Source organism: Streptomyces sp. NPDC018026, from assembly GCF_044327745.1.
GTDB lineage: Bacteria > Actinomycetota > Actinomycetes > Streptomycetales > Streptomycetaceae > Streptomyces > Streptomyces rubrogriseus.
The window spans coordinates 335,959-392,974 of sequence record NZ_JBIRFY010000002.1; the positions used below are offsets into that span (position 1 = coordinate 335,959).

The following is a 57,016-nucleotide window of genomic DNA, read 5'->3' on the forward strand; positions in this document are numbered from 1 at the left end:
GCGGACCTGGTCGCCCGGGGCGCCCCGGGCGCGGCGGGCCAGCGCCAGGCTGAACATCGGGACCAGGGCGAAGGCCAGCCCGTCCTCGATCAGCAGCGTCGCCGCGAACTCCGGCACCGTCCACGCCACCAGGAAGGCGTCCGTCTCGCTGCCCGCCCCGAACAGCCGGGCCAGCGCCTGGTCCCGGACCAGCCCGAGCACCGACCCGGCCACCGAGAGCACGGCCGTCACGAGGGCGGCGCGGGCGAGGAATCCCCCTGAGGACCGCCTCTCCTCGGCGGCGGCCGTGGTTCCGGCTGGGCCGGCGGTTTCGGCTGCGCCCGCGGTTCCGGCCGTGCCCGGGGTGCGCGCGTCCGGCGCGGAGGTGCGGGCCGGTGGGACGGCGTCCTCGGCCGTACCGTCCGCGGCGCCCGTCCCCGTCGCCCCGCGCGCCGTCACCGCCCCGCCACCTCCTGGGTGCGGGAGCCGAGCGCCCACCAGGCCGCCAGCCCGAAGCAGACCGCCGTCAGCACGGTCGACGGCCCGCCGATGTCGGCGTACGCGAAGTCGGTCAGCTGCCACACCAGCAGCCCGCAGGCGACGAACGCGCAGTCCGGCACCGCCCCGTGCTCCCGGCGGACGGCACGCAGCCTGCGCAGGCCCAGCACGAGCAGCGCGAGCCAGCTCCCGGCGAGGCAGAGCAGTCCGGTCAACCCCTGTTCGGCCAGCACCAGCAGATACATGTTGTGCGGGGACAGCAACGGCTGCCTGCGGTACCCGGCCCCCGCGCCGTCGGTCTCGCTGCCCGACGACAGCGCCAACGACGCGTGCGCGTCCCGGTGTTCGGGGAATCCCTTCAGTCCGACGCCGGTCAGCGGCCGCTCCCGCCACATCCCGGCCGCCGCCGCCCACATCGTGTAGCGGTCGGTCACCGACTGGTCGGGGGCGTCGGTGACCCGGGTGATGCTGCCGACCCGCTCCTGCAGCATCGCCGTACCGACCCCGAAGCCGCCCACCAGCACCACCGCCGCCGCGACCGCGGCCGCCCCCACCGCCAGCGCCCTGCGCACCCCCGCGAGCAGCAGCTGCACCCCGCACGTCACCGCCGTCGCGATCCACGCCCCGCGGCTGAACGACAGGGCGAGCGGCAGCAGCAGGACGAGCGCGCACCCGGCGGCGAACAGCCGCTGCCGCACCGGCGTCCGGCCCAGCGCCAGCCCCACCGCGCAGACCAGCCCCAGGGAGACCACGGTCGCCATCCCCATCACGTCCTGCGGCCCGAAGGTGCCCACCGCCCGGATCCGCTCGCCCTGGTAGGACGCGCCGGTCCCGGTCACGTACTGGTGCACCCCGACCGCCCCCTGCCACAGGGCCAGCCCCACCATCGACCAGGTGAGCAGCCGTACGTCGGCCCGGTCGCGGACGAGCAGCAGGACGGCGGCCGGGACCAGGACGAAGACCTGGAGGTAGCGGCCGAGGCCCGCGAGGCCGACCCCCGGCGACACGGCGCCCGCCGCGGCGACCGCGAGGCCGAGCACGGGCAGCCCGAGCACCACGGCCGCCGTACGGGACAGGGGGCGCCGCCGGTCCCGTACCAGCCGCAGCACGCAGTACAGCACCACCGCCGCGGAGAGCGCGTCGGCCGGGTGCGCGCCGCCCCCGTCGTCCGGGGCGAGCGGCAGCGCGAGCAGCGCGACGACCGCGACCACGGCCAGCACGGGCGGCGGCCGCCGTACGCGCGCCGCCGGGGGGAGGGACAGGGCGTGGGCCACCTGGGTCAGCTCCCCGTGGGGCGGACGAGCGCGGCGGCCGTGCGCAGCAGGATGCAGACGTCCCGCCACAGCGACCAGTCGTCGATGTAGGCGTTGTCGAAGCGGGCCCGGTCCTCGATGGAGGTGTCGCCGCGCAGCCCGTTGATCTGGGCCAGGCCCGTGATCCCGGCCGGCACCCGGTGGCGGGCCGCGTAGCCGGGGTGGGTCTGGCTGAACCGGGCCACGAAGTAGGGGCGTTCGGGGCGCGGGCCGACCAGGCTCATGTCGCCCCGGAAGACGTTCCACAGCTGGAGCAGTTCGTCCAGCGAGGTGCGCCGCAGGAAGCGGCAGAACCACGGCATCCGGCGTTCGTCCGCCACGCTCCACCGGGTCGCCGACTCGCGCTCGTCGGCCGGGCGGTGGGTGCGGAACTTCAGCAGCGTGAACGGCCTGCCGCCCTCCCCGACCCGCTCCTGCCGGAACAGCACCCCGGGACCGCCCACCACCCGCAGCACCGCCGCGCAGGCCAGCAGCAGGGGGCTCAGCAGCAGCAACAGCACCCCCGACACCGCCACGTCGAGGATCCGCTTGCCCGCGCCGCCGGGGCGCCGTGCCGCCGGTTCCAGGCGCCGGCAGGGGAACCCGGCGATCCGGTCCCCGGCCGGGCGGGCCGGGGCGTCGGCGTGCTCGGGGGCCTCGGCGTCCAGCTCCCACACCGTGCACCCCGACTCGGCCAGCGTCCGCAGCAGCGCCGCCTGCCGGGGCCGTGCGGAGGGGTTCACCGGGGAGAGGGCGACCAGGACGTCCCGTACGCCGTTCTGCACGACCGCCCGCCGCACCTCCTCGTCCGTGGACAGCACCGGCAGGCCCGTGGTGCCGCCCGGCCCGCCGGTGACGATCCCGACCGGGCGCAGCCCGCAGCGCGGGTGGCGCAGCAGCGCCGAGGCCACGCGCCGCGCGGTCGCGGCGGGACCGACGACCAGGGCGGCGCGGGGGCGGTTCAGGAGCGCCGTACGGTGTCTGCGGTGCACGGCGCCCCGGCCGGCGCAGCCCGTCACCGCGTGCAGCAGGAAACCGGCGCACAGAGTGCGCGCGGACAGCGCGTGCGAGGGGGCGTACGCCGCGAGGAACGCCGCGAGCACCAGCCACACCACCGCGATCCGGCCGCACAGGGCGGGCAGGTCGTCCAGCGCGCCGGAGGTCCGCCGGGCCGGGCGCGGGCGCAGCAGGAGCGAGGCGGCGACCAACAGGGCCGTGAGCAGGGGGTGGTGCGGGGTGCCGGTGAGGACCAGCGAGCCCGGCAGGGCCGCCGTGCCGTCCGCGACGAGCAGCGGCAGCGGGAAGTCCTGCCGTGGTGCGGGACGCCGGTCGGGCAGCCGCGGGCCCGCGGTGCCGTCGCGCGGCGGCAGCACCGAGACGGGGGCGGAGCCGACGCCGCGCGACTGGCCGGCGGGGGAGGGAACGGTGCTTTCCGCGCTCACGGGTAGGTGGACTCCCTGCACTCGATGGGCACGACGGCCGGCCGCCGCACGGCCGCGGGCCCGTCGCCGATGTCGCCGACGCGGTCGCCGAAGCGGTCGCCGGTGCCGACACCCGTCCCGTCGCCGGTGCCGACACCGGTCCCGTCGCCGGTGCCGTCGTCGGTGTGCGCCGCGGGCGTGGGCCGTACGCCGTCCGGCGGGCCGCCGTACAAGAGGTCGCCGTACAAGAGGTCGCCGTACAGGGCCGCCACCGCCGCGGCCGTGTGCCGTACGTCGTGCGCGGACCGCACGTGCGCCCGCCCCCGGCGGCCGAGCGACGCCCGCAGCGGCGCGTCGAGCAGCAGCGCGGCGGCCGCGTCGGCCAGCGCCGCCGGATCCTCGGGCGGCACCACACAGTGCGGTACGAGAGCGGGCGGCAGGCCCTCGCGGGCACCGTCCACGTCGGTCACCACCACGGGCCGCCCGCAGGCCATCGCCTCCAGCGGGGCCAGCGCCATGCCCTCCCAGCGCGACGGCAGGACGACCAGGTCGGCGGCCCGGTACCAAGGGGCCGCATCGGCGACGGCCCCCGTGAACAGCACGGACGCCGGGGCCCGCGCGGTCAGCCGGGCGCGGTCGGGGCCGTCGCCCACGAGGACCAGCCGGGCGCCCGGCACCCGCGCGAGCAGGGACTCCCAGGCGTTCAGCAGGACGTCCTGGCCCTTCTGCCGGCACAGCCGGCCCACGCAGACCACCAACGGCGCGTGGGGGCCGACGCCGTGGAGCCGCCGCACACCGGCCGCCTCGCCGGAGGTGCCGGAGGGGCCCTCGCCGGGGGCGTCGGCGGGCGGGCGGGCGAGGTCGAGGCCGTTCGGGACCACCGTCCAGGGCCCGGCCAGCCCGGCCCGCGTCCCCCGCAGCCGTTCCGCCTCGCTCACGCACACCGTCCGCGCCGTCCAGCGCGCCGCCCACCGCTCCCAGCCGAGCGCGAGGAGCCCGGCGGCCCCGCCGACCGCCTCGAACGACCAGGCGTGCGGCTGGAACACGGTCGGGATCCGGCCCCGCACGGCGAGCCGCCCGGCCAGACCGGCCTTGGCGCTGTGCGCGTGCACCAGGTCGGGCCGTACGTCCTCGACCACGCGCACGAGCCGCCGTACCTCCGGCACCAGCGCCGGGCCGGGCGAGCGGGTCGACGGCCAGTGCCGCACATCGGCGCCCAGCGCACGCAGCCGGTCGGCGAGGCCCCCGGCGGGGCAGGCGACCGCGACGCGCAGTCCGGCGGCGAGCTGAGCCCGCGTCAGGTCCGCCACCACCCGGGCGACCCCGCCGTCCACCGGTTGGGTGAGGTGCAGTACCCGTGGCCGTAAGCCGGACGGTGGCAGGTGCATGCGCGTTTCCTCGCCATACGGGTGCGTCGAATGGTGTGGGACTCTAGCTGCTATCCGTACTAATACGGCGAAATCGGGTAAGTGTGTTGGATTTGTGAACGCCGGTATTTCGCGAGATCACCCCTTTGGCGGCACAACTCGCGCCCGTGCCACGCGTTGACACTGCGCCGGGCAGCCGCCCGGATGTGTGTACAACCCCAAGGAGCACTTCTCCATGTCGCGTATCGCGAAGGGCCTGGCCCTGACCTCCGTCGCCGCCGCCGCGGTGGCGGGCACCGCCGGTGTCGCCGCCGCCGACAGCGGCGCGCAGGCCGCCGCCGCCCACTCCCCGGGCGTCCTGTCCGGCAACGTGGTGCAGGTCCCGGTCCACATCCCGGTCAACGTCTGTGGCAACACCATCGACATCATCGGCCTGCTGAACCCGGCGTTCGGCAACGAGTGCGAGAACGACTGACGTCGGATCAGCACTTGCCGCACCGGCCGTCCGTACCGCGGTTCCTCCGCGAGCGGGCGGCCGGTTCGCGTTGCCGTGCGGAGGGCGGTGTGCTGCCCCGAATGGGGGGACCGGGCCGCGACACGGCGCACGGACCTTGACAGGGCGTCTCACCAGGTAGGACGAGGCCCCTGAGAAGAGCGGGCGAGCGCCCCGGGCCGCCGCCTGCGTTGCAGAGCGCCGGGGGCGCTTCCACGGTGGGCACAACATCCGACGCACCACCGAAAGGAACCCCCATGCGTCTGCCCGCACGGCGAATCGCCACCTCCGCTCTCTGCGCCGGCCTGCTGATCGGTATCTCCGGTCCGGCGGTGATGGCGGCCGACGGCGACTCGGTCCGGGAACGCACCCACGCGGCGTCCCGCGCACCCCTCCCCGACGCCGAGGAACTGCAGAGCCAGGTCGGCAGCCTGGCCGGTCTGGGCGGCGTGCTCACGCCCGTCACCGACATGCTCGGCGCCGTCCTCAAGGCCGACAACGGCCAACTCTCCGCCACGGACGCCGACAAGCTCTCCGCCGCAGTCAAGGACGCCCTCGCCAAGGCGGAGGCGGCGGACACGGACGCCGACGACGCGGCGACCACCCCTGGTACGACGACCCCCGGCACGACCACCCCGGTCCAGCCGCCGGCCGTGACCGCGCCGGAGGCCGGGACCGACACCCCGGTCACGCTGCCGGCGCCCGTCACGGAGCCGGGCGACGCCGGGACGGCGGCGGCCTCCGACCTGACCGCGACCGCGACCGCCGAGCTGCAGAAGCAGGTCGACGCCCTGGTCAAGGCCACCACCTCCGGTACCGCCGAGCAGGTGACCCCGGCCGTCAAGGACGTGATGACCGGCATCGTCAACGTCGTCGCCGCCACGCTGGTCGGCAACGGGCTGCCCGCCGCGGACCTGGCCGGCCTGCCCGGCGTACCGACCGCGCCGGAGGCCACGACGCCGGAGGCGGCCGCTCCGGAGGCCGCCGCACCGGCGAACCCCTCCTGACGCCCCCACCGTGTCCCGGGCCGCCGCACCTCCCCCCTTCGGAGGTGCGGCGGCCCCTTTCCGTGCCCGGAGATCTCATATGTCTTCCGGACGGCGGAGTTTCCGGGCCCGGCGCAGGTCGTTAGGGAGGGCGTCAGCACACCCTCCGGTGACACGGGTCGCCGAAGAAAGGAACACGATGAAGTCCCTCAAGGCCGCCGCAGTCGTCGCCGGTTCCCTGGTCGCCGCCGGCTCCGCCGTGCCCGCGTTCGCCTACGACGCCTCCGACGCCGCCGCGCTCACGCCCACCAGCCTCAACGGCGCCGTGAACGCGCTGACCGCGGAGCCCATCGACGTCATGCCGATCAAGCACCAGTCGGACGCGCGGTCCGACGCGCTGGACACCGAGAACAAGGACTCCGTGCTGCACACCGTGAAGGGCGCCACCACGAAGCTGAACTCCGCGAACGGCCTGCTGGGCGGCCTTCCGCTGGGCGGCTGAACCGTCCCTCCCGTCCCGCCCCGCTCCCGGCTCCCGCTCCCCGTCCTGCTTGCGCCTTCCCGAAGCCGAACCTCCGCCTTCTCGAAAGGGACCGTGCCTGTCATGAAGCCGACCACCAGACGAACCCTGGCCGCCGTGGTCACCGGTGTGGCCGCCGCCGTCGGCGTAGCCGCGACCCCCGCCGCCGCGGCCCGCGCGGTTCCCGTGCCGGTGCCGCTGGGCGGCGCGGAGACGGCCCTCGGCATGGAGCTGCCCGAGGTGGCCGGCGAGCTGCCCGTGCCGACGGCGGGGACACCCGAGGGCCCGCGGTACGTCGAGGGCCGGCTGCTGCCGGAGCGGACGCTGCCGCAACTTCCGGTGCGCGGCGGGCTGCCCGGCGTCGACGTGCGCCAGCCGCTGCCGCACGTCCTCGGCGACGACTTCGACCACGCCGGTGTCGACGCCCCCGCCGCCGGACTGCGCACCCTGGCGCCGGGACTGTCCCTGGACGCCCCGCTCACCGCGCCGAACCCCGAGGCCCTCGGCCTGCCGGCGCCCAAGCTTCCCGAGGTCGGCGTGCTCGCCCCGGTGGTCCAGACGGTTCCGGTGGCCGACCTGGGCGTCGGACCGGGTCTGTAACCCCCGGCGACCTCGCTCCCCGGAGCGGTCGTGCTCCGACTGGCCCTGCGAGCGGTGACCGCGGGGCCCGCCGTTCGGTTAGCGGTGCGGACCAACCGAACCGGAAGAGGAGTGAGCCATGGTCGGCAACGCGAGTGCGACGGCGAACGGCGCCGAGCGGGAGTACGCGGCGGAGGACGCGGCGAGAGGCGGGCCGGCGTCCGGCACCCGACGGCAGGTGATGCGGGGGCTGCTCGCCCCGGCCCTCGCCGTCGGCCTGGCGCCCCTGATCGCCGCCTCGCGACCCTCCCGGGCCGCGGAGGCCGCCACCGCCGGACCGCGACCCGCCCACCCCGGGCCGCACGCAGCCGAGTCCGCCGGGTCCGCCGGGTCCGCCGACGGGGTCGAGGGCGCCGCCTTCGACGAGACCTACCGCGGCCGGCGCATCCGGGGCATCCGCTCGGCCGCGGGGCGGGCGGTGGGCGCCGGTACCTGGCACGTCACCGTGGACGGCCGGCCGCTGCACCTGATGCGCCGGGCGGACGGCAGCTGGCTGAGCATGGTCGACCACTACCGCTCGTACCCCACCCCGCTCGCCGCGGCCCGCGGCGCCGTCGACGAACTCGGCCCCGGCGAGCATCTGCGCGACACCCCGTCCACGGGCCACGGCCGGCACTCCGGGGGGCGGCATGGCGTACACGCGTAAGGACGTCAGCACGCTGACCCGCACCGAGAAGCGACGGTTCGTCAACGCGCTGCTGGAGATCAAACGACGCGGGGAGTACGACGAGTTCGTGCGCACCCACATCGAGTACTACGTCTCCGACGGCGAGAAGGGCCTGCGTACGGCGCACATGGCGCCGTCCTTCCTGCCCTGGCACCGACGGTTCCTGCTGGACCTGGAGGAGGCGCTGCGCCGGGTCGACTCGTCGGTCACGGTGCCGTACTGGGACTGGACCAAGGACCGCGGCGCCAAGTCGACGCCCTGGACCGCCGACCTCCTGGGCGGCACCGGGCGGCGGTCCGACCACCGGGTGACCACCGGCCCCTTCGCCCACGCCGAGGGCAACTGGACCATCAGGGAGAACGTCACCGACACCGAGTACCTCACCCGGGACCTCGGACGCGCCGCCGACCCCCTCGGCCTGCCCACCAAGAGCGACCTGGAGTGGGCGCTGGACGACCCGAAGTACGACACCTCGCCGTACGACTCCACGGTCCGCAAGGGGTTCCGCAACAAGCTGGAGGGGTGGGGGGCGGGCCGCGGCAGCGTGTCCTGGCGCAACCACAACCGGGTCCACCGCTGGGTCGGCGGGGCCATGGTCGGCGGCGCCTCCGTCAACGACCCGGTGTTCTGGCTGCACCACGCCTTCATCGACCTCCAGTGGTCCCGCTGGCAGGCCCGCCACCGCGGCGCCCGCTACCTGCCCGCCGAGCCGCCCGGCCGGGGCAGCGCGCAGCGCGGGCGGATCGTCGCACGGCACGAGAAGCTGCCGCCGTGGGACGTGACACCGGACGAACTGGAGGACGTCGGCCGGATCTACCGCTACGCCTGAGCACATCCGCCCCGGGGCACGAGCACATCGGTCCCGGACACGGGAGGAGCCCCGGCCGGGAAGGCCGGGGCTCCTCGGGCGTCTGGCGGACTCAGCCGCCGTAGCCGCCGCTCTTGTGGTCGTCGTCGCCGTTTTCGCAGGCGTTGCCGAAGGCCGGGTTCAGCAGGCCGATCACGTCGATGGTGTTGCCGCAGAGGTTGACCGGCACGTGCACCGGAACCTGGACGACGTTGCCGGACAGGACACCGGGCGAGCCGACGGCCGCGCCCGCCGCGCCCGCGTCCGCCATGGCCATGCCGGTGCCGCTGAGCACCACGGCACCGGCGCCGAGGGCGACACCGGCGGCCTTCGCGATGCGAGACATCACGTTCTCCTTCTGACTCGGGGAGCGCGGCGGCAGGACGCGCCGCCGCACTGCCGGTTCAACGCACCCGGTCGCGGCGGGTCACGGGGGGAATGTGCGGATCACCCGTTTTGAACGCGAGCCCCCACGCGAGGTCCACGGGTGGGCGGGAGCGGCGGGGCCCGGCGGAAAACCGTTCCCGTGCGCACCGGTGTGTCCACTAGCCTCCCGGCATGCCGAACGACCGAGCCGACTCGTCCACCGAGGCCGCCGAAACCTCCGAAACCTCGCAGTCTTCGTCCCCGCCGTCCCCGCCGTCCCCGCCGTCCCCGCCGTCCCCGCCGTCCGCGGGCGACGCCGTCGCGGCGGGTGACGAAGGACCGGGCGACATGATCGTGCGGACCTTCGTCAGGGACGGCCGGCTGGTGCGTCTTCCCGCACGCTGGACGCGCAAGAAGGTGGTGCTGCGGCACATCGCCGAGCAGACCTTCGCACCCGGCGTGGAGTACCCGGAGCGCACCGTCGACGAGAAGCTGCGGGTGTGGTGCGAGGACGGCGAGGTCGACCATGTGACGCTCCGGCGCCACCTGGTGGACTTCGGTCACCTGCGTCGGAGCGACGGCATCTACGCGCGCCCGGCGGACTCCGCCCGGACGGGCACCGCCTGAGCCCGCCTGAGCCCGCCTACGCCCGGCTCGGGGCCGGCGGCGGGGACCCGACGGGCAGCCGCCGTACGGGGGAGCCCGCGAGGTAGGCCCCGATCGCCTCGACGGCCTGGCCGTAGTACGTGGCGTAGTTGGCGCGCGAGACATAGCCCAGGTGCGGTGTCGCGAGCAGCCGCGGGGCCGTGCGCATCGGGTGGCCGGCGGGCAGCGGCTCGGTGTCGAAGACGTCCACGCCCGCACCCGCGATGCGGCCCCCGTGCAGCGCGGCGAGCAGCGCCTCCTGGTCGACGATCGCCGCGCGCGAGGTGTTGACCAGGTAGGCGGTCGGCTTGAGCAGGGCCAGTTCGGCGGGGCCGAGCAGGCCGCGGGTGCGCTCGCCCAGCGCCAGGTGGACGGAGACGAAGTCGGCGCTCCGCAGCAGCTCCTGCTTGGAGGAGGCCAGTTCGACGCCGACCTCGTCGGTGCGTTCCCGGGTCAGGTTCTGGCTCCAGGCGCTCACCCGCATGCCGAAGGCCAGGCCGACCTGGGCCACCCGCCCGCCGATCTTGCCCAGCCCCAGCAGTCCGAGCCGGCGGCCGTGCAGGTCGGCGCCCACCGTCTGCTGCCAGGGGCCGCCCTCGCGCAGTCCGTTGCCCTCCTGGACGATGCCGCGGGCGAGGCCCAGCAGCAGGGCCCAGGTCAGCTCGACGGGCGGGGTCGAGGAGGAGGCCGTACCGCAGACGGTGACGCCGTGCGCGTCGGCGGCGGCGTAGTCGATCACGCTGTTGCGCATGCCGGAGGCGACGAGCAGCCTCAGCCGGGGCAGCCGGGCGATCAACGAGCCGGGGAACGGCACGCGTTCGCGCAGCGTGACCACGATGTCGGCGTCCGCGAGCGCCGCGGCGAGGGCGTCCTCGTCCGGGTAGTGGGTGTCGTGGGACACGACCTCCACCCGGTCGGCGACCGGCGACCAGTCGGCCACCTCGGTCGCCACCCCCTGATAGTCGTCGAGTACGGCGCAGCGCAGTCGCACGGTGGGTGGTCCCTCTCGCCGAAGGGGCAGTGGCGGCCGCCGAGTCTACCGAGCCCTCAGGCGGACGCGGAGGCGGAGGCCGAGGCGGTCCCGGCGGCCGGTGCCGCCAGGCGCAGCCCGACGCCGATCGCCGCCAGGTCCTCCTCGTACGCGCTGTGGCGGCGGGCGCACCTGGCCAGGTCGCGGTCGTGCCGGAAGGCACCACCGCGGGTGATGTGGGGGTCGAAGGCCCAGTCCTCGACCAGGGGTACGCCGGCGGGGGCGCCGGGGTAGGGGGCGTACAGCGTGGAGGTCCACTCGTCCACGTTGCCCGCCATGTCCAGCACCCCGAACGGGCCGGCCCCGTCCGGGAACGAGCCGACCGGGGTGGTCGTGCCGATACCGAGGTCCACCAGGTTGGCCAGGCCGGTGCGGTACTCGTCGCCCCACGGGAACTCCCGGCCGTCGTCGCCGCGGGCCGCGCGCTCCCACTCGTCCTCCGTGGGGAGCCTGATGCCCGGATCGCCGCTCCGCTCGCCGAGCCATCGGCAGTAGGCCGACGCCGCGTCCCAGCTCACGCCGGTGACCGGATGGTCGTGCGGAGCCGTCGGCACCGGCCGGCCGGCGGCCGCGGCGAAGACGGACCACTGCCCGACCGTGACGGGGGTACGGGCGAGCCGGAAGGCCGGAAGCCGGATCTCCGTGCTCGGCGCCTCCTTGAGGTACCACTCCACCGGCACCCCGGTGTCCGCGTAACGCTCGGCCACCAGCGGAATGTCGTCCGTCGGGGTGCCCCGGCGCACCACTCCCGCCGGGATCTCCACCCAGTCCACCGGTTCGATCCGCATCGCTCCTCCTCGGCCCGTCCAACCGTCCAACAGTCCAACTGCCCGTCGTAACCACCATGATCGCCCCTGTCCATCGGGGGCTAGGACCCCGCCCCCGCATGGGCGAGAAGTGCCGCGCCGTAGGCCCGCAGGACCCGGTGCTCCCGGACGTGGACGACGGCGACGCGGCCGCCCGGGCCCGCCGCGTCGCCTTCGGTCACCACCGCGGCATGGCGCAGCAGCACATAGCCGTCGGACGCCGCGGCGTGAAAGGCCGACGGATTCCCGCGCGCCAACTCGGCCCACTCCTGGTGCCCTTCGCCCAGCGCCGCGCGGGACGCCTCCAGCAGACCGGACTCGCACAGACCCGGCCGCAGCGCGTCCACGGCGATGCCGTCCACCGTGGTGGCGAGGTCGATGCAGACCGGGCCGTCGCCCAACCGCCGTTCCCCGAGCGCGCGCAGCGCGGTCTCGGCGGCCCAGTCCTGCTCCGTGCCACGACGGGGGAGCAGGAGCGCGAGGACGGGCGCGCAGGCCGACCGCTGCCCGGCCGGCCTGCTCACCCGCCAGATCGCGCAGATCCGGCAGGAGTCCCCGAGGGCTACGGCGTTGATGTGCAGCCCCGTGATCAAGGGTGGTGACATGCCCTCGGCTCCCGGTCGGCGGCGGTGCTCAGTGACTCAGCACGTGACCGTCGCCGGGGCGATGGTCACGCGAGCGTCGCAGATCGGCCACCGCGAAGGTGCGCAGCAGCCAGCGGTCGCCCCCGTCGTAGCGTGGCCGGAAGGCCGTCCTGCCGTGCGTGGTCACCCGGTTGTCCACGATGGCGAGGTCTCCCGGCGTCAGACGCACCGTGTGGGACGCGGCGTCGACGGCCGCCTCCAACTCGACGAGCGCCCGACGCGCCCCGGGCGTCACCGCCGTGGTGGCGGAGAAGTCCACCCGCAGGTCCGGGTCCTCCGGGTCGCCGGTCAGCACCGGGCGTGGCGGCGCGGTCCCGGCGGCCGTCCCGAAGGAGGGCGGCGGCTGGGTGCTGAACTCCGGACGGAACAGCACCTCCCGGCTCCGCTCCGACAGCAGGGGCAGCGCCTGGCGGATCGAACCGGTGCGCAGTCCCGCCGCCCCGTCGTGGTCGGCGCGCAGGCACAGCAGCATCACGAAGTCCGGGCGGTGCGCGTGGAAGGCGTTCTCCACGTGGAAGGAGAGCAGCGTGGAGCCCGCGTTGCCCTCGAAGTCCTCCTTGCCCGGCACCGGCACCACGTCCTGCACCAGCGCGCCGGACTTCTCCGGGGCGTAGGCGGCCGGGTCGCCCAGACCACCGGCCGCGGTCATCAGCAGGGTGGCGGCCGGCACCGTCGCCTCCCGGCGGACGGAGCCGTCCGCCGTCGGGGTGGGCGGAAGGAGCGCCTCGTCCACCGGCAGGCCGGTGACCAGCGTCACCCCGCACTCGCCCGAGTTCCTGCGGAAGGCACGGACGGCCGCTCGAAGGCGGGCCGGCAGCTCCTCCCAGCCCTTGCGGGCCGCGGCGGTCGTCTCCGGATCGTCGAGCCCGCCGCCCGCGGCGCGGCACACGCGCTCCGCGGCACGCCGTACGACCGCCGTCTCGGCCTCGAACAGGGCGAGCGACGCGGGGGTGGCGACCGGCAGGCTCAGGGAGGGGCTCAGGGAGGTCATCGGGAACCCTCCCGGACCCGCCAGTCCGTGGCGGGCTCGGCCGGGACCGGCGGCCCGGCGGGGTCGGCGTCCGGCGTCCAGGTGAACACCTTGCTGTCCCAGGAGGCGGTGACCGCGTCGTCCCCGAGCCAGCAGACCGCGCTCACCGCACTCCCGTGTCCCTCCAGCACGTGCTGGTGGAGCGGGGCCAGCGTCTTCGGGTCGAGGACCCACAGCCGGCCGGTGAAGTCGTAGGAGCCCGTGACGAGCAGGGGTTCGCCGCCCGGGTGCCAGGCCGCGCACTTGGCCGACTCGTCGTGGCCGACCAGCACCTGGAGCAGTTCCCCGGTCTCCAGGTCGTAGATGCGGCTGGTGCGGTCGCGGGAGACGGTGGCGAGCAGCGCCCTGCCCGCCACGGTGGTCACGGACCCGCCGTTGATCAGCTCGCCGTGGCCGCCGAAGGAGCGGATCAGTGTGCCCTCGGTGGTGATGAGGTGGGCCCGGCGGTCGGTCGAGTAGGTGACCAGCCGGTCCGCGTCCACCCAGGAAACGTCCTTGATGGCGCCGTCGTGGCCCGCGTAGTGCACCCCGGGGACCAGTTCGCGCCCCGTCCAGGCGTACAGGTCGAGCCCGCCCTCGTAGTCGGCGACCGCCAGCCGCTTCCCGTCCGGCGACCACGCCGCCCGGTTCACCGGGTGCTCGCGCTGGACGGCGGCGACGTCGCGTCCGGTCACGGCATCGGCCACGCCCACCCGCCCGGAGAACGATCCGTAGGCGACGAGCCCGGGCAGCTCGGCCGAGACGGCGACCGTGTTGACCAGGCTGCCGTTGCCCACCGGTACCTCGGTCGCGGTGGCGCCGCGGTGGCTCCAGACGCGGATCGTGCCGTTGTCGCCGCCCGCCGCCAGCACCTCGCCGGCCGCCGAGACGTGATTGACGCCGTGCGTGGGCACCGACGCCTCCAGCGTGATCTCCCGCACCTCGTCGGGCAGGGCGTCCGCGGGGATCTCGGGCACGTCGATCACCGCGGGCCGGGCCGAGAAGGTGCCCGCGACCACGGTCCTGCCGTCCGCGGACCAGTCCACCGCGCGGGGCCACAGGTGCGCGCCGTACCAGCGCACCAGCGGGCGGCAGTCGGCGATGTCCCAGAGGGTGATCGTGCTGTCGTAGGCGCCGATGACGATCCGCGAGCCGTCCTGGGACCAGGCGACCGACTTCACGGCGGCGGTGTACGGGCCGACCTTGGTGACCAGCTCGCCGTCGGTGCGCACGATGTGCACGAAGCCGTCGTCGCAGCTGGCGGCGAGCAGGGTGCCGTCGGGGGACCAGCGGCACATCTCCGCGTGACCGGCCTGGGGCAGGTCGCGCAGCAGGGAGCCGTCGGTGTCCCAGAGCCGGATGGTGGCGTCCTCGCCGCAGCTGGCCAGGACACCCGTGGGCGCGGCGTCGACCGACATGCAGTGGTCGGCGTGGAAGATGACGCCCTCCTGGAGCACGCCGGTACGGATGTCCCAGATCCGGCCCGTACCGTCCTGCGAGACGGTGACCAGGCGGTTCTCGTCCAGCCAGGCCAATGCGTTCAGGTCGTCGGGCTGCCGGGCGAGCAGCTGGACCTGACGGCCCGTGGCCACCTCCCAGACACGGCAGGTCTTGTCGGCCGACCCGCTGGCGAGCAGCCGGCCCGAGGGGGAGAACCGCACCCCGTTGACCAGCCGTGAGTGACGGCCGACCCAGCGGGGGGACGTACCGGAGCGGTCCCACAGGACCACCCGGCCGTCGTACCCCGCACTGGCGTAGTGGGTGCCGTCGGGGCTGAATGCCACGGTGGTCTGGGGAGAGGCGTGGACGGCCGCGCTGTTGCTCGCGGCCTGCGGGTGGAACACGTCGACTGTCCGCATGGTCTTCTCGAACTCCTGACAGAGCAGTTGGAAGGAACAGAGAGCAGAGAGAGGGAGAGGGGGGAGGGCGAAGGGCGTGCCGGCGGGTCAGTCGCGGGTGGCCGCGGCCAGCTCCGCTCCCGCGCGCAGGCCCTCCTCGGTCAGCCCGCGCAGCGGCTCCATGACCCGGCGCAGCAGGGGAAGCCCCACGACCTGGGCCAGACCGCCCAGCGGGATGGTCTCGACGGCCCGCGCGCGGACGGCGGGGTCCGGGGTCCGGGAACCGGCGCCCGTGGGGGCGGGAAGGCGTTCCAGGGCGATGCCGTACAGGACGGCCGCCGTCCACGCCGCGGTCGCGTGGTGGATGTGCAGCCCGGCGCCCGCGAGGTCGCGCAGCAGCGCCGCGGGCGTCGGTTCGCGCCGGGCCGCCTCCCGGACCAGGACCGGATCGACGCCGGTCCGTTGGACGGTCTCGTCCCAGTAGGCCTTGGTGTGGCCGCCGCCGGGGCCCGTCGGGACGATTCCGTAGACGTGCCCCTTGAAGAAGTGGGGGTAGAAGTCCAGCGCCTGGAGGGTGGACGAACCCGTGCGGCCCCCGGCGGCGTCGTCCGCGAAGCACGGCGAGAACCTGGGCCCCTGCACGTCGTTGCCCACGAGGCTGTCACCGCCCCGGTGCTCCACCAGGTTGGGGACGGCGATGAAGAGCGCTCGGCCGCGTTCCCGCAGGAACGCGCTCAGCGCCTCGTCGTCCGGGGGCGTGCCGTGCGCGAGCAGCCGCCGTGCGTGGTCGGCGAAGCCGGCGGCCAGCGCGCGGGGGAGGACCACGGCCAGCGAGGGCGCGTACTCGTCCTGGATGGCCCGGGCCCAGCCGGCGCCACTGAGCGCGGCGAGCCGTACGGCGGAGCCGTTCCAGTGGTTCCAGTTGCTGTAGAAGGCGATCGGATCGTCCGGGCGGCTGCGGACGGCCTCCGCGACCAGGTCCAGGAAGTTCTCGGCGGGCACGACGTCGTCCTGGAGCACGAGCCGGTGACGCGCCTCGCCGTACGGGCCGGCCCACGCGGCGGCCGCGGTGCGCAGCGGGCTCGGCGGCCCCTCCGGGTCCGGGTCGAGGACGAGTGCGCGGTCCTCGCCGTGCAGTCGGGCGAGCAGGGCCTCCGCCTGGTCCCGTCGCCGGGGGTGGGCCATGACCCTGATGCCGGGGAGCCCGGGGGCGGCGGTGCGGGCGGGAGCGGGGGAGAGGCCGTGGGTACCGGCCGAGGTCTGCGTCATGTCACATCCTTGGTGGACACGGGGCGGGTGCTCTCGCCCGGCTCCGGGTCGAGGTCCGGCCCCGGGTCGAGGGAGGCCGGTTCGGCACTCGGGCGGTCCGGCGGGGGAGCACCGGTTCTCGCGGTTCCCGCTCCCCGGGGCGTCGGGCCGGGCCGGTCGGCGGGTGCGATCCGGTACGCGGTGGCCTGGATGCCGATCGCCGCGAGCAGGGCGATCCCGCCGAACGCGGCGCACACCCACAGCGCCCCGCGGTCCAGCACGAACCCGGCGAGCAGCGGGATGAAGAGGCCGGAGACCGCCCAGGAGAGCTGGAAGAGCGACATGTAACGGCCGCGGATCGCCGCCGGAGCGCTGCTCGCCACCAGGGCGTTGGCCGCGGGCAGGCTGATCATCTCGCCCAGCGTGAAGGTCAGCATCACGGGGACGAGCACCGCGATCGCCGTGGTGGCCGGCACCTTGGTCACCAGATAGAGGCCGGTGAAGACCACGACGAAGATCAGCCCGGAGCGCACGATCAGCCGCTGCCGCGGAACGTGCGACACCCGCGCCGTCACCGGCATCTGCGCCAGCATGATGGCGACGCTGTTGATGCCGAGGAAGAGGGCCGGTGTCCAGTCGGGCAGCTCCATGATCTCCACGGCGTAGGCGGGCAGGATCGTCGAGGGCAGGGCCCAGGCGAAGGTGAGCAGCATGAAGAAGAAGCAGAACCCGGTGAAGGCGTGATCCGTGAAGGCGTCCCGCCAGCCGGGGACCGGCCGGCCGGGGTCCTCCTGGCTGCCCCCGGGCTCCGGGCCGGGGTCCTCCTGCGTGGCCCCGGGCTCCGGGCCCGGCCGGGTCGCCGGGATCCGGACTCCGGCCAGCAGCACCGCGGCGACGAGTGACGTGACCACGTTCAGGGCCAGCACCAGGTCCGCCGCCCCGTGGCCGAAGACGACGGTCAGTCCCGAGCTGGCCAGAGCTCCGGTGGCCACGGTGAAGTTCTTGATGGTCCCGACCGCGGCATAGGTGGCGTCGAGCTTGCGGCCCGAGGCCAGATCCACCACGATCACCGGCCAACTCGCCCAGTACAGGCGGTCACCGGCCATGACCAGGAACGTCGCCACCGCGATCAGCGTCCATTCGGAGGCGAACGGGTACAGGCCGTAGCCCAGCGCCGTGACCAGGTTGCTGGAGACCAGCACGGCCTTCGGGGAGAACCGGTCGACCAGCCAGCCGGCCAGCAGGGCCGTCGGCAGGGCGGCGAGCGTGCCGGCGCTGACCGCCGAACCGATGGCCGAGAAGGACAGCCCGGTGTTGTACGAGAAGTAGAGGAACGCCAGCGGAGCGAACAGGCCCCAGCCGAAGGTGTCGATGAAGACGGAGGAGAAGATGCGGCCGCGCTGCGGGATGCGGGGCAGGCCCAGACTGATCACGTCGTGCTCTCCCCGGTCTCGGGCCGTACCTTGTGCCAGGTGTCGCGGCCGGTCGCCAGCTCCCAGACCGCGCGCCAGGCCGACGTCGACTCCAGGAGCTCGAACGGCAGCAGCAGGGCCCAGCCCGAGCCGATCCGCAGCACCTCCCACACCGGGTCGCGCGAGACGCTGCGCACGCGCAGTGCCTCGCCGAGGAGCAGCGCGGCGGCGGGCAGGCGCAGCGCGCGGTAGCGCACGGCCGCGGCCGTCACCGGCAGCACGCCGAGCTGGCCGAGCAGGCTGAGGGTCATCAGCGCCACGGCGGTCCGCGGCCGGGCCGGCAGTGGCTTCCCGCGCAGGAAGCGGACGCCGATGTCCAGTTGGCCGCGGATCCACCGGGTGCGCTGCCGCAGCGCGGGCCCGACCACCGAGGTGCGGGTCCCGTACGAGAAGGAGACGATGCGCCCCATGCGCACCCCGGCGGCGGCGGCCCGCACCGCCCACTCGTACAGCTCCTCCACGCCGTCCTCGCTGAGCGGCCCGACCTCGCTCAGGGCCGTGCGGCGGAAGTAGATCGAACTGCCGAGAAGCATGTGCATGCCGGTTCGGCGATTGACGTACTCCATGGCGCCGAAGAACGCCGCCGACTGCGCGAGCGTGATCCGGTTGACCAGGTCACCGCCCGCCTCGGGCAGTTCGATGGCGTCGACGACGTCGAGGCCGCGGGCGTCGAGCGCGGCCACGGCCTGCCGCAGCTGGCGCGGGTCCGGGACCGTGTCCGCGTCGTACACGGCGACGAACGGGTCGTCGACCGAACGCAGCGCGTGGTTCAGGGCCTTGGCCTTCGGCGTCATGGAGGGCACCGGCACGACGTGCAGCCCGCCGCCGAAGTCCGCCCGCGCCGACGCGGCGATGTTCTCCGCGGCCGCCACGTCCTCGGGGTACCGGGCGTCGACGAGCCAGCGCACGGACAGCCTGTCGTGCGGATAGTCCAGCGACCGGAGCATGTCGGCGGAGCGCCGCAGGATCGCGGCGGTCTCCCGGTAGAAGGGGACGAGGACGGTGACCGGGGGGAGTGCCGACGTGGCGGCCCCCGGGTGTTCCCGAGGTGTGAGACGGGCATTGGGGAGGAGAAATCCGGTCACCGTGTCCCTCCGGTCCTGGCGGGAGGCCGCAGTTCGACCCGCAGGTCGGGTCCGGTCCGGTCCACCGAGGCGATGCGGAACCGGTGTGCCTCATGGATCGACCCGATTCCCAGCGGTCCGGTGGCGCCGACTCCCTCGGAGCCCAGGAGGAGGGGCGCGACGTAGGCGACGACACGGTCGACGAGCCCGGCGCGGACGAAGGAGGCGGCGAGTGCGGGGCCCCCTTCGACCAGCACGGACCGCACGCCTCGGCCGTCCAGCGCGGCGAGCAGGTCGAGGGGCGGGAAGTGCCCGCGCGCGTCGGTCTTCAGACGCAGTACGTCGATGCCGCTGGTGCTGGTGCTGGTGTTGCCGTAGTCGGTGGTTCCGGTGGCCGGATCGGTCACCACGAGCGTAGGGGCCGCGCCGTCCAGCAGCCGGGAGTCCGGCGGCAGCTCACCGCGGGCGTCCAACGCGATCCGCAGGGGAGGGTGTCCCACGACGCCGTGACGCAGGTCGAGCCGGGGATCGTCGGACCGCCAGGTTCCCGAGCCGACGAGGACGGCGTCGTGCCGGGCGCGCAGTTCATGGGCGTCCGCCCGGGACTCGGCCGAGCTGATCCAGCGGGCGGAGCCGTCGGCGGCGGCGCTGCGGCCGTCCAGGGTCGCGGCGAACTTCCAGGTGACGAAGGGCCGTCCGACGCGTACGGCGGTGAGCCACATCTCCAGTACGGCCTCGGCCTCGGCCCGGAGGACTCCGCCGACGACCTCGACCCCGGCGTCGGCCAGCCGTCTCGCACCGCCGGCCGCGACCCGGTTCGGGTCCGCCACCGCGTACAGGACGCGGCGGACCCCCGCCTCGATCAGGGCCCTGGAACAGGGGCCGGTGCGGCCCTGGTGGTCGCAGGGTTCGAGGGTGACCACGGCGGTGGTCCCGCGCTGCCGCCCCCGCGCCCGCCGCAGCGCGTCGACCTCCGCGTGCGGGGTGCCCGGTCCCCGGTGGACACCGGTCGCGACCGTCGCGCCCTCCGCGTCGAGCAGCACGCAGCCGACCGCGGGATTCGAACCGGTCGACCCGACCTCGGCATCGGCCAGCTCCAGCGCCCGGCGCATGGCGGCCAGTTCCCGCGGGGCGACCGCGCTCGGCTCCTCGGGCCGGCCGAGCCCCTCAGACCTCGAGTGCATGACCGGCCCGTTCGCGCTTGGCCGTCAGGTAGGCCTGGTTGTTCTCATTGACGAAGGTCCCCGTCGCGACGACGTCCGATATGACAACGCCGTACGAACGCAGCTGGTTTCCCTTCTCCGGGTTGTTGGACAGCAGACGGATTCTGGGCACGCTCAGCGCGCTCAGCATCTCGGCCGCCACCCGGTAGTCCCGCAGATCATGGCTGAAATTGAGCACTGCATTCGCTTCGAAGGTGTCCAGACCCCCGTCCTGCAGCAGGTAGGCGTCGAACTTGTTGTACAGCCCGATACCGCGCCCCTCCTGTCGCAGATACAGGATGATGCCGCCTTCGTGGGAGCACATGGCGAGTGCCTCGTGAAGTTGTGGACCGCAGTCGCAGCGCTGAGATCCGAAGACGTCACCGGTGAGGCATTCGGAATGTACCCGCACCAGCGGATCGCTCTTCCTTTCCCAGCCCGGCATAAGGAGCGCGACGTGCTCGCGACCGTCGTGCAGTCCGTCGAAACTGACCATGGTGCTCGCCCGGCGCCCCAGGCCGGGGACATCGACGGGAACCTCCACCCGGGCCCTCACCTGCACGGCGGTGGAGGGTGCGACGATCACGTCTTCGTTCTCTTCGGTGCGCATGGTCATCCCCACTGCGAGTCGTCCGTCGAATCGGTGAAGGCAGAGATCTCGAACTCTGATTCGTGCTGCGCTGTGTCGGAAAATGCGGCGAACGCTCCCAGAGAAAGGAACGCGGAAAGGGTGAACGCGGCGATCGCCGTGCGTAAATGCGCGGTCTTGAACATGCAGCTGCCCCCTGTTTTCGCCCGCCGTCAATGCCGGGTCGAGTTGCCGTGATGTCTGCTGAAGATCTTGCGTCCCGACCCGGTCTTGTGCCAAGAGGAAAATGTGGCATGATCATGCATTGCCGGAATCTGAAGGATGTACAGATGTGTGTGAAACTGGACATACCGAACCATATTCAGGTGCATGAGATCTGCCAGAAGGGGTTGAACTTCTATGCGCGAATTTTGAAAGGACGCTCAATAAATCAGGAAATCCCGGAGTGCCTGACGAGCCTGGGTCTTCTGCGGCGGGCGCCCGACGGCGGTGTGGTCGCCATTCCGCCGGGGCTGGCCGCCGGTGGCATCCTGCGGCCCCTGGAGGCGGCCATCGGCCGTCAGCAGCACGCGCTCGACGCGGTCCACGCGTCGATCCACCGCGCCGAGCAGGTCTACCGCGACAGCTACCGCGAGGACGGGGTGCAGGCCGCGCGGGTCATCAGCGGAGCGGACGTCATCAGCACCACCCTCGCCTCGGCCGTGGACTCCTGCCAGGAGGAACTCCTCACCGCCCAGCCCGGTGGCGGCCGGCCGCAGGAACTCCTGGCCAAAGCCCTCGCCAGCGACCTGCCGGCGCTCCGGCGCGGGGTGCGGCAGCGCACGATCTACCAGCACACCATCCGCACCCACAACCCCACCCTCTTCTACGTCGAGCAGATCTCCGCCGCCGGGGCGGAAGTCCGCACGCTGGACGAGGTCTTCGACCGGATCATCGTCTGTGACCAGCGCATCGCCTTCGTCCCCGACCCCGGCGAACGGCGGAGCCAGACCGCCCTGGCGATAGAGCACCCGGGTCTCATCCGCTACCTCGTCGGCATGTTCGAGCACGCCTGGGAGCGGGCCACCCCGCTCCGGTACTCCCCCGGAGCGCACCGCCCGCCCCTGCTGGCCGACGAGACCCGCCGGTCCGTCCTGCAGCTGATGGTGAACGGCTACACCGACGAGGCCATCGCCGGGCGGCTGGGGATGAGCGTGCGGACCGTGGCCACCCATGTGCGCAAGGCGTCGGAGGCCTTCAGCAGTCGCAGCCGCGCCCAGCTGGCCTTCCTCATCGCCAAGACCGGCGTGCTCGACGAGGGCCCGGCGCGCGCGGGTGACGACCCGTCGGCCCTCGCGGCCGACTGACCGACCCGCGCCGGCCGAGCGGGGCGCGGTCCGCGCCGGAGGAGGTGCCCTCCCGGAGGAGGGGTGTCCCGGCGCCCCCGGCAGGACTCGAACCTGCGGCCAAGCGCTTAGAAGGCGCCTGCTCTATCCACTGAGCTACGGGGGCCTGGTGTGGCGGCCTCGGTCGTGCGTGCCCGGGTGTGGGCCGGTCCGTGACCTCGCCGGGGACAAGGATAGGGCTCCCGGCTCCATGTCCCGGACGCTTCCCCTCCGTGGCTCGATGTGGAGGTTCGGTGAAGCGATCCCGATAATCGCAGGCAGTTACGAATCGTGCATCGCTTTTGGCGTCTCGCGCATCGGGTGTTGTCCACTCGTTATGCCTGGACTGTCCGCGCGCCCCAGTAGTCCCTTCCGTCCGGAGTGTCCGGTCGGCGCGCAGACATGCTCATCATGCTCATATGCTTCAGAATTCCCTCAAAATTGGGCATTCTTCACATGTGGTGACCTTGGACGTACGGCCTCAGCTGCTCGACGCACTCTCCGCCCTGCGCGACCGTGTCGCGGCCGCACGCTTCCCGCTGCCCCTCGCGGGGGCCCCACGCGCGCGTGCCAACCGCGACGAACTGCTCGCACAGCTCGACGACTACTTGGTGCCCCGCCTGAAGGAGCCCGAAGCGCCGTTGCTGGCCGTGGTGGGCGGATCCACCGGCGCCGGAAAGTCGACCCTGGTGAACTCCCTGGTGGGACGTCGCATCAGCGAGGCGGGTGTGCTGCGTCCCACGACCCGCACGCCGGTCCTGGTCTGCCATCCGGAGGACCACCACTGGTTCAGCGGCATGCGGGTGCTGCCCGACCTCACGCGCGTGTGGGTGCCCCACCGGGACCCGGACGACGACCTGCTGCTGCCCGGCGAGAACCCCGCGCGCGTGCTGCGGGTCGAGACCGCCGACACCCTTCCGCCCGGCATCGCCCTCCTGGACGCGCCCGACGTCGACTCCCTCGTCGCCGACAACCGCGTCCTGGCGGCCGAACTGATCTGCGCCGCCGACATCTGGGTGATGGTCACCACGGCCGCGCGGTACGCCGACGCGGTGCCCTGGCACCTGCTGCGCACCGCCAAGGAGTACGACGCCACCCTGGTCACCGTGCTCGACCGGGTGCCCCACCAGGTGGTGTCCGAGGTGTCGCGGCAGTACGGGGCGCTGCTCACCAAGGCCGGCCTTGGCGACGTCCCCCGCTTCACGGTCCCGGAACTGCCCGAGTCGGCCTGGGGCGGCGGCCTGCTGCCGGCCAGCGCCGTGGCACCGCTGCGGTCCTGGCTCGTCCACCGGGCCCAGGAACTCGACGCCCGGCACCACGCCATGGCCCGCACGGCGCACGGCATCCTGGACTCGCTCAGGTCCCGGATGCCCGAGCTGGCCGGTGCCACCGCCGCGCAGTACGCCGCCGCGCTGCGGCTCACCGCCGCCGTCGACGGCGCCTACGACGGTGAGCACGCGCGCGTGCGGGGCCGGTTGCAGGCGGGCGCCGTGCTCGCCGGGGACGCGCTGAAACGCTGGCGGGCCTTCCCCCTCGACTGCTCGCCGGAAGAGCTCCTCGACTCGTTGGTGGAGAGCCTGAGCGCCCTGCTGCTGTGCGCCGTCACGGCCGCCGACGAAAGCGTCGACGAGGCCTGGCGGCACGAACCGGCGGCGGGCGCCCCCGAACTCGCGGACCACGTCCCCGCGCCGGAGAGCGCCGAGCAGCGCATCGGGGTGGCCGTACGGCGCTGGCGGCGCGAGCTGGAGGAGTACGCCGAGGACGAGGTGCGCGAGCTGGACCGGAACCTGGCCCCGGACCCCGGGGTGGTGGCCGGACTGGTCGCCACCGTGCTGCTGGGCGGGCGGCGCGCACGCATCGCCGGGGAACGGCTCGCCGAGCGGATCGGCGCCCACGGCGCGCTGCGGCTGCGCGACCGGGGCGGGCGGCTGCTCGAGGAACACGTCGACCGGGTCATGCACGTCGAGCGCGAGCGCAGGCTGGCGCCGCTCGACGGTCTCGAGGTGCACCCCGAGCCGCAGGCAGAGCTCATCGCCGCGCTGTCCGTACTGCAGAAGGAGAGGTGACCGGTGACCGCCGTCACTGACCAGGACCCCACCGAGCACACGACGAAGGAGGCGGCGCGGGCGGACCGTACCGGCGATTCGGACCCCCGTGACGACCGGGATCACGGGGATCGCGCGGACCGAGCGGACCGAGCGGATCGCGGGGGCCGCGGGGACGACCGGGACGAACGGCACGGCCGGGGCGACCGGGACGACCCGGACCCGCGCGGCGGCCGCGACGACCGGGACGACCGGGAGGGACGGGGCTCGCAGGGTAGTAGCGACAAGCGAGACCCACGAGACGACCGGGGCGGCAGGGACAGTCGGGGCGGTCGGGGCGAGGAGGGCCTTGCCGAGAAGGCGGTCTCCCGCGAGGGCTCCCACGCACGCGTGCCGGACGACCTCACCGGGGCGCACCGCGGCTCGGAACGCGCGGAACGCACCGATGCCCCGGCCGACGGTTCGGCAGCTTCCGGCAACGGGGGCAGGGGCGGGGGCGCGGAGGAAGCCTGGGGCGACGGGCTGATCGCACGGCGGGTGGACGAGAACGGCGGGACCGAGCAGTTCGCCGTCCTGCCGAGCCGGCCCGCCTCCTCCTCGGCCGCCCTGATGCCGCTCGCCTACGACGGGAACCTCAGGTCACGCCTGGACGCGCTGCGCGAACTGGTGGGCCTCTCCCGGACCCGGCTCGACAGCGGAACCCTGGCCGAGGCGGGCCGCGTCCTGGACGAGGCCGCCGCGCGGCGCAGGCTCTCCGGGCAGCACACCGTCGTCGCCATCGCCGGCGCGACCGGCAGCGGCAAGTCGCAGCTGTTCAACACCCTCGCCGGGGTGACGATCTCCGAGACCGGTGTCCGCCGGCCGACCACCGCCGCGCCCATCGCGTGCAGTTGGAGCGACGGCGCGGCCAGCCTTCTCGACCGGCTCGGCATCCCCGGCCGGCTGCGCCGCCGTCCGCTCCAGCACCCGGACTCCGAGTCACCGCTGCGCGGCCTGGTCCTGATCGACCTGCCCGACCACGACTCGGCCGCCGTGCAGCACCGCGAACAGGTGGACCGCATCCTGGCGCTGGTCGACGCCGTCATCTGGGTCGTCGACCCGGAGAAGTACGCCGACGCCGTACTCCACGAGCGCTATCTGCGGCCGATGGCGGGCCATGCGGAGGTCACCCTCGTCGTCCTCAACCAGGTCGACCGGCTGCCCGGGGAGGCCGCCGAGCAGGTCCTCGACGACCTGCGGCGCCTGCTCGACGAGGACGGCATCGCGCTGGGCGAGTACGGCGAACCCGGCGCGACCGTGCTGGCCCTGTCCGCGCTCACCGGGGAGGGCGTCGGTGAACTGCGCGAGACGCTCGGCCAGTTCGTGGCCGAGCGGCAGGCCCCGGCCCGCCGCATCGCGGCCGACGTGGACGCCGCCGCCCGGCACCTGCGCCCCGTGTACGTCACGGGGCGGCGCACCGGGCTCAGCGAGGAGGCGCGGGAGGAGTTCGCGGACCGGCTGGCCGACGCGGTGGGCGCCACCGCGGCGGGCGAGGCCGCCGAACGCGCCTGGCTGCGCAACGCCAACCGCGCCTGCGGGACGCCCTGGCTGCGGCTGTGGCGCTGGTACCACGACCGGCGCGACCCGGTCACGGGACGGCTGTCGCAGCGCGCCCAGACGGACGAGGAGGCCACGGCGCGTCAGCGCGTCGAACAGGCGGTGCGCACGGTCTCGGACCGGGCCTCGGCCGGACTGCCGGCACCGTGGGCGCTGGCGATGCGGGAGGCGGCCGTCCGCGGTGCCCAGGGGCTGCCCGAGGCCCTCGACGAGCTGGCGGTGCGCGCGGGGCTGCCGCCGGGGCGTCCGCCGCGGCCCGGATGGTGGCCGGTGGCGGTCCTCGCCCAGGCGACCATGACCCTGCTCCAGGTGGTGGGCGGCCTGTGGCTGCTGGGCCAGATCATCGGCGTCGTGCCGCCGAACCTGGGTGTGCCCGTGCTGCTGATGGTGGCCGGCATCGTCGGCGGCCCCCTCATCGAGTGGAGCTGCCGTCTGGCGGCCCGCGGCCCCGCCCGGCGCTACGGCCATGAGGCGGAACGCCTGTTGCGGGAGGCGGCCGCGGGCTGCGGCCGGGCCAGGGTGCTGGATCCGCTCGCGGCGGAACTGCTGCGGTACCGCGAGGTGCGGGAGCAGTACGCGCGGGTCACCGGGACGGGCCTGGGGGCGGGGGCGACGGCGACGAGGTAGCGGCGCCCGTCCACGGCTGCCACCCGTGCGGGTGGCGGAGTTCTCCACAGGCGCCGGGCCGGTCCACAGCCCTCGGCGGACCGGCCCGGCCGCGGGCAGTCTGGCCTCCACGGCGATCGCGACGGACGCGGTCGCCCCGGCCGCCGTACGGGACAGACCCGTGCGGGAGGGAGGACTCGCGATGAACGAGACGATGATCTGCGCGGTGGGGAACGTGGCCACCACCCCGGTCTTCCGCGACCTGGCGAACGGACCGTCGCTGCGCTTCCGGCTCGCGGTCACCGCGCGCTACTGGGACCGCGAGAAGAGCGCCTGGACGGACGGGCACACCAACTTCTTCACGGTGTGGGCCAACCGTCAGCTCGCCGCCAACGCCTCCGGGTCACTGGCGGTGGGCGACCCCGTCGTCGTGCAGGGCAGGCTGAAGGTGCGCACCGATGTGCGCGAGGGGCAGAGCCGGACCTCGGCCGACATCGACGCGGTGGCGATCGGGCACGATCTCGCCCGCGGCACGGCGGCGTTCCGGCGCACCGGCAGGACGGAGGCCTCGACCTCCCCGCCCCAGCCGGAACCCAACTGGGAGGTCCCGGCCGGGGGCACGCCGGGAGAACCGGTCCCCGAACAGCGGCCGGACCCCGTCCCGGTGGGATGAGGCGGAGCCGGACAGGATGGATTTGTCGATAATCCCTGTTCGAAAACGCTCTCGGCGATAACGATTCCGAGTCGGATCACCGCGCGGACGACGATCACCGGCAAGCCCGGTCCCTTACGTCCTTAGGATGCCGAACGAGCCCTGTGTGGCTGCTGATTCTGCTGGTGGGACCGTTCCCCCCACGCCAACGGGTCCTGCTCGAAGGGGAATTTGGTGTTTTCTTCGCACGCTGCGCCGTCTCTGCCCGGTCGAGGGGCGGCGCGCCTCGCCGCCGGAGCGCTGGCGTCCGCGCTCGCGGTCGCCGGTGTGGTGACCAGTGCGGCTCCGGCCGCCGCCCAGGACGGGGCGGCGCGGGGCCAGGGCGGGGCGACGGCCACCATAGGTGGCCTCAAGACGCACGGCACCGCGGTGATCCACGGTCAGGACGGCGACCAGCAGGTGCCGGCCGGCCTGTTCGAGATGTCCGTCGAGGGCGGCGGCATGCTGCAGACGTACTGCGTCGACATCCAGAACCCGACGCAGAAGGACGCCAAGTACCAGGAGACCCCCTGGAGCGGGACGTCGCTGGGCACCAACAAGGACGCCGGCCGCGTCCGCTGGATCCTGCAGCACAGCTACCCGCAGGTCAACGACCTCGCCGCGCTCGCGAAGAAGGCGGGCCTCCGCGGCGCGCTCACCGAAGAGGACGCGGCGGCCGGTACCCAGGTCGCCATCTGGCGCTACTCGGACGACACGGACGTCGAGGCCGTCGATCCGCAGGCCGAGCGGCTCGCCGACTACCTGGAGGAGAACGCCCGCGACGTCGCCGAGCCCGCGGGGTCCCTCGCCCTGGACCCGCCGGCCGTCTCGGGCCGCCCCGGCGAACGGCTCGGCCCGGTGACGGTCCACACCAACGCGGGCGGCGCGACGGTGACTCCGCCGGTGGACGCCACGAGCGAGGGCGCGGTACGGATCGTCGACAAGAAGGGCGAGCCTGTCACCAAGGTCACCGACGGCACCCAGATCTTCTTCGACGTGCCCGAGGACGCGGCGGCCGGTACCGCCCAGCTGTCCGTCCAGGCCTCGACGACCGTGCCGGTCGGCCGCGCCTTCGCCTCCGAGAGCCGGAGCCAGACGCAGATCCTGGCCGGGTCCAGTGAGTCGACGGTCGCGGCGACGGCGACCGCCACCTGGGCCGCCGACGGCGCGATACCCGCCCTGTCCGCCGAGAAGAACTGCGCCGAGGGCACCCTGGACATCACCGCGCTCAACAAGGGCGACGAGCCCTTCACCTTCGAGCTGCTGGACACCGAGTACACCATTGCGCCGGGCGAGACCCGGACGGTACCGGTACCGCTGCCCGAGGACCGCGCCTACGACTTCACCATCCGCGGCCCGGCCGGCTTCGAACAGCGCTTCACCGGCGTCCTCGACTGCCGCACCCAGAGCGCCGCCCTGTCCGACACCACCCACACCCTCAGCGAACCGGCCCCCGCCACGGTCGTCACGCCCTCCCCCGAGCCCAACCCCAACCTCGCCGAAACCGGCAGCTCCGACGCGACCCCGCTGATCGGCGGCGCGGCCATCGGCCTCGTACTCCTCGGCGGCGCGGCCCTGCTGTTCGTCCGCCGACGGAACGAGCGGTGACGAGAACACGGCCCGATGGGCGATCGCCCTCGGTCCCGATTTCCGCCACCGGCGCGAACCGCGGCCGGCGGCGTTTCCGGCGAGTGACTTGACGCGCCCCCGCCTTGCGGGCGGAGAGTCTTAGAACGGCCCCTGAGGTGGTGCGCTCACCTCGGCGCGACGGCATCGAGCCATCCGGCGAGCGTGGAGAAGTCGGCGTCATTGAGGCCCTTGGTCGGCTCGACCTGGTGCAGGAGTGAAGGCCCGGGGTGGCTGGCGTCGATCCAGAGGCGGTCCATGGGGCTGATCTCGTCGTCGACCCAGATGAAGGGTCGGCCGGCGGCCCACTCGACCATGGGGCGGGTCTTCCAGTGGAGGCCCCGTGGGGTTTCTCCTGCGTCGGCGTCCGGCCACTCCAGCACCGGCAGCCTCGGCAGGCCGATGCGCGGGGCGACGACTTCGTTCGCCTCTTCCATCCAGGTCGTGGCCCACACGAGCCGGCAGTGCAGAGCAGTGAGGCGCGCCCCGATGCCGGGGTCGAGTCGGGCCAGCAGAGGGTTTCCCTCGTCGACGGTCGTCGAGGAGGTGGCGGCGACCTCCGGATGGCCGGCCGAGGACCCGAACGGGATCAGTGGGCCGTCCACGTCGAGGAAGAGGAGAGGGCGCTCCGATGAGCTGGTCACGGCAGCACCGTAGCCCCGCGCAGCGGGGGAGCGGCGACCGACAGTGACAGGTGGGGCCGGGATGCCATCCAGGAAAGCCCAGCTCAGGGGCCCCGGGCGGAACGCGTTTCCGCGCAGGGGTGGCGGTGCGGCAAGATGGGGTGTATCTGCCCACTGCCTGATCAAGCTGCCGGACGGTTTCTCTTGGCTGAGTACATTTACACCATGCGCAAGGCGCGCAAGGCGCACGGCGACAAGGTGATCCTTGATGACGTCACCCTGAGCTTCCTGCCCGGCGCGAAGATCGGTGTGGTCGGACCGAACGGTGCCGGTAAGTCCACCGTTCTGAAGATCATGGCGGGGCTGGAGCAGCCCTCGAACGGGGACGCCTTCCTGTCCCCGGGCTACACCGTCGGCATCCTGCTCCAGGAGCCCCCGCTCAACGAGGAGAAGACCGTCCTGGAGAACGTCCAGGAGGGTGTCGCCGAGGTCAAGGGCAAGCTCGACCGGTTCAACGAGATCGCCGAGCAGATGGCGACCGACTACTCGGACGCGCTGCTGGAGGAGATGGGCAAGCTCCAGGAGGAGCTGGACCACGCCAACGCCTGGGACCTCGACGCCCAGCTGGAGCAGGCCATGGACGCGCTGGGCTGCCCGCCCGGCGACTGGCCGGTGGTGAACCTCTCCGGTGGTGAGAAGCGGCGCGTCGCGCTGTGCAAGCTGCTGCTGGAAGCTCCCGACCTGCTGCTGCTCGACGAGCCCACCAACCACCTCGACGCCGAGTCGGTGAACTGGCTGGAGCAGCACCTCGCCAAGTACGAGGGCACCGTCGTGGCCGTCACCCACGACCGGTACTTCCTGGACAACGTCGCCGGCTGGATCTGCGAGGTCGACCGCGGCCGCCTGCACGGCTACGAGGGCAACTACTCCAAGTACCTGGAGACCAAGGCCACCCGCCTCAAGGTCGAGGGCCAGAAGGACGCCAAGCGGCAGAAGCGGCTCAAGGACGAGCTGGAGTGGGTGCGCTCCAACGCCAAGGGGCGGCAGGCCAAGTCCAAGGCCCGCCTCGCGCGGTACGAGGAGATGGCCGCCGAGGCCGACAAGATGCGGAAGCTGGACTTCGAGGAGATCCAGATCCCGCCGGGCCCGCGCCTCGGCAGCGTCGTCGTCGAGGTGAACAACCTCAGCAAGGCCTTCGGGGAGAAGGTACTGATCGACGACCTCTCGTTCACGCTGCCCCGGAACGGCATCGTCGGGGTCATCGGGCCCAACGGCGCCGGCAAGACCACCCTGTTCAAGATGATCCAGGGGTTCGAGGAGCCTGACTCCGGCACCATCAAGGTCGGCGACACCGTCAAGATCTCCTACGTCGACCAGAGCCGCGAGCACATCGACCCGAAGAAGACCCTGTGGGCGGTCGTCTCCGACGAGCTGGACTACATCAACGTCGGGCAGGTGGAGATGCCGTCGCGCGCGTACGTCTCCGCCTTCGGGTTCAAGGGGCCGGACCAGCAGAAGGCGGCCGGGGTCCTCTCCGGCGGCGAGCGCAACCGGCTGAACCTGGCGCTCACCCTCAAGCAGGGCGGCAACCTGCTCCTCCTCGACGAGCCGACCAACGACCTCGACGTCGAGACCCTGAGCAGCCTGGAGAACGCGCTGCTCGAGTTCCCCGGCTGCGCCGTCGTCGTCTCCCACGACCGGTGGTTCCTGGACCGGGTGGCCACCCACATCCTCGCCTACGAGGGCGAGTCCAAGTGGTTCTGGTTCGAGGGCAACTTCGAGTCGTACGAGAAGAACAAGGTCGAGCGGCTCGGCGCCGACGCCGCCCGTCCGCACCGCGCCACCTACAAGAAGCTGACCCGGGGCTGATCTTGCGGCACATCTACCGCTGCCCACTGCGCTGGGCGGACATGGACGCGTACGGCCACGTCAACAACGTGGTCTTCCTCCGCTATCTGGAGGAGGCCCGTATCGACTTCCTGTTCCGCCCGGAGAAGGACTTCAAGCAGGGGTCCGTGGTGGCACGCCATGAGATCGACTACAAGCGGCAGCTCGTCCACCGGCACCACCCGGTCGACATCGAGCTGTGGGTCACGGAGATCAGGGCGGCTTCCTTCACCCTCACCTACGAGGTCAAGGACGGCGACGTGGTCTACGTCCGCGCCTGCACGGTGATCGTGCCGTTCGACTTCGAGGCACAGCGGCCCCGGCGGCTCACCGCCGAGGAGCGGGAGTTCCTCCAGGAGTACGCCGACGCCGAGGAGGAGGCCGTCGCAGCATGACGGTGCTCCACCTCGCCGACGAGGGGGAGGCCGCGGACCTCGCGGCCTTCCTCTCCCGGCTGCTGCACTACGACCGTTCGGCCGCGGTACGCCTCCAGGCGGCCGGCACGGCCCTGGCCGTCTTCGGCCGGCCGCCCTCCTTCGAGGTGCTGGCGATCCGCGCGGCACGGCTGGCCAAGCCGTACGAGAACGGGCTCGACGACACGCTCGACGTGACCGTCTCCGCCGGTGAGCTGCTGGAGTCCGTGGACGAGCGGGCGGCCACCGCCGGTGTGCCGGGCGCGGTGACCGGGCCGCCCTGGGCCGGGGTGCTGCCCCCGCGCGGGGGCTGGCGGACCGAGGCGGGGCTGCCCGCCCCGGACGCCCTGCGCGCGCTGGTCGCCGCCGCGGTGGCGGAGTTCCGTACGCGCACGGAGGAGCTGGCGCCCGAGGACCGGACCCGGGCCGAGCTGGACCGGGTCGGCCGGGAGATCTGGTCCCGGACCGTCGGGGAGACCGGGCTGCCGGTGCGGGCCGTGCACGCGGCCCAGTCCCTCGGGTTCCTGCGGACACGCGCAGCATCCGGCCCCGACCAGGGCTCCGGTCCCGACCAGGGCTCCGGCTCAGGTCAGAGCTCCGGCCCAGGTCAGGGCGTCGGCTCGGACGAGGGCGCGCCGAAGCTGCTGTCCTCCGGTGCGTGGCTGCGGCTGCGTACGCCCTTCGGGTCCGTCGCGCTGCGGCGGGCGGGGACCGGGGCCCTCGGCATCAGTGTGCGCTGAGGCCGCCCCCCGCCGCCCCGCCGCCCACGCGGCCCCCGCCGCTCAGTGCTGGGGTTCGCTGTCGTCCGGGCGTACGGCGATGTGGTCGCTCTCCAGTTCCAGGGCGACGCGGTCGCGCATGCCGAGGGCCGCGGTGTAGTCGGCGGGCAGCTGGAGCCGGCCGGCCCGGTCGAGCATGGCGTACTCGCGGGCCACCACCGTCTCGTGGCCGGTCTCGGCGTCCACCTCGCTGCGGCGCAGGACCTCCGTGGAGGTGCGGCCGTCGCGGATGGCGACGGTGCGGCGGACCTCGCCGGCCACCGCCTGGTCGTGGGTGACGATGACGACCGTGGTGCCCAGGTGTTCGTTGGCCGTGCGGAACGCGGCGAAGATCTGTTCCGCGGTGTGGGAGTCCAGCTCGCCCGTCGGCTCGTCCGCCAGCAGCAAGGACGGGTTGCCCGCGAGGGCCACGGCGATGGCGACCCGCTGCTGCTGCCCGCCGGACATCTGCTGCGGGCGCCGGTCGCGGCAGTCCGCGATGCCCATCAGGTCCAGCAGCTCCAGCGCGCGTTCGGCGCGGGCCGCCCGGCGTCCGCCGGTGCCGGACAGCTGCATGGGCAGGGCCACGTTCTGCGCGGCCGTCAGGTAGGGCATGAGGTTCCGGGACGTCTGCTGCCACACGAAGCCGACCACCGTACGGCGGTAGGCGAGGCGGTCCTTCGCCGTCATCGCGAGCAGGTCCCGCCCCGCGACCCGGGCCGCCCCGGCGGTGGGTGTGTCCAGACCGGCCAGGATGTTCATCAGCGTGGACTTGCCGCTGCCCGAGGCGCCCACCAGGGCCATCAGCTCGCCCTCCCGGACCAGGAGGTCGAGTCCCTGCAGGGCCTGCACCTCCACCCCGTCCGCGCTGAAGATCCGGACCAGGCGGTCGCAGGTGATCAGGGCGTCGTGCCCGTAGGCGGGCCGGTCCCGGGACGCCGTGGCGCGGTCGGCCAGCTCCGCGAGGGTGGGGTCGGTCGTCATGGGGTCTCCTCCGTGTCCGCGTCCGCGGTCCGCCGTGTCCGGGTTCGCGCCCTCACCGCGCGTCGCCCGCCCTGAGTTCCGTCACCGCTCCGCGCCGGCCCGACCACCATGCCTGGACGGCCGCCACTCCCACCGCCAGGACCAGCACCGCCACCGCCGGGACGGCCAGCGACCACGGGTCGGCGCTCAGCTCCGCGCGCCCCGCCGGGGACGTCGCCGCCGGCACCGCGAGGGTCGTCAGGTCGATGCCGGGGGAGAGGAGGCGCACGGCGGCCCAGCCGGTCAGGATGCCGCCCAGAGCCGCGGGCAGCGCCTGCGGGAGGGACTCCAGGACCAGCAGGCGGCGGCCCTGGGCGCGGGTGAGGCCCATGGTGCGCAGCCGGGCGAGGAGCGCGGCGCGTTCGGGGGCGGCGCTCGCGAGGGACAGCAGCAGGGCCAGGGCGGCGTAGCCGGCGGCGGCGGCCACGGCGGCCGTGTAGATGCGCTCCGCGCCGGACTGCAGCGGGGAGTCCACGTAGCCGCCGCGCTCCTCGGACCGCAGGTGGACGGTGCCGGCGCCGTCCGCCGCCCGGTGCACCGCGCCCGCGTCCAGGTCGCCGCCGGTCAGCAGCAGTACGTTCGGCCGGGTGGCCGCGGCCGGCAGTCCGGCCCGGTCCACGACGAGGAAGTCGTCGCCGGACACGGCCGGAGTGCGGTCGCGGACCAGTGCGATCCGCAGGGTGGCGAGGGTGCCGTCGGCCAGGCGCACCCGGAAGGTGCCGCTGCCCAGCCGTTCGGCGACCGCGGGAGAGGCCAGCGCCGGCAGGACGGCGTCCCCGGAGCCGCCCTCGGAGTCGCTCTCGGAACCGGACCCGCCCTCGGAACCGGCGCCGTCGGGCCGCCCCAGCTCGCCCGCGGGGAAGGCACCGAGACCCGTTCGGCCGGCCAGCGCCGCGTAGCCGCCCGGGTCCACCGTCGCGAGCGGCAGCGACTGGCGGCCGTCCTGGATCTTGGCCTGGTAGTCGATGCCGACCTCGGTGACCTCCCGCACCCCGGGCGCCTGCCCGAGACGGCCGGCCAGCCCGGCGGGCAGCGCGGCCTCCGCCTCCACCCGGGCGTCGGCGCCGACCGAGAGCAGTGCCGCCCGGTCGCGGGCGTCGGCCACGCCGTTGAGGACCGACCCGCCGAACGCCGCCACGGTGAACGCGGTCAGCAGCGCGAGCAGGGGCAGCACGGCGGAGGCGGAGGTACGGCCCGCCCGGGCCAGCGCGAGCGGCCCGACGGCGCCCCGCAGCCGCCTGGCCGGGCGGGCCAGCCCGCGCAGCGGCAGCGGGTACAGGCGCACCAGCACCAGCGCGGCGATCACCCCGACCAGGACCGGGGCCACCGCCACCAGGTCACCGGCGCCGTCCGTGGCGCCGCGCCGGCGCAGCATCTCGACCGCGCCGAGCGCGAGGACCACGACGGTCAGTTCGGCGACGGTACGGCGCCGGGACGCCCGCGCGGACGCCACGTCGCGCCGGCCGTCGTGGATCCGTACGGCGTGGTGGGCGGCGGCGGCCCGCAGCGGCAGCGCGAGAGCGGCCAGGGCGGTGACCGCGGCGGCGGCCCAGAGCGCGGGGAGCAGCCGGGCGCCGGGCAGGACCAGCAGGGCCGTGCCGAACCCGAGGGCACCCGCGGGCACGGCCACGACGGCCGTCTCGGCGAGCAGCCGCCCCACCATGCCCCGTACGGAGGCGCCGCGGGCGCGCAGCAGGGCCAGTTCGGCGCGGCGCCGCTCGCCGGCCAGGCCGCCCGCCATCAGCAGGACCACGGCGGCGACCGTGCCCGCGCCCGACGCGGCGACGACGACCAGCGGGCCGATGTCGCCGCGGAGTTCCTCGTACGAGGTGAAGGCGGCGTCGAGTCCCGTCGTGACGTCGGTGAGCGGGTTGATCGTCGCGTGCAGCCGCTCCAGGCCGGGACCGGACTCCAGGGAGGCCACGGCGGAGGCGAGCCCGTCGAGGTCGCGGCTGTGCAGGGCGTCCGGGGAGGGGGTCAGGTGCCAGTAGCGGACCGTGGAGGTCGCGCCCAGTACCGCGGGCGCCGCCTCGGGGGCGAGCAGCAGACCGCCGACCCAGTAGGAGGGGTTGGAGGCACCCATCGGTCCCGGCACCCGCCGCAGGGAGGGGCCGCGCAGCAGGGAGTCGACGGACCAGTAGGGGCTGTCGGCGTCCTCGGGCGTGACGATGCCGGTGACGCGGACGGTGAGGTCGCGGTGGGCCGAGACGTGGATGACCGAGCCCACCTCGATGTGCAGTGTGCGGGCCGTCTCCTCGGTCACCGCGGCCTGCACCTCGGTGGTCTCGATGCCCGCCTCCCCGCCGGGGACCTCGGGCAGCCGGCCGGAGCGCAGCCGGGTGTGGTCGGCGAGACCGTGCGGGGCGGCCAGGAGCATCTCCGCGGGGAGGCCGTCGGGCCGGGGCAGCCACTCGTCCGGCGAGGGAAGGGTGTCGGTGGCGCGGACGCCGTAGGAGGACCGTTTCCCGTCGATGACGAGCGGCCGTTCGACCGTGTCGAGGGTGGACCTGTACAGCTCGGTGAGGCGTTCGGGACGGACGCTGTCCTCCGTGTGGGCCACCCCGCCGTCGAGGTCGGGACCCGCGGTCACCAGGATGCTGCTCTCGTCGACCGGGGTGCGTTCCACGGCCTGGCGCAGACCGGCGTCCGTGTACCGGTCCAGCGCCCGGGGGAACGCGGCGGCCAGGCACGCGGTCAGCGCGACCAGCACCGCCAGCGCGACGGCGGCGCCGGGGGCGGCCCGCAGCCGGGTGCGCACCCAGGGGGCGGTCACGCGGTTCACCGTCCGGTACCTCCCTGTCCTTCCGGGGCCGCCGTCGTGCGGATGCGGCGCGATGCCCGTGCGGCGGCGGTCACCGACGCGGCGGTTGTCACCGGCACGATGGCGGTCACCGGCACGGCGGCGGTCACCGGCACGGTGGCGGCCTTCTCGGCCGGTGGCGGGGCGGTCACGGGGCTCACCGTCCGGTACCTCCGTGGTCCTTGAGGGTCACCGTCGTGTCGGTGCGGCGCAGGGCCAGTGCCGCGGTGACCAGGAGCGGGACGACGGCCATGCCGGCCAGCAGCAGGGCGATGCGGTCACCCGGCAGGGCCACGTGCACGTCCGGCACGGGCCGGGTGGCCTGCGGGGTCAGTACGGTCAGCGGGATCACCGCCCGGGTCAGGACCGCGCCCAGGGCGGCGCCGGTCAGCAGCGCGAGGCCGATCAGCACGCCCTGCTCGGCGGCGACCGTGCGGGCCAGCCGGCGGCGCGAGGCGCCCAGGGCGCGCAGTACGGAGAACTCGGTGCCCCGCTCGCGCAGCGACCCGGCCGCGCTCACCGCGAAGCCGACCGCCGCGAGCGCCGCCGCCACCAGGGTCGCCGCGGCGAACGCCGCCCCGGGACCGGCGCCGAACGGGTCGTCCCGCAGCCGCTCGGCGACCTCGTCGCGCACCAGTACCCGGGCCGGTGCGGTGTCCGGGAAGTCCCGCAGGCCCGCCGCCGCCTCGTCGGTCCTGCCCGGCCCGGCCCGCAGCCACCACTCGGTCGGCGCGACGGAAGCGCCGTACTTGGCCTGCAGGTGCCGGTTGACCGCGGGCAGGTCGACCAGCAGGGCACCGCCGAACTGCGCCGAGGGGGTCTCGGGCCCGGTGCCCGGCAGCTCGCGCACGGAGCGCACGATCCGCACCGGGACGTCGTGGCCGCCGATCAGCACCGTGACCCGCTGCCCGGTGCTCGCGCCCGAGGAGTCGAGGAAGCGGTCGGTGGCCACGGCGGTCACCTCGGCCGGTTTCGGCTGCGCGACCCGCAGCCGCACGGTCAGGGTGCTGATCTTCCAGCTGTCGGCCTCCGAGTGGCCCGTGGAGTACTCGACGGCGAGCGGCCCCGACTTCAGCAGGCGCGGAGTGGACGGGGCGCCCGCCGCGTCCGGGGTGACCGACGGCGGCGCCAGCTCCGACCCGGCCGTCCAGGCGTCCGGCAGCGGCACCGGCCGGGCGGTTCCGTCGGCGGCCGTGGCCGTCACCCGGCGTACCGTCAGCCGGTGCTCCTCGCCCCGGCCGCCGGGCTGGACCACCGTGAACTCGACGCCGGTCAGGGTGAGCGGTCCCGCGGAGACGTCCATGTCCAGGGTGTGCTCCCGGCCGTCGGCGGCCAGGGAACCGGCCGCCAGCCGGTACGGGCTGCCCCAGCGGTCCTCGACGACGACCGTCACGTCCGCCGAGCGGGAGCCGGCGGCGCCCGGGTCGGCGCCCGGATCAGTGCCCGGGTCCGCGTCCGGACCGGCGTCCGGGCCGGTGCCCGCGACCGCCAGGGTCGCCGCCAGCGTGAGCCGGGCCGTGCCCGCCGGGATCGTCGCGCCCTTCGACGGCTGTTCCGGCGCCATGCCGGACAGCAGCCCGCGCGGCGACTGGTCGGCCAGGTCGGGGCGCATCAGCAGCAGGCCCGCCGCGTGCGAGGTGTCCAGCGCGAGCACCGTCGCCGTCCGGTCGCCGGACAGGGAGACCTCGGACCGGGCCGCGGGGGCGACCTCCGCCACCCCCGGGACGCCCGCGACCAGGTCGGTGCGGCCCGGGCCGGGCGTGCCCGAGGCCTCCACCCGGATCGGCGCCCCCGTGCGGAAGTCGGCCTGGTCGTCCTGCGAACGGGACCACGAGGCGCCCTGCCCGATCGCCACCGTGCCCAGCGCCACGGCGAGCACCAGCAGCAGCACCGGACCCGCCCCGCGCATCGGACGGCGGCTCAGCTGCCAGCCCGCCAGCGCCGCCGACAGGCCGCGCCCGCTCGCCGCCCGGCGCTCCGCGAGCCGCGCCACCAGCGGCAGCAGCCGCAGCGCCAGCACCGTCCCGGCCAGCAGCGCCAGCGTGGGCGTCGCCACGAACAGCGGATCGACCCCCAGGGTGCCCGGGGTGTCGGTGTCGCCCGTCCCGGCGGCGGAGGAGGTCTGCTGGTCCAGCTGCCAGTAGGCGATACCGGCGATCACCAGCAGACCCACGTCCGCGCCGGCCCGCAGCCAGCCCGGCAGCGCCCGGGGCCGTCCGCCGCCGGCTTCCGGCGCGAGGGTCAGCGCGGGCAGCGTCACGGCCAGCGTGCACCCGAGCGCCGCGACCGCCGCCACCAGCCACACGGTGCCGCTGCCGCCGGCGCTCGGCTCCCAGCCGAGCCCGATCCGGGCCGGCGCCCCCTGCCCGGCCAGCAGCCGGACCAGCGGCCCGGCCAGCAGCGGCGCGCAGACCAGCGCGGGCACGGCCAGCATCAGCGCCTCCAGCGCGGAGCCGGCCGCCAGCCGGGCCCGGGAGGCGCCGCGCGCCCGCAGCAGCCGCAGCTCGCCCGCCCGCTCCACGCTCAGCAGCCGCGCCACCAGCAGCAGCGCGCCGCCCGCGAGCAGCACCAGTTGCGAGGCGATGACCAGGAGGGTGGAACGGGACACCTCCAGCGAACGGTCGAGACGCTCCAGGATCGCGGGCAGTTCGGTGGTCGCCGCGGTGGTGCCGCTGAGCACCTGCTGCTCGCGCAGCCACGCCAGGCCGCCCCGGGCCGCGTCCCCGAGCTCCTGCGTCCGCCCGGTCGTCAGCGACGAGTAGTCCGCCGTCACCAGCCATCCGGACGACCCCGCGCTGACCCGGCCGCCGCTCAGCGCACCGGGCGGGGCGAGCAGCGGCCCGTACGTCGTGAAGCCGCCCTGCTGGAGGCCGCGCCCGGCCAGGTCGTCGAGGCGCCAGTACGGTGACCCGGCGTCGACCGGCCGGTACAGGCCGCTCACCACGATGTCGACGGCCGGGCCGTCGAGCCGGTCGGTGAGGGTGAGCCGGTCGCCGGTACCGACGCCGGTGCGCTCGGCGGCGGCCACCGGCACCGCCACCTCGACCGCGCCGCCGGACTCCCCGCCGCCGTCCTCGCCGCCGCCATCGCCCCCGTCCCCGGGCAGCCGTCCCTCGTCGACGCGGACCTGCGTCGGGTCGAGCGCCGCGAAGAAGGTCAGATCGGGGTCGCCGGACCGCTCGGTCGGGGGCCGCAGGGAGCCGGGCAGCGCGTACGGGCCCGAGCGCACCAGGGTCCGTACCGTCCGCGGCAGCCCGTCGAAGGTCTTCGCGGCGCCCTCGCGCACGGTGGCGTCCGCCGCCGACCGCTGTGCCGCCGGCACGTCCGCCTTCACGATCAGCGCGGCGTCGGCCCCGGTGCGCGAGTCCGCGAGGGAGTGCCGCAGGGCCGCGTCGCCGATGGCGCCCGAGTAGGCGGTCAGGGTGGCCAGCACCGTGGTGGTCAGCAGGACGGTGAGCAGGGCCGCGGCCAGCAGCAGGCGGTGCGCACGCGCCCGCAGCAGCACGAACCCCATGAGCCCCCCGTACCCTGCCACCCGGCCCCCCGCCGCTGTTGTCCAGACCTCTCCGGGATGTTGTCAGAGGAGGAGGTGCGGAAGTAAGCGCTTGGGACTTGGACTTGACCGGATTGTGACCGGAATCCGGCGTCGGCTGACCGGAATGTGCCCAGAGACCGGACGACGGGACCGGTCAGTCCGGGGTGTTGATCATCGAGGCCGCGGCGTACGTCAGGTACTTCCACAGCGTCTGCTCGTGCTCCTCGGACAGGCCCAGCTCGTCGAGCGCGACCCGCATGTGCTTCAGCCAGGCGTCGTGCGCGGCCCGGTCGACGGCGAAGGGGGCGTGCCGCATCCGCAGCCGCGGGTGGCCGCGGTTGTCGCTGTACGTCGTGGGGCCGCCCCAGTACTGCATGAGGAACAGCGCGAAGCGGTCCTCGGCCGGACCCAGGTCCTCCTCGGGGTACATCGGCCGCAGGATCGGGTCCTCGGCGACCCCCTCGTAGAAGCGGTGGACGAGTCGGCGGAAGGTCTCCTCCCCGCCGACCTGCTCGTAGAAGGTCTGCTCCTGAAGCGTGCCGCGCCGAATCTCATTCACGCCGTCCATGGTCTCAGACCCGGGGGCATAGGACTCAAGACCTAGGACCCCGCCGGGACCCTGCCCGCGGCCCGCCCGGCCCGTACTGTGGAGGCATGGGCGGGTACGAGGACCTGGACAGCCTCGCCGCCTCCGCGCGGGCGGGGCTGGTGCGGGAGATCGAGCTGAGCGGCGCCTGGACGGCCGACCCGGTGTGGCGGGAGGCGTTCCGGGAGGTGCCGCGCCACCTCTTCGTGCCGTACTACTACGTCGGCGTCCGGGGCGGCTACGAACGCCGGTGGGGCGAGGACCCCGACCCGGGCGCCCGCGAGCGCTGGGTGCGCGGCGCGTACGCGGACGCCCCGCTGGCGACGCGGATGCGCGACGGCGAACTGCTCTCCTCCAGCAGCCAGCCCTCGCTGATGGCGATGATGCTGGTGGAGCTGGACGTGCGGGACGGCGACCGGGTCCTGGAGATCGGCGCCGGGACCGGCTACAACGCGGCCCTGCTCGCCCACCGGCTCGGCGCGGACGACCTGGTCACCACCGTCGACCTGGACCCCGAGATCACCGAGTCGGCCCGCCGGCACCTGGACGCCGCCGGGTACCACCCGGCCGTCGTCACGGGCGACGGCGCCCGCGGCGTCCCGGAACGCGCCCCCTACGACCGGATCCTCGCCACCTGCACACTGCCCTCGGTGCCGCGCGCCTGGCCGGCCCAGTGCCGTCCCGGCGGCCGGATCCTGACCCCGCTGGCCACCGGCCTCGTCGTCCTCACCGTCCGCGACGCCGAGCACGCCGAGGGGCGCTTCCTGCACACGCCCGCGTACTTCGTACCGCTGCGCGGCGCGGACCGCGCCGCGCCCGAGACACCGGGCCTGGGCGGCGTACCGCGGCGGGCCCGGGAGGACGACCTGTTCCGCTTCCTGCTGTCGCTGAGCCGGGGCGGGCTCGATCCGCAGGAGGCGTACGCGCTGTGGGACCGCGAGGACGCCCCGCGCCGCGAGCGCTACGGCATCACCGTGAGCGGCGAACGGGCCTGGGCGTGGCTGGACGACCCCGAGGGGCCGTACGCCTGGCCGTTCGCCTGACGGCGACCGCCTCTCGCTATCCCCGGCGGACCGTGATCGTCGTCCACGCGCCGACGTGCACCCGGTCGCCGTCCTGGAGCGGCACCGGCACGAAGGGCTGGATCGGCTCCTCGCCGCCGTTGACCGTCGTACCGTTCGTCGAGTTCTGGTCGACGACCGCCCAGCTGCCGTCCGGCTGCTGCACCAGCACCGCGTGCTGGTGCGAGACACCCGGGTCCTCCGGCGGCACGGCCAGATCGATGTCCGGGGTGTCGCCGGTGGAGTGCCTGCGGCGGCCGATGGTGATCTGGTTGCCGGTGAGCGTGCGCTGCTGCTCGGGCGAGTACGCGGGCAGGTTCAGGCCCGCGGCCTCGGGGCCGGAGCGCTGCATCATCGCCATGAAGTACTCGCGGTCCGGGCCGATCGTCGCCGACCAGGTGGCCGGCTGCTGGGGCCGCTGCGGCTGCTGCGGGAAGCCCTGGCCGGGCGGGGGCGGCGGTGCCTGGGTGGCGCCGGGCTGCGGGTAGCCGTAGCCGCCGCCCTGGGCCTGACCCGGGCCGCCGGGACCCCCGGGAGCGCCGGACGTCGGCGGGGAGAGCACCCAGTCGTCACCGCCGCCGAAGGACGGGCCGCCCTGCTGCGGGCGGTTGGCCTCCTGCGGGAAGGCGGGCGGGGCCGGCGGACCGGCCTGGAACCCCTGCGGAGCGCCACCGGGGCCGCCGGGGCCGCCGGGCCCACCCGGCCCGCCGGTGCCACCGGGCGGGGGCGGGACGGGGCCGGGCGGAGGCGGGACCGGACGCGAGGGGTCGCTGCCGAAACCGGGCGGGGCCGGAGGACCGGAGGGGCCGTTAGGGCCGCCGGGACCACCTGGGCCGTTGGGACCACCAGGCCCGCCGAAACCGCCGGGACCACCGGGGCCACCGGGGCCGCCAGGCCCGCCGAAACCGCCGGGACCATTGGGCCCACCGGGGCCGCCCGGACCGTTGGGGCCACCCGGGGCACCCGGGGCACCCGGGCCGCCAGGCCCGCCGAAACCGCCGGCGCCGTTGGGGCCGCCGGAACCGCCGGGACGGTTGGGTCCGTCGGGGCTGCCGAAACCACCAGGCCCGCCGGGCCGGTCAGAACCCCCGGGCCCCCCGGGGCCGAAGGGGCCGTCGGGGCCACCTGCGGGTCCGCCAGGTCCGCCAGGGCCGCCAGGGCCGCCCGGACCACCGGGGCCGCCCGGGCCACCGCGGCCCGACGGGTCGGAGCCGAAGGGCGGCGGGCCCGGGGGGATCGGTTCTGCGGGGCGGTTCACCTGGGACGGGCGGGAGCCCTGGTAGTCGTACGAGTCACCGCCGCCGTACGACGGACCCGCGGGCGGCTGCCCGAAGTGCGGCGCCGGGCCGCCGGACGCCGGCGGGCGCGGGGCGGCCGGGGTGTACGAGGTGGCGGTGTTGGTCAGGAAGTTCCACCGGCACTCCTCGCAGAACGGCGCACCGCCCTCACGCGGCGTGCGGCACTGCGGGCACAGCTGCGGCTCGCCACCGGGACCGCCGCCCGGCCCACCGGGTCCACCCGGACCGGCGGGCGGCGGGAAGCCGTAGCCGCCGCCCGGGGGCGGTGGCGGCGGAGGGGGCGGCACGGCACCGGCCATGCGGTGACCGCAGACCTCGCACCAGTCGTCGGAACCCGACTGGTGTCCGTTCGGGCAGGTCGGCATGTCGGAGCTTCCCTCTCTTGCGGGCGTGTCGCGCGGTTGTTGAGCGTCACTTCTTCACACGAACAGTCTTGGTCGACCGGGTCTCGAGAGTCATCTCGTCGGCCTCCTCCACCTTCGCTTTCAGTCGCACAGTACCTGCCGCCGCGTCCACCACGTCCACCACCTTCGCAAGCAGTTTCGCCGTATCCGCGTTTCCGGAGACTCCCGCGAGCTGAACCGCGCGGCCCAGTTTGGCCGTTGCTCCGTCGATGTCTCCCGCTTTGCGCAGATCGAGCCCTTGTTGGATGGCTTGTGCCAGTTCGGCCTGCCCGGTGTAGTGGGCGACTTGGGGGTTGATCGACGTGGAGGCGGTCATGTCGTCGGTCCACACGGCCCGTACGAGACCCTGCGCGCCGAGGTTCTGGACACTCCCGTCGGGCTCCGGGATGACCAGGGAGACGCGGGCGGCCAGCATCTCCCGGCCGAGGTCCGCGGCCGGTACCTCGACGCAGACGTGGTAGTCACGGGACTCGTCGCCCCAGGAACCGGTGGGGTAGTCACCGGCCCGCGGCCCCGCCTCGGTGCGGCGGGCGGTCAGCTCCTCGACGGTCGGGGCGACCTGCTTGACGAACTTCACGGTGGTGCCGACCGGGGTCCACAGCCGCAGCGCGACGTCCGCGACCTCCTTGCCCATGGCCGTCTCCATCATCCGCGTGAAGTCGGCGGCCAGGCCCGCCGGATCGGCGACGATGTCGGCGGTGCCGAGCAGGGCGGAGGCGATCCCTGTGACTTCTTTCACCTCCCAGTCGGTGCCCACGCCCCGGGCGTCGCACGTGAAACGCCCCGCGCAGGCGTCGAGCGCGGCCCTGAGGTCCTCCGGCGACTCGTGCTCGTTGCGGCCGTCGGTGAGCAGGATGCCGTGCCGGATGGCGACGTCCGCGGTGGACAGCAGCCGGTCGGCCAGCCGCAGCCAGGTGCCGATGGCGGTGCCGCCGCCCGCGCTCAGCCGCCGCAGCGCCTGCTTGGCCTGCTCCCGGGTGGTGGCGTCCGCGACCGCGAGCCGGCCGCCGCCCGGGTAGACCTCCTTGGCCACGTGGGTGCCGCCGACCACGGCGAAGTGCACGCCGTCGCGCAGGGTGTCGATCGCGGCGGACGTGGCGTCGCGGGCGTTGCGCATCTTGGTCGGCGGGTAGTCCATGGAGCCCGAGCAGTCCACCATCAACGCCACGGCGGCGGACGGCCCCTGGCCGGGCGAGTACAGGTGGGGCGCGGCGACCGCGCTCCCGACCGTGCCGCCGCCGGTCGCGGTGACCGTGACGATCGCGTTGACCTCACGGCCGCCCTCGGGCAGGTACTCGTTCTGGTAGACGTCCACCGCGAACTGCGGCACGTTCGACTTCGAGAAATTGGCCATGCCGGATCGCATCCCCCTCTACGTCCCCACAGCGGTGGGGGTCTTGGCTTGCTGGCGCGGACCGCCCCCTGCGGTCCGCGAGGCCGCCCCTCCACCCGTGTACGCGCGGGGGCCTCAGGCCGATCCTGCCCCCTGCGGCGGGGCCGGGAACGGCAGGAGGGCCACTGTTACGTTGTCGTGGCCCCCGCCGTCCAGGGCGTGACCCACCAGCACGCGGGCGCCGTGCAGCGGACGGGAGGCGGCGTCCAGGGGCACGGCCTCGGCCATCTCCTCGGCGGACTCCGCGTAGTTCCACAGGCCGTCCGTGCAGACCACGACCACACCGGCGCGGTCCGGTTTGAAGGACGCGGTGTGCGGCTCCAGTTCGTAGGCGTCGGCGCCCAGCCAGCCGGTGATCGCGTGGGCGCGCTCGTCGGCGTAGGCCTCGGCCTCGTTCATCAGACCGGCGGCGACCATCTGCGCGGCCCACGAGTCGTCCTCGGTGAGCCGGGCGGGTGGGGTGGCGCGGTCGGCCGGAACCCAGTAGACGCGGCTGTCGCCGACCCAGCCGACGACCAGCAGACCCGCGGTGACCACGGCGCCGACCAGCGTGCAGGCCGGCGCGTTCTGGTGCGGGGCCTGCTCGCGGGCGGTGGCGGGCTCGTCGGCCAGCGCGTTGACGGCGTGCGAGGCGGCGAGGATGGCGTCGTGCATGGCCTGCTGCGGATGCGTGCCGCGCGGCAGGGCGCCGAGCAGCGACTCACCGGCCGCCCGGGACGCGGCGAGCGAGGCGTCGTCGGGGCGGGTCGCCGAGGACACGCCGTCGCAGACGATCGCCACCGAGGCGGGGGCGCCGTCGGGCAGCGCGGTGCAGCCCACCGAGAACGCGTCCTCGTTGCGGTGGTGGCGCAGGCCGCGGTCGCTGACGGCGGCGATCGGGCCCGACTCCTGCTCCATGTGGTCGCGTTCGCGGGGCTGGGCGTGCCCGCAGTTCTCGCAGTAGCCGTCGTCGTCGACCCGGCCCGCGCGGCAGGCCACGCACACCTTCTCGGCGGCGGCCGAGTCGGGAGCCGGAGCCGGCCCGGGGGCCGGGGGCTGCTCGGCGGTCAGTCGCGGGTCGGGTGCCTGCAAGGGGTACTCGTCGGGCTCCCCCGGCCGGTCGAAGCGCACCCCGGCCGCGGGCGCCCCCGCCGGAGCCGCGGGTGCCGAAGGCGGTGCGGGTGCCGAAGGCGGCGCGGCGGGCGGCGGCGGGGGCGGCGGCAGCGGTGAGCCGCCCGAGTCGGTGCCCGGCAGTTCGGCCGCCGCGTGCACGGGGGCGGGGTGGCCGTGGCCGTCCGAGTCCCGGGCCACGGGCCAGTCCACGCCGTCCGGGGCGGGCACCGCGCCGTTGATGGCCAGGGTCGGGCTGTCCTCGGGCCGCGCGGGCACGACGGACAGGTCGTATCCGCACGCACCGCAGAACCGGTCACCCGACTCGAGGGGTTCCTCGCAGCTCGGGCACTTCGGCACGGCGGCCTGCTGGGGCTTCTGCGACATCAACTACACCCACGTCCGGGGGCGGTAACGATTGGCACGTTCCACCAGGTCGATCCTCTCCTCGCCGCCCCGCGCCAGCCGGGCCAGCGTGCGGTACGAACGCTCCAGGCCGAAACGCAGGCCGCGTTCGTCCAGGCCGCTGCCGAGCAGCGTCCGTCCCCCGGCGGCGGGAGGGACGGAACCCCGACCTCCGGAGAGTACCCAGTCCAGCGCGCACCCGAGGACCTCGGCCGACAGCTGCTCGCGCCGCGCCGGATCCAGACCGTACACGTCCAGCGCCTCGACCTGCCGCGCGCCGGCGATCAGGTCGTCCAGGAACCGCAGGTCGCCCGCGGCCGCGGTGCGCTGCCGCAGCCGCGCCCGGACGGCCGCCACGCGCGCCGCGGTGCAGTGGACGGACGACTCCGGCACCGACTCCAACGTCCGTACGGCGGCCGCCCGGTCACCCGCGGCCAGCTGCACCCGGGCCAGCCCGAACGCCGCGCTGACGTGGCTCGGGTCGGAGGACCACACCAGCCGGTAGTACTCGGCGGCGTTGTCGAGCTGCCCCAGCACCTCCGCGCACAGGCCGAGCGCCAGCTTGGGCGCGATCTCGCCGGGAAAGGCGTCGTAGATCGCGTCGAAGGCCAGCGCGGCGTCCTCGTGGGCGCCGGTCACCAGCGCGGCAAGACCGCGGTACCAGACCACCCGCCAGTCGTCGGGGCGCTCGCCCTCCAGGCTCTCCAGCGCCTCCAGGGCGCCGGACGCGTCGCCGTTCTCCAGCCGGGCCCGGATCTGCCGCAGCCGGGTCTCGGTCGACGGCGCCGGAGCGGCGGCCAGCGCGGTCAGCAGCTCGGCCGGCGCGGACGCCATCAGGCCCGCCAGGAAGCCCGCGTTGGGGTCGCCGGCGTCGACCCGGGGGACCGGCAGCGCCAGCGAGGCGGTGGGCGCGTCGGCATCCTTGACCAGTCCTGCGGCCCCGGTGCCGAGACCTCCGACCGCGCTGACCGCACCCGGCAGCGAGGCGCTCGCGCCCCCGGACGCGGCCACCGGCGTACCCGCCGTCGCCCCCGTCCCCGCGGCGACCTGCGGGGCGTGCGGGGCGTGCGGGGCGTGCGCGACGGTCCCGCCCGGCGCGCCCACAGCGGGAGGGGACCCGCCCGGCAGCGCGGGCGCGGGTCCCGCGCCGGTCGGCAGGGCCGCACCGGAGCCGCCCCGCCGTCCTCTCGCAGGGGGCACCCTGGCCCCCAGCCGCGACACCTCGCCGTCCAGGCGCGGGAACAACTCCGTGTCCGTCACCCGCACCTCGGGCCCGAACAGCGTGGAGACGGCGGGCCTGGGCCGGCCCGTCTGGAGCGAGACGACCTCGCGCAGCACACCCGTCAACTGCTCCGCCATCTCCTGCGCGGAGGCGAACCTGCGGGCCGGATCCGGGTCGGTGGCCCGCACCAGCAGGCGGTAGAACGACTCGTAGTCCCGGAAGACCTCGATGCTGTCGGGGTCCGGCAGCGAGTCCGCGTAGACGGTGGTGTAGCCCTGGAAGTCGAACGACAGCACGGCCAGGGTCCGCCCGACCGTGTACAGGTCGGACGCCACCGACGGGCCGACGTCGGCGACCTCCGGGGCCTGGTAGCCCACCGTGCCGTAGATCGCCGACTCGTCGTCGTCCATGCGGCGCACCGCGCCCATGTCTATGAGCTTGAGCTGGTCCTCGGTCTGGATGGCGTTGTCGACCTTGAAGTCGCAGTACAGCAGCTTGCGGCTGTGCAGGTGACCGAGCGCCTCCAGCGCCTCGATGCCGTACGCGCAGGCCTGCTCGACCGGCAGCGGGTCGCGCCGTCCCTGCGGGGAGCGCCGGGCGTTGGCGATCTCCTTGAGCGACTTGCCGCCCACGTACTCCATGACGATGTAGCCGTCGAGGGAGCCGGTGCGCTGGTCGAGGTGCTCGACGAAGTTGTAGATCCGCACGATGTTGGCGTGCTCGATCTCGGCGAGGAAGCGCCGCTCGGAGATCGCCGCCGCCATCGCGTCCTGGTCGCCGGTGTCCAGCAGGCCCTTGAGGACCACCCAGCGGTCGGAGACCGCCTTGTCCACGGCCAGGTAGATCCAGCCGAGGCCGCCGTGCGCGAGGCAGCCCACCACCTCGTACTGGCCGTGCACCACGTCGCCGGACTTCAGCTTGGGCACGAACGAGTACGGGTGGCCGCACTTGGTGCAGAAGCCCTCCGTGCGGCCCGGCCGCTCGCCGCGCGAGCGCCCGACCGGCCCCCCGCAGTCCGAGCGCGAGCAGAACCGCTTGCGCTCGGGCACCTCCGGGTGGTCCATGACCATCTCGCGCGGGTCGGGCCGCGGCACCGCCGGTACCTCGACGAGACCGACGCCGAGCCGCCCGCGCCCGGTGGAACCGGCGCCGGAACCGGAGCTGCGCACCGACACCGAACGGCCCGTGGAGCGGCCCGAGACGGCTCGGGAGAGCCGCCCGGACACCGAGCGCCGGGACTTCGACGAGCGCGACGACTGGGACGAGGTGCGCGAACTGCGGGCGCTGGAGCGCGAGCCGCCGCTGCCCGAGGAACCCCGCGACCCGCGCGAACCCCGGCCCCCGGCCCCGGCCACGCCGGTCGGGGTCGAGCCGAGCGCGCCGCCCGCCGCGACGACCGGCGCGAGACCGCACGTGTCGCAGTACAGCTCGCCGCCGCCCATGTCCTCGTAGGTCCCGCCGCAGCCGGGACGCTGACACGTCCGCCCTGCCTCACTCATGACGCTGCCTCCCCCTCGTCGCTCCGGTCACCGCTCATGCGCCGGGTCCCGTCCGGTCCACCGGCCCGCCCTGGCCGGGCACGCGCCGTGCGGTGCCGAGCAGTTCGGCCGCCGCGTGCTGGTAGCGCAGCACGGCCTGCTCGGCGACGCGCAGGTCGCAGGGCGCGCTCCACAGCATGCGGCGCGCCTTCTCGTACTTCTCGGCCAGCTCGGGGTCCTCGGCGTGACCCAGCCGGGCCATCTTCGCCTTGTACGCGTCCAGTCGGCCGCGCAGCTCGGCACGGACCGCGAGCGGCGCGGTGACCGCCGTCAGCGACTCCCGGGCCCGCAGCAGCTCGTCCTCCGCCTTCTCCTCCAGGGACTCCAGCAGCGGCGACAGCCGGTGCCACTGGGCGTGCCTGCGGTACTCGGCGGCCGCCGCCAGCTGCTCCTGGAGCACGATCGGCGGCCCGCCGACCACCGGCACCTCGGTCGCGGCGATCTTCGCCAGCACCTCGCCGCGCGCGGTGCGGGCCTCGGCGAGCGTGCGGTCCGCGCGCGAGAGCACGTCCCGCAGCCGGACGATCCGCTGCTCGGCGTCCTGGCGCACGGCCAGCACCGCGTCGATCTCCCGGCGCACCTCCTCCAGGGCGCGCGCCTCCCGGTCGTACACCGTCGTGTCGGGGCGGCCGCCGCCCGGTGCGGAACTGCCCTGCGCGGGCGTCCAGAAGGCCAGCGGGTCGGAGACCACCTGCTCGCGCAGCCGCGTCAGGGTGCGGGTGATCCGCTCCAGGTCGTCGCCGGACGGGTGCTCGCCGGGGCGCACGCCCACGGAGTGCGCCAGCTTGCGGGTGCGCTGCAGCTCGGCGGCGAGTAAATCGATCCGGGCGGGCAGCGCCGACCACACCGCGTCGGCGGCGACCACCATGTCCAGGGAGGCCGCGTAGAGCTGGTTCATCCGGTCCACCAGCGTCACCAGCGAGTACCGCTCGCTGAGCCGGCCGGGACCGGCGTGCAGGGTGGGCGCGTTGGCGGTGGCGGCGGCGCCCGAGGCCACCGCGACGGCCTCGCCGCGCAGCAGTTCCGTCAGCTCCACCAGGTCCTCGCGGCTGGACCAGCGGCGCCGGGAACGGATCTCCCGGGCGGAGCGCAGCGCGCCCGTGTACGCGTCGAAGTAGGTCCACAGCAGCGTGATCGACGCCTCCGCGGCCCCCCAGCGCTCGGCGGTGACGCCGGTCAGCTCGGCGCCTTCGAGGAGTCTGCGGCCCGCGTGGTCCTGGAGGGCGAGGAGCGAGGTCTCGATCGCCTCGTGCTCCGCGCCGAGCCGCGCCAGCGCACGGTCCACCTCGTCCCGGTCCATCACCGGCCCGGTGGGTCCCGTGTCGCCCATCGATCACCTCTCGCCGTCGGGGACTTGCGTGTGCCGTGCGTGTGCTCTGTCTTCGCCTGCGCGGCCGCCGGTCAGCTCCCGCGCAGGTACTGCGGGGTCGGCGGCAGCGACTTCGCCGGGTCGTCCATGGTCTCCGACAGCCACTCCTCGTACGAGTTCTGCCACCCGTCGGCCTGGTCCGCGCGCCACTGTTCGAGGACCCGGTTGACCCGGCGTACCAGATCGTCGGCGTCCTTCTTCATCGCCACGCCGTAGTACTCGGTCGTGAAGGCGTCGCCCTTCAGCTCGACCGTCGGGTCCTGCGCGGCCTGGCTCGCGGCGAGGGCCCCGTCGGTGACCACCGCGTCGACCTCGCCGAGCTGGAGCCGTACCAGGCAGTCCAGTTGGTTGGGCACCGTGGTGCGCAGATCGACGCCCTCGGCCAGCCTGCCGTCCTTCTGGTCCTGCTCCAGCGTGCTCAGCGCCGTCGAACCCGCGGCCGTGCAGATCTCCTTGCCGGCCAGCGTGCCGTCGTACCCCGTGATCTTCGAGGACTTGGGTGCCAGCACCTGCTGGCCGGTCCTGAAGTAGGGGGCGGAGAACGCGACGTCCTCCAGCCGGTCGCAGTTGATGGTCATCGTGCGGACCACCATGTCGACCCGGCCGTCCTGGATCGCGGGGACGCGCTGGTCGGTGGGGATCGCCTTGAACTGCACGGCGTCCTCGTCGCCGAGGACGTCCTTCGCGATCCGGTGCGCCAGGTCGATGTCGAAGCCCTCCAGTTCGGCGTCGCCGCCGCTGTTCGGGTCGCGGTAGCCCCAGCGGAAGCTGTTCTGGTCGACGCCGACGACCAGCTTGCGCTTCTCACCCTCGCGGGCGCGGATCGCGTCGATGGTGGGCCCGTCGTCCCCGGACGGGGCAAGGGTCTGCTTCTCCGGGTCGGTGCACTCCTGCGCGGCCCGGGCCTGGCTGCCGTGGGCGGCGCCGCGGCCGTCGTCCGCAGCATCACCACCGCCCCCGCCTCCGTCTCCGCCTCCGCCGTGCCAGGGGACCGCAGGCAGGAGCAGGGCCGCCAGCACCGCGAGGACGCAGGCGAAGGCCATCGCCCCCACTCCGCCCCAGCCCTTCAGGCCGGTCCGCAACCGTCCCGCTCGCATCCGCACGCCCCCTTTCACGGGTCCTGCCTCCTCGGGCCGCACGCGCGCCCCCTCCCACCGGCCCGCCGGGCCCGCACCCCGCCTCACCGGTACTCCGACAGCCTGCGGCCGATGCCTATGAGCGCGCCGGCCGCCCCCAGCGCGGCGAGCACGCCCGCGCCCTGCGGCAGGTAGCGCATCGCGTCCAGGCCGTCGCCCGCCGCCTGCTCGAACTCGGCCTTCTCGTGCTTCAGGGCGGTGGCGAGCGCGGCGTCGACGCCGTCGAAGCATTCCACCGTGGCGCCGTCGCCGCCGATCACCAGGTTCAGCGCCTGCTGGTAGTTGCCGTTCTCGTCCTGCGTACGGGCCGAGGTGTGGCGCTTCTTCCACTCCGTCATGTTGCCGTTCGCCGTGCCGACGGGCTGTTCGCCCGCCTTGTCGTCGGCGAGCCGTTCCGCCTCGGCCAGCGCCTTGCCGAGGCGGTCCATGTTCTTGCCGAAGGCCAGGTCGTAGGAGTCGTACGTCTTGTCGCCCACCTTGGTCGTCTCCGCGCCGCGGGAGACCAGGGTCAGGTTCTCGTTGCCCCGGGCCTTGAGGGAGGCGATGCGGGCCTCGTTCAGCGCGTTCAGGGAGCGGACGCCGTGCTCGTGGGAGTCGGTCAGGTTCGACCGCGCGACGCCGTGGCCGACGACCAGCCAGAGCAGTACGACGGCGCTGGCGGCGGTCGCCGCGACCATTCCGTGGTTCAGGACGCGGTTGGTGCGCCGGTAGGTGCGGTGCTGGGCCCAGGCCAGCGCGGCGAGCAGGACGACGCCGAGGGCGATCGCCGCCCAGGGGTAGGGCTTGGCGTCGCCGTAGTCGGCGTCCAGCCGCTGGTTCTCCTTCTTGTAGAGGTCCTCCGCCGCCGGGAGCATCTCCTTCTGCATCTTCTCGTTGGCGTAGCGCAGATAGGCGCCGCCGACCGGGAAGCCCTGCCGGTTGTAGGTGCGGGCGCGCTCGACCAGGCCCTTGTACTCGGGCAGCAGGCGGTTGAGCTTCGTGATGGTCGTCGCCGCGGGCGACTTCGGCTCGGAGTTGGCGGCGGCCGTCACGAGCCCCTCGGCGGCCGCGCGGATCCCGTTGTCGTAGCGGGTGCGGGAGTCCTCGGTCTCCTGGCCGCCGGCGAGGAAGCCGCTGGAGGCCGCGGTGTTGGCCTCGGCGAGGGAGCGGTAGATGTCGGCCGCCGCGGAGCTGAGCGGCTGGCTGCGGGTCAGCACGTCGTCGGCGGCCGCGGCGCGCTCGTTCATCTGCCAGGCGGTGACGGTGCCGAAGGCGACGACGAGCACGGCGAGCAGCGCGCCGATGATGCGCAGCCGCCCGGGCTCGGTGACCGCCGCCGCGCGCAGCCGGTCCACGCCCTCGGCGAACGCGGTGCGACGCGGCGCCGTGCCCGGCGGCGGTGCCGCGCTGCTCTTCGGCGGTTGAGTCACTGCTGACCTCCCCCATGGTCATCCGTCGCCGCAAGTATCGCCGTCCGCACCGACATTCGCACCGGCCTTCGTCCGATCTTGATGTGATCCCGGTGCAACGCACCACCCCTGCCCATGAATACGCCACGGGAACCGGTTCGGTTCCCCGTACCGGTTCCCGGTCGTCGTCGGCGGCGGCGCGCTGCGCGGGCGGCTCGGACGGCTCAGGCGGTGAAGTGCTCCCGGGCCCGCTCACCGGCCCCGGGGGCCGCGCCCACCTGGTCGAGCCCCAGCAGCACCGCGCCGAGCACGGGCGGGGCCGTCACCACCCTGGGTACGGCCTTGGGGGCGCGGGCCGCCAGCAGCTCCCGTATCCGCTCGTCGAGCTGCGGATGCCGGGCCGCCAGCACGCTGCCGCCCAGCAGCACCGGCGCGGGTTCGGCCAGCAGGTCGAGCCGGGTCAGCGCGACGGTGGCCATGGCCACCACCTCGTCGGCCTGCCGGTCCACGACCGACCGCGCGAGCGGGTCGCCGTCCGCCGCCGTGGCGAACAGTACGGGCGTCAGCTCGTGCCGCCGTACCGGCTCGACCCGCCGCAGGTGCAGGGCCTCGATGAGCGCGTACATCGAGTCGAGGCCGAAGTGGGCCGGCAGGGTGCGGGCCAGCTCGGTCGGTTCCCCCCGGCCGTCTTCCGCGCGCGCGGCGTGCCACAGCGCCTCCTCGGCCAGCCCCCAGCCGCCGCCCCAGTCCCCGGAGATGCGGCCGATGGCCGGGAAGCGGGCGGTACGGCCGTCGGGGCGCATGCCGACGCAGTTGACGCCCGCCCCGCACACGACGGCGACGCCCAACGGCTCGGCGACGCCGGCCCGCAGGACCGCGAACGTGTCGTTGCGGACCTCGACGCTCCCGCCCCACGCGCGCGCGTGCAGCGCGGCGGCCAGCTGCTCCTCCTCCACCGGCAGGTCGGCGTTGGCCAGGCACGCCGACACGTGCTCGACGGCGGTGACCCCGGCCGCCGCGAAGGCCCGCGTCACCGCGTCCGCCAGGGCGTCCACGGCCCGCTCGACACCCACGGCGGGCGGCCGGAAGGCCCCGCCGCGGGCCGTGCCGAGGACCTCGCCGTCGGCCGCCACCACGGCCACGTCGGTCTTGCTGTTGCCCGCGTCGACGGCGAGGACGCTCGCGCTCAGGCCCACGCCAGGTGCTCCCGGTTGTGCGCGATCAGCCGGTCGGTGAGCTGCTCGGCGTACGCGTACTGGCCGACGAGCGGGTGGGCGAGCAGCGCCCGGAAGACCCGGTCCCGCCCGCCGCGCAGGGCCGCGTCCAGGGCCAGGTCCTCGTACGCCGTCACGTTCGCCATCAGCCCCGCGTACAGCGGGTCCACGTGCGCCACCGGCAGCGGGGAGGCACCCTTGCCGCCGACCGCCGCCGGCACCTCGATCACCGCGTCGTCGGGCAGGAAGGGCAGCGTGCCCCGGTTGTGGGTGTTCACCACCTGGTACGGGGAGCCCGCGCCGCCGAGCAGGGCGGCGGCGAGGTCGACGGCGGCCTCGGAGTAGTAGGCGCCGCCGCGCTTGGCGAGCAGCGCGGGCTTCTCGTCCAGGGCCGGGTCGCCGTACATCCGAAGCAACTGCCGCTCCATCTCCGCGACCTCGGCGGCCCGGGACGGCTTGGTGCGCAGCTCGTCGACGACCTCGTCGTGGGCGTAGTAGTAGCGCAGGTAGTAGGAGGGGACGACGCCCAGGCGGTCCAGGAGCGGCCGGGGCAGGCGCAGGTCGGCGGCGACCGCCTCCCCGTGCTCGGCCAGCAGCCGGGGCAGCACGTCCTCGCCCTCGGGACCGCCGAGCCGTACGGCGGTCTCCCAGGTGAGGTGGTTGAGGCCGACGTGGTCCAGGTGGACGTCGGCGGGCGTCACCCCGAGGAGCGCGGCGAACTTCCGTTGCAGTCCGATCGCCACGTTGCACAGCCCGACCGCCCGGTGCCCGGCCTGGAGCAGGGCGCGGGTGACGATGCCGACCGGGTTGGTGAAGTCGATGATCCAGGCGTCCGGGTTGGCCCGGCGCACCCGCTCGGCGATGTCCAGCACCACCGGCACCGTGCGCAGCGCCTTGGCGAGCCCGCCCGCGCCGGTCGTCTCCTGCCCGACGCAGCCGCACTCCAGCGGCCAGGTCTCGTCCTGCTGCCTGGCCGCCTGACCGCCGACCCGCAGCTGGAGCAGTACGGCGTCGGCGCCGTCGACGGCCGCGTCCAGGTCGGAGGTGGTGACCACGCGGCCGCCGTGCCCCTGCCTGGCGAAGATGCGCCGGGCGAGGCCGCCCACCAGCTCCAGCCGGTCCGCCGCCGGATCGACCAGGACCAGCTCCTCCACGGGCAGCGTGTCCCGCAACCGGGCGAAACCGTCGATCAGTTCGGGCGTGTAGGTCGAACCGCCGCCGACCACGGTGAGTTTCATGAAGTCATCAGTCCTTTGCTCATCTGCTCATCCCTTGACTCCGGTCAGCGTGACGCCCTCGACGAACGCCTTCTGCGCGAAGAAGAACACGAGGATCACGGGGGCCATGACCAGCACGGTCGCGGCCATGGTGAGGTTCCAGTCGGTGTGGTGGGCGCCCTTGAAGGACTCCAGGCCGTAGGAGAGCGTCCAGGCGCCGGGGTTCTCGGAGGCGTAGATCTGGGGGCCGAAGTAGTCGTTCCAGGCGTAGAAGAACTGGAAGAGGGCCACGGCCGCGATGCCCGGCTTGGCCATCGGCAGGACGACCCTCAGCAGGGTGCGCAGCTCCCCGCAGCCGTCGACCTTCGCCGCGTCCAGGTACTCGTCCGGGATGGTCAGCAGGAACTGCCGCAGCAGGAAGATGGAGAAGGCGTCGCCGAAGGCCATCGGGATGATCAGCGGCCACAGGGTGCCGGACAGGTCCAGCTGCTTCGCCCAGAACAGGTACATCGGGATGATGATCACCTGCGGGGGCAGCATCATCATCGAGATCACCAGCATCAGGGACAGATGCCGCCCCCGGAAGCGGAACTTGGCGAGCGCGTACGCCACCGGGATCGAGGACGCCACGGTGAGCACGGTGCCGAGGCCCGCGTACAGCAGCGTGTTCTTCCACCAGGTGAGGAAGCCGGGCGTGTCCAGGACGGTCCGGTAGTTGCCCCACTCCCAGGTGTGCGGCCACAGGTCGCGGGTGAGGGCCTGCTGGTCGCTCATCAGCGAGGTGAGGACCACGAAGACGAACGGCAGGGTGAAGAAGAGGGCGGCGGCCACGCCCAGGGAGTGGACCGCGATCCAGTGCAGCAGGACGCGCCGGCGGGCGGTGCGCTCCTCGGTGGGCTGCGGCGGGCTGCCGGCCGCGACGGGCCGGGCCGGCACCTGGGCCATCGGTACCTGGGTGGTCATCGGTCACCTGCCTGGAGAAGTCCGCCCCGGCGGCGCATCAGCAGCGCCGTGAACGCCATGGCCAGGGCGAACAGCACGAGCGCGACCACGCAGGCGGAGCCGTAGTCGAAGCGCTGGAAGCCGAGGTTGTAGACGAGTTGGGGGAGGGTGAGGGTCGACTTGTCGGGATAGCCCGGCTCGAAGGACTGCCCGGAGCCGCCGATGATCCCGGAGGCGACCTTCCCGGCGACCAGCGGCTGCGTGTAGTACTGCATGGTCTGGATCACGCCCGTGACCACGGCGAACAGCACGATCGGCGAGATGTTCGGCAGCGTCACGAACCGGAACCGCTGCCAGGCCGACGCCCCGTCCAGCTCGGCCGCCTCGTACTGCTCCTTCGGTACGTCGAGCAGCGCCGCCATGAAGATCACCATGAGGTCGCCCACGCCCCACACGGCGAGCGCGGTCAGCGCCGGCTTGGACCAGGCGGAGTCCGTGAACCAGCCGGGCGCCGGTACGCCGAGGCCCTCCAGGACCGAGTTGACCGGCCCCGTACCGGGGCTGAGGAGGAAGACGAAGGCCAGCGTCGCGGCGACCGGCGGGGCGAGGTAGGGCAGGTAGAAGAGGGTGCGGAAGACCCCGGCACCCGTCTTGATCTTCGTGATGAGCAGCCCGACCCCGAGCCCGAACACCACCCGGCAGGTCACCATCACCAGGACCAGCCAGAGGGTGTTGCGCAGGGCGGGCCAGAACAGCGGGTAGTCCTGGAAGACGTAGGCCCAGTTCTCCAGGCCCCGGAACTCCGGGACGCCGAAGCCGTCGTACTTCATCAGCGAGAAGTACACGGTGGACACCAGGGGATAGGCGAAGAAGACACCGAACCCGATGATCCAGGGCGACATGAAGGCCGCCGTCCGAAGCGCCGAGGAACGGCGCTTCGCGCGGAGCGTGTTGATGGCCATGGACCGCTACTTCGTCTGCTCGATGTCGCGGTCGATCTGCGCGGCGGTCTTCTCCAGACCGGCCTTGAGGTCCTTCACCTTGCTCGACTCGTACTGGTAGCCGAAGTCCTGGAGGGTGAGCTGGTAGGTGGCGCCGTTGACGGAGGCGGGCGGGGAGTTCGACTCGGGGTGCTGGGCGATGTCCAGGAAGGTCTTGAACGCCG

General features: G+C 74.2%; 49 protein-coding genes, 1 tRNA gene and 1 pseudogene (2 of these 51 running past the window's edge). 16 read left to right on the top strand and 35 right to left on the bottom strand.

Features of this window, described 5'->3' with window-relative positions:
* The 4 genes in view from murJ to ACH4D3_RS07185 are tightly spaced (each overlapping or abutting the next) and all read right to left on the bottom strand, a layout consistent with a single transcriptional unit that may run on beyond the window.
* Positions 1-438 carry the beginning of a murein biosynthesis integral membrane protein MurJ gene (murJ, locus tag ACH4D3_RS07170; protein WP_398317426.1) on the bottom strand. 1,362 nt of this gene lie to the left of the window's left edge, so the window shows 438 of its 1,800 coding nt (coding positions 1-438); its start codon is at positions 436-438; its stop codon lies beyond the left edge, outside the window.
* The gene (locus ACH4D3_RS07175) at positions 435-1,760 is read right to left on the bottom strand and encodes an O-antigen ligase family protein (RefSeq protein WP_398318905.1); all 1,326 of its coding nucleotides are present in this window, start codon (positions 1,758-1,760) and stop codon (positions 435-437) included. The genes murJ and ACH4D3_RS07175 overlap by 4 nt, the downstream gene beginning before the upstream one ends.
* Positions 1,757-3,211, bottom strand: a complete 1,455-nt coding sequence (locus tag ACH4D3_RS07180) for a sugar transferase (RefSeq protein WP_398317427.1) — start codon at positions 3,209-3,211, stop codon at positions 1,757-1,759. Before ACH4D3_RS07180 ends, ACH4D3_RS07175 begins: the two co-directional genes overlap by 4 nt.
* A complete protein-coding gene (locus ACH4D3_RS07185; protein ID WP_398317430.1) occupies positions 3,208-4,578 on the bottom strand; it encodes a glycosyltransferase in 1,371 nt (456 codons plus the stop codon). The genes ACH4D3_RS07180 and ACH4D3_RS07185 overlap by 4 nt, the downstream gene beginning before the upstream one ends.
* A 214-nt stretch (positions 4,579-4,792) precedes the next feature.
* Between ACH4D3_RS07185 and chpG the strand changes: the two genes are divergently transcribed.
* The 6 genes from chpG to ACH4D3_RS07215 all read left to right on the top strand — a co-directional run bounded on the left by chpG (position 4,793) and on the right by ACH4D3_RS07215 (position 8,691).
* On the top strand, positions 4,793-5,032 hold the full coding sequence (gene chpG / locus ACH4D3_RS07190) for a chaplin ChpG (protein WP_030179666.1): 240 nt from the start codon (positions 4,793-4,795) through the stop codon (positions 5,030-5,032).
* A 275-nt stretch (positions 5,033-5,307) separates the two neighbouring features.
* Complete coding sequence (locus tag ACH4D3_RS07195) at positions 5,308-6,057, top strand: hypothetical protein (protein WP_398317433.1); 750 nt, start codon at positions 5,308-5,310, stop codon at positions 6,055-6,057.
* Positions 6,058-6,235: 178 nt separating this feature from the next.
* Positions 6,236-6,538, top strand: coding sequence for a hypothetical protein (locus ACH4D3_RS07200; RefSeq protein WP_398317435.1), 303 nt, complete (start codon positions 6,236-6,238; stop codon positions 6,536-6,538).
* Positions 6,539-6,640: 102 nt separating this feature from the next.
* Complete coding sequence (locus ACH4D3_RS07205) at positions 6,641-7,156, top strand: hypothetical protein (protein ID WP_398317438.1); 516 nt, start codon at positions 6,641-6,643, stop codon at positions 7,154-7,156.
* Positions 7,157-7,274: 118 nt separating this feature from the next.
* The gene (locus ACH4D3_RS07210; RefSeq protein ID WP_398317440.1) at positions 7,275-7,841 is read left to right on the top strand and encodes a tyrosinase family oxidase copper chaperone; all 567 of its coding nucleotides are present in this window, start codon (positions 7,275-7,277) and stop codon (positions 7,839-7,841) included.
* On the top strand, positions 7,825-8,691 hold the full coding sequence (locus ACH4D3_RS07215) for a tyrosinase family protein (protein ID WP_398317442.1): 867 nt from the start codon (positions 7,825-7,827) through the stop codon (positions 8,689-8,691). The genes ACH4D3_RS07210 and ACH4D3_RS07215 overlap by 17 nt, the downstream gene beginning before the upstream one ends.
* A gap of 91 nt (positions 8,692-8,782) precedes the next feature.
* On the opposite strand, the gene chpF is transcribed toward ACH4D3_RS07215, so the two are convergent.
* Positions 8,783-9,055 (bottom strand): chaplin ChpF, encoded by a 273-nt coding sequence (gene chpF, locus ACH4D3_RS07220; RefSeq protein ID WP_398317444.1) that lies wholly within the window; start codon positions 9,053-9,055, stop codon positions 8,783-8,785.
* A gap of 332 nt (positions 9,056-9,387) precedes the next feature.
* Here chpF and ACH4D3_RS07225 point away from each other — a divergent pair.
* Positions 9,388-9,702, top strand: a pseudogene (locus ACH4D3_RS07225) (DUF2087 domain-containing protein); the annotation flags it as partial.
* Between the two features lie 16 nt (positions 9,703-9,718).
* Here the strand turns inward: ACH4D3_RS07225 and ACH4D3_RS07230 are convergent.
* The 11 genes from ACH4D3_RS07230 to ACH4D3_RS07280 all read right to left on the bottom strand — a co-directional run bounded on the left by ACH4D3_RS07230 (position 9,719) and on the right by ACH4D3_RS07280 (position 20,807).
* Positions 9,719-10,711 carry a D-2-hydroxyacid dehydrogenase family protein gene (locus ACH4D3_RS07230; RefSeq protein ID WP_398317447.1) on the bottom strand — a complete coding sequence of 331 codons (993 nt, stop codon included), beginning with the start codon at positions 10,709-10,711 and terminating at the stop codon, positions 9,719-9,721.
* Positions 10,712-10,767: 56 nt separating this feature from the next.
* Positions 10,768-11,538, bottom strand: coding sequence for a formylglycine-generating enzyme family protein (locus tag ACH4D3_RS07235; protein WP_398317450.1), 771 nt, complete (start codon positions 11,536-11,538; stop codon positions 10,768-10,770).
* Positions 11,539-11,618: 80 nt separating this feature from the next.
* A complete protein-coding gene (locus ACH4D3_RS07240; RefSeq protein ID WP_398317453.1) occupies positions 11,619-12,161 on the bottom strand; it encodes a hypothetical protein in 543 nt (180 codons plus the stop codon).
* A gap of 28 nt (positions 12,162-12,189) precedes the next feature.
* Positions 12,190-13,191, bottom strand: a complete 1,002-nt coding sequence (locus ACH4D3_RS07245) for a clavaminate synthase family protein (protein WP_398317456.1) — start codon at positions 13,189-13,191, stop codon at positions 12,190-12,192.
* Positions 13,188-15,068 (bottom strand): WD40 repeat domain-containing protein, encoded by a 1,881-nt coding sequence (locus ACH4D3_RS07250; protein WP_398317459.1) that lies wholly within the window; start codon positions 15,066-15,068, stop codon positions 13,188-13,190. The genes ACH4D3_RS07245 and ACH4D3_RS07250 overlap by 4 nt, the downstream gene beginning before the upstream one ends.
* Positions 15,069-15,155: 87 nt before the next feature.
* A complete protein-coding gene (locus ACH4D3_RS07255) occupies positions 15,156-16,316 on the bottom strand; it encodes a hypothetical protein (RefSeq protein WP_398317462.1) in 1,161 nt (386 codons plus the stop codon).
* Positions 16,313-17,728 carry an MDR family MFS transporter gene (locus ACH4D3_RS07260; protein WP_398317465.1) on the bottom strand — a complete coding sequence of 472 codons (1,416 nt, stop codon included), beginning with the start codon at positions 17,726-17,728 and terminating at the stop codon, positions 16,313-16,315. Before ACH4D3_RS07260 ends, ACH4D3_RS07255 begins: the two co-directional genes overlap by 4 nt.
* Entirely contained in the window at positions 17,725-18,852 is a 1,128-nt protein-coding gene (locus ACH4D3_RS07265) for a glycosyltransferase (protein ID WP_398317468.1), read from the bottom strand. The genes ACH4D3_RS07260 and ACH4D3_RS07265 overlap by 4 nt, the downstream gene beginning before the upstream one ends.
* Complete coding sequence (gene ribD, locus ACH4D3_RS07270; RefSeq protein ID WP_398318908.1) at positions 18,849-19,943, bottom strand: bifunctional diaminohydroxyphosphoribosylaminopyrimidine deaminase/5-amino-6-(5-phosphoribosylamino)uracil reductase RibD; 1,095 nt, start codon at positions 19,941-19,943, stop codon at positions 18,849-18,851. The genes ACH4D3_RS07265 and ribD overlap by 4 nt, the downstream gene beginning before the upstream one ends.
* A gap of 55 nt (positions 19,944-19,998) precedes the next feature.
* A complete protein-coding gene (gene ribA, locus ACH4D3_RS07275; protein ID WP_398317471.1) occupies positions 19,999-20,643 on the bottom strand; it encodes a GTP cyclohydrolase II in 645 nt (214 codons plus the stop codon).
* A gap of 2 nt (positions 20,644-20,645) precedes the next feature.
* The gene (locus ACH4D3_RS07280; RefSeq protein WP_398317474.1) at positions 20,646-20,807 is read right to left on the bottom strand and encodes a hypothetical protein; all 162 of its coding nucleotides are present in this window, start codon (positions 20,805-20,807) and stop codon (positions 20,646-20,648) included.
* A 306-nt stretch (positions 20,808-21,113) separates the two neighbouring features.
* Between ACH4D3_RS07280 and ACH4D3_RS07285 the strand changes: the two genes are divergently transcribed.
* Entirely contained in the window at positions 21,114-21,968 is an 855-nt protein-coding gene (locus ACH4D3_RS07285) for a LuxR C-terminal-related transcriptional regulator (RefSeq protein ID WP_398317477.1), read from the top strand.
* 72 nt (positions 21,969-22,040) lie between these two features.
* Here ACH4D3_RS07285 and ACH4D3_RS07290 read toward each other — a convergent pair.
* Positions 22,041-22,113: transfer RNA gene (locus ACH4D3_RS07290), tRNA-Arg, on the bottom strand.
* A 331-nt stretch (positions 22,114-22,444) separates the two neighbouring features.
* Between ACH4D3_RS07290 and ACH4D3_RS07295 the strand changes: the two genes are divergently transcribed.
* The 4 genes from ACH4D3_RS07295 (at position 22,445) to ACH4D3_RS07310 (ending at position 28,532) form a co-directional block, all read left to right on the top strand.
* Entirely contained in the window at positions 22,445-24,052 is a 1,608-nt protein-coding gene (locus tag ACH4D3_RS07295) for a dynamin family protein (protein WP_398317480.1), read from the top strand.
* Positions 24,053-24,055: 3 nt separating this feature from the next.
* Positions 24,056-26,254 (top strand): YfjP family GTPase, encoded by a 2,199-nt coding sequence (locus tag ACH4D3_RS07300; protein ID WP_398317483.1) that lies wholly within the window; start codon positions 24,056-24,058, stop codon positions 26,252-26,254.
* A gap of 181 nt (positions 26,255-26,435) precedes the next feature.
* The gene (locus ACH4D3_RS07305) at positions 26,436-26,906 is read left to right on the top strand and encodes a single-stranded DNA-binding protein (protein WP_398317485.1); all 471 of its coding nucleotides are present in this window, start codon (positions 26,436-26,438) and stop codon (positions 26,904-26,906) included.
* 213 nt (positions 26,907-27,119) lie between these two features.
* On the top strand, positions 27,120-28,532 hold the full coding sequence (locus ACH4D3_RS07310) for a Cys-Gln thioester bond-forming surface protein (RefSeq protein WP_398317488.1): 1,413 nt from the start codon (positions 27,120-27,122) through the stop codon (positions 28,530-28,532).
* Between the two features lie 146 nt (positions 28,533-28,678).
* Here the strand turns inward: ACH4D3_RS07310 and ACH4D3_RS07315 are convergent, their stop codons facing one another.
* Positions 28,679-29,194, bottom strand: a complete 516-nt coding sequence (locus ACH4D3_RS07315; protein WP_398317491.1) for an HAD domain-containing protein — start codon at positions 29,192-29,194, stop codon at positions 28,679-28,681.
* A gap of 183 nt (positions 29,195-29,377) precedes the next feature.
* On the opposite strand from ACH4D3_RS07315, the gene ettA reads away from it, so the two are divergent.
* From ettA to ACH4D3_RS07330, 3 genes are read left to right on the top strand one after another with little or no spacing between them, the layout of a single operon-like run.
* Positions 29,378-31,042 (top strand): energy-dependent translational throttle protein EttA, encoded by a 1,665-nt coding sequence (ettA, locus tag ACH4D3_RS07320; RefSeq protein ID WP_398317494.1) that lies wholly within the window; start codon positions 29,378-29,380, stop codon positions 31,040-31,042.
* A gap of 2 nt (positions 31,043-31,044) precedes the next feature.
* A complete protein-coding gene (locus ACH4D3_RS07325; RefSeq protein WP_398317497.1) occupies positions 31,045-31,455 on the top strand; it encodes an acyl-CoA thioesterase in 411 nt (136 codons plus the stop codon).
* Positions 31,452-32,213 (top strand): hypothetical protein, encoded by a 762-nt coding sequence (locus ACH4D3_RS07330; RefSeq protein WP_398317499.1) that lies wholly within the window; start codon positions 31,452-31,454, stop codon positions 32,211-32,213. The genes ACH4D3_RS07325 and ACH4D3_RS07330 overlap by 4 nt, the downstream gene beginning before the upstream one ends.
* Positions 32,214-32,255: 42 nt before the next feature.
* On the opposite strand, the gene ACH4D3_RS07335 is transcribed toward ACH4D3_RS07330, so the two are convergent.
* From ACH4D3_RS07335 to ACH4D3_RS07355, 5 genes are all read right to left on the bottom strand, one after another.
* A complete protein-coding gene (locus ACH4D3_RS07335) occupies positions 32,256-33,215 on the bottom strand; it encodes an ABC transporter ATP-binding protein (RefSeq protein WP_398317502.1) in 960 nt (319 codons plus the stop codon).
* A gap of 52 nt (positions 33,216-33,267) precedes the next feature.
* The gene (locus ACH4D3_RS07340) at positions 33,268-36,036 is read right to left on the bottom strand and encodes an FtsX-like permease family protein (protein WP_398317505.1); all 2,769 of its coding nucleotides are present in this window, start codon (positions 36,034-36,036) and stop codon (positions 33,268-33,270) included.
* A complete protein-coding gene (locus ACH4D3_RS07345) occupies positions 36,033-36,206 on the bottom strand; it encodes a hypothetical protein (RefSeq protein WP_398317508.1) in 174 nt (57 codons plus the stop codon). Before ACH4D3_RS07345 ends, ACH4D3_RS07340 begins: the two co-directional genes overlap by 4 nt.
* Positions 36,207-36,211: 5 nt before the next feature.
* Positions 36,212-39,568 (bottom strand): FtsX-like permease family protein, encoded by a 3,357-nt coding sequence (locus ACH4D3_RS07350; protein ID WP_398317511.1) that lies wholly within the window; start codon positions 39,566-39,568, stop codon positions 36,212-36,214.
* 175 nt (positions 39,569-39,743) lie between these two features.
* The gene (locus ACH4D3_RS07355; protein ID WP_030399988.1) at positions 39,744-40,157 is read right to left on the bottom strand and encodes a globin; all 414 of its coding nucleotides are present in this window, start codon (positions 40,155-40,157) and stop codon (positions 39,744-39,746) included.
* 86 nt (positions 40,158-40,243) lie between these two features.
* On the opposite strand from ACH4D3_RS07355, the gene ACH4D3_RS07360 reads away from it, so the two are divergent.
* Positions 40,244-41,218 (top strand): methyltransferase domain-containing protein, encoded by a 975-nt coding sequence (locus tag ACH4D3_RS07360; protein WP_398317514.1) that lies wholly within the window; start codon positions 40,244-40,246, stop codon positions 41,216-41,218.
* Positions 41,219-41,234: 16 nt separating this feature from the next.
* Here ACH4D3_RS07360 and ACH4D3_RS07365 read toward each other — a convergent pair whose 3' ends face one another.
* The 12 genes from ACH4D3_RS07365 to ACH4D3_RS07420 all read right to left on the bottom strand — a co-directional run.
* Positions 41,235-42,899: an FHA domain-containing protein gene (locus tag ACH4D3_RS07365; protein WP_398317517.1), complete on the bottom strand. Its 1,665-nt coding sequence runs from the start codon at positions 42,897-42,899 to the stop codon at positions 41,235-41,237.
* 46 nt (positions 42,900-42,945) lie between these two features.
* Positions 42,946-44,292: a VWA domain-containing protein gene (locus tag ACH4D3_RS07370; RefSeq protein WP_398317520.1), complete on the bottom strand. Its 1,347-nt coding sequence runs from the start codon at positions 44,290-44,292 to the stop codon at positions 42,946-42,948.
* Positions 44,293-44,406: 114 nt separating this feature from the next.
* Positions 44,407-45,807, bottom strand: a complete 1,401-nt coding sequence (locus tag ACH4D3_RS07375) for a PP2C family serine/threonine-protein phosphatase (RefSeq protein WP_398317523.1) — start codon at positions 45,805-45,807, stop codon at positions 44,407-44,409.
* A gap of 3 nt (positions 45,808-45,810) precedes the next feature.
* On the bottom strand, positions 45,811-48,546 hold the full coding sequence (locus ACH4D3_RS07380) for a tetratricopeptide repeat protein (protein WP_398317526.1): 2,736 nt from the start codon (positions 48,544-48,546) through the stop codon (positions 45,811-45,813).
* Between the two features lie 34 nt (positions 48,547-48,580).
* The gene (locus tag ACH4D3_RS07385; RefSeq protein ID WP_398317529.1) at positions 48,581-49,915 is read right to left on the bottom strand and encodes a hypothetical protein; all 1,335 of its coding nucleotides are present in this window, start codon (positions 49,913-49,915) and stop codon (positions 48,581-48,583) included.
* Positions 49,916-49,986: 71 nt separating this feature from the next.
* Positions 49,987-51,051: a glutamate ABC transporter substrate-binding protein gene (locus tag ACH4D3_RS07390; RefSeq protein WP_398317532.1), complete on the bottom strand. Its 1,065-nt coding sequence runs from the start codon at positions 51,049-51,051 to the stop codon at positions 49,987-49,989.
* Between the two features lie 83 nt (positions 51,052-51,134).
* Positions 51,135-52,499 (bottom strand): hypothetical protein, encoded by a 1,365-nt coding sequence (locus ACH4D3_RS07395; protein ID WP_398317535.1) that lies wholly within the window; start codon positions 52,497-52,499, stop codon positions 51,135-51,137.
* Between the two features lie 203 nt (positions 52,500-52,702).
* Positions 52,703-53,674, bottom strand: a complete 972-nt coding sequence (locus ACH4D3_RS07400) for an N-acetylglucosamine kinase (protein WP_398317537.1) — start codon at positions 53,672-53,674, stop codon at positions 52,703-52,705.
* The gene (locus ACH4D3_RS07405; RefSeq protein WP_398317540.1) at positions 53,665-54,930 is read right to left on the bottom strand and encodes a 6-phospho-beta-glucosidase; all 1,266 of its coding nucleotides are present in this window, start codon (positions 54,928-54,930) and stop codon (positions 53,665-53,667) included. Before ACH4D3_RS07405 ends, ACH4D3_RS07400 begins: the two co-directional genes overlap by 10 nt.
* Positions 54,931-54,957: 27 nt before the next feature.
* Entirely contained in the window at positions 54,958-55,854 is an 897-nt protein-coding gene (locus tag ACH4D3_RS07410; protein ID WP_398318911.1) for a carbohydrate ABC transporter permease, read from the bottom strand.
* Between the two features lie 14 nt (positions 55,855-55,868).
* Positions 55,869-56,813, bottom strand: a complete 945-nt coding sequence (locus tag ACH4D3_RS07415) for a carbohydrate ABC transporter permease (protein WP_398317543.1) — start codon at positions 56,811-56,813, stop codon at positions 55,869-55,871.
* Between the two features lie 6 nt (positions 56,814-56,819).
* Positions 56,820-57,016, bottom strand: the 3' portion of a protein-coding gene (locus ACH4D3_RS07420) for an ABC transporter substrate-binding protein (protein WP_398317546.1). Its footprint extends 1,141 nt past the window's final position; the window shows 197 of its 1,338 coding nt (coding positions 1,142-1,338); its start codon lies off the right edge, out of view; it ends in the stop codon at positions 56,820-56,822.

Bases quoted from the DNA above. Each gene is read 5' to 3' on its own strand.
- ACH4D3_RS07185 (WP_398317430.1), bottom strand. From the start codon at position 4,578: ATGCACCTGCCACCGTCCGGCTTACGGCCACGGGTACTGCACCTCACC.
- chpG (WP_030179666.1), top strand. From the start codon at position 4,793: ATGTCGCGTATCGCGAAGGGCCTGGCCCTGACCTCCGTCGCCGCCGCC.
- ACH4D3_RS07195 (WP_398317433.1), top strand. From the start codon at position 5,308: ATGCGTCTGCCCGCACGGCGAATCGCCACCTCCGCTCTCTGCGCCGGC.
- ACH4D3_RS07200 (WP_398317435.1), top strand. From the start codon at position 6,236: ATGAAGTCCCTCAAGGCCGCCGCAGTCGTCGCCGGTTCCCTGGTCGCC.
- ACH4D3_RS07205 (WP_398317438.1), top strand. From the start codon at position 6,641: ATGAAGCCGACCACCAGACGAACCCTGGCCGCCGTGGTCACCGGTGTG.
- ACH4D3_RS07210 (WP_398317440.1), top strand. From the start codon at position 7,275: ATGGTCGGCAACGCGAGTGCGACGGCGAACGGCGCCGAGCGGGAGTAC.
- ACH4D3_RS07215 (WP_398317442.1), top strand. From the start codon at position 7,825: ATGGCGTACACGCGTAAGGACGTCAGCACGCTGACCCGCACCGAGAAG.
- chpF (WP_398317444.1), bottom strand. From the start codon at position 9,055: ATGTCTCGCATCGCGAAGGCCGCCGGTGTCGCCCTCGGCGCCGGTGCC.
- ACH4D3_RS07235 (WP_398317450.1), bottom strand. From the start codon at position 11,538: ATGCGGATCGAACCGGTGGACTGGGTGGAGATCCCGGCGGGAGTGGTG.
- ACH4D3_RS07240 (WP_398317453.1), bottom strand. From the start codon at position 12,161: ATGTCACCACCCTTGATCACGGGGCTGCACATCAACGCCGTAGCCCTC.
- ACH4D3_RS07245 (WP_398317456.1), bottom strand. From the start codon at position 13,191: ATGACCTCCCTGAGCCCCTCCCTGAGCCTGCCGGTCGCCACCCCCGCG.
- ACH4D3_RS07250 (WP_398317459.1), bottom strand. From the start codon at position 15,068: ATGCGGACAGTCGACGTGTTCCACCCGCAGGCCGCGAGCAACAGCGCG.
- ACH4D3_RS07255 (WP_398317462.1), bottom strand. From the start codon at position 16,316: ATGACGCAGACCTCGGCCGGTACCCACGGCCTCTCCCCCGCTCCCGCC.
- ribD (WP_398318908.1), bottom strand. From the start codon at position 19,943: ATGCGCCGGGCGCTGGAGCTGGCCGATGCCGAGGTCGGGTCGACCGGT.
- ribA (WP_398317471.1), bottom strand. From the start codon at position 20,643: ATGCGCACCGAAGAGAACGAAGACGTGATCGTCGCACCCTCCACCGCC.
- ACH4D3_RS07280 (WP_398317474.1), bottom strand. From the start codon at position 20,807: ATGTTCAAGACCGCGCATTTACGCACGGCGATCGCCGCGTTCACCCTT.
- ACH4D3_RS07305 (WP_398317485.1), top strand. From the start codon at position 26,436: ATGAACGAGACGATGATCTGCGCGGTGGGGAACGTGGCCACCACCCCG.
- ACH4D3_RS07330 (WP_398317499.1), top strand. From the start codon at position 31,452: ATGACGGTGCTCCACCTCGCCGACGAGGGGGAGGCCGCGGACCTCGCG.
- ACH4D3_RS07335 (WP_398317502.1), bottom strand. From the start codon at position 33,215: ATGACGACCGACCCCACCCTCGCGGAGCTGGCCGACCGCGCCACGGCG.
- ACH4D3_RS07350 (WP_398317511.1), bottom strand. From the start codon at position 39,568: ATGGGGTTCGTGCTGCTGCGGGCGCGTGCGCACCGCCTGCTGCTGGCC.
- ACH4D3_RS07355 (WP_030399988.1), bottom strand. From the start codon at position 40,157: ATGGACGGCGTGAATGAGATTCGGCGCGGCACGCTTCAGGAGCAGACC.
- ACH4D3_RS07360 (WP_398317514.1), top strand. From the start codon at position 40,244: ATGGGCGGGTACGAGGACCTGGACAGCCTCGCCGCCTCCGCGCGGGCG.
- ACH4D3_RS07365 (WP_398317517.1), bottom strand. From the start codon at position 42,899: ATGCCGACCTGCCCGAACGGACACCAGTCGGGTTCCGACGACTGGTGC.
- ACH4D3_RS07370 (WP_398317520.1), bottom strand. From the start codon at position 44,292: ATGGCCAATTTCTCGAAGTCGAACGTGCCGCAGTTCGCGGTGGACGTC.
- ACH4D3_RS07375 (WP_398317523.1), bottom strand. From the start codon at position 45,807: ATGTCGCAGAAGCCCCAGCAGGCCGCCGTGCCGAAGTGCCCGAGCTGC.
- ACH4D3_RS07380 (WP_398317526.1), bottom strand. From the start codon at position 48,546: ATGAGTGAGGCAGGGCGGACGTGTCAGCGTCCCGGCTGCGGCGGGACC.
- ACH4D3_RS07385 (WP_398317529.1), bottom strand. From the start codon at position 49,915: ATGGGCGACACGGGACCCACCGGGCCGGTGATGGACCGGGACGAGGTG.
- ACH4D3_RS07390 (WP_398317532.1), bottom strand. From the start codon at position 51,051: ATGCGAGCGGGACGGTTGCGGACCGGCCTGAAGGGCTGGGGCGGAGTG.
- ACH4D3_RS07405 (WP_398317540.1), bottom strand. From the start codon at position 54,930: ATGAAACTCACCGTGGTCGGCGGCGGTTCGACCTACACGCCCGAACTG.
- ACH4D3_RS07410 (WP_398318911.1), bottom strand. From the start codon at position 55,854: ATGGCCCAGGTGCCGGCCCGGCCCGTCGCGGCCGGCAGCCCGCCGCAG.
- ACH4D3_RS07415 (WP_398317543.1), bottom strand. From the start codon at position 56,813: ATGGCCATCAACACGCTCCGCGCGAAGCGCCGTTCCTCGGCGCTTCGG.